48 protein-coding genes (1 of these 48 only partly in view) are annotated in these 57,671 nt (G+C 55.7%); 32 read left to right on the forward strand and 16 right to left on the reverse strand.

Going from position 1 to position 57,671, the window contains the following annotated elements:
- Positions 1-51: 51 nt before the first annotated feature.
- The 4 genes from FNT36_RS07720 to fumC all read right to left on the reverse strand — a co-directional run bounded on the left by FNT36_RS07720 (position 52) and on the right by fumC (position 5,878).
- The gene (locus FNT36_RS07720) at positions 52-474 is read right to left on the reverse strand and encodes a diacylglycerol kinase family protein (protein WP_144846116.1); all 423 of its coding nucleotides are present in this window, start codon (positions 472-474) and stop codon (positions 52-54) included.
- A complete protein-coding gene (locus FNT36_RS07725) occupies positions 467-1,054 on the reverse strand; it encodes a GNAT family N-acetyltransferase (RefSeq protein ID WP_144846118.1) in 588 nt (195 codons plus the stop codon). Before FNT36_RS07725 ends, FNT36_RS07720 begins: the two co-directional genes overlap by 8 nt.
- A gap of 160 nt (positions 1,055-1,214) precedes the next feature.
- Positions 1,215-4,187 carry a DUF7948 domain-containing protein gene (locus FNT36_RS07730; RefSeq protein ID WP_233635763.1) on the reverse strand — a complete coding sequence of 991 codons (2,973 nt, stop codon included), beginning with the start codon at positions 4,185-4,187 and terminating at the stop codon, positions 1,215-1,217.
- Positions 4,188-4,474: 287 nt separating this feature from the next.
- Complete coding sequence (fumC, locus tag FNT36_RS07735; RefSeq protein WP_144846122.1) at positions 4,475-5,878, reverse strand: class II fumarate hydratase; 1,404 nt, start codon at positions 5,876-5,878, stop codon at positions 4,475-4,477.
- A gap of 158 nt (positions 5,879-6,036) precedes the next feature.
- Between fumC and FNT36_RS25420 the strand changes: the two genes are divergently transcribed.
- Positions 6,037-6,213: a hypothetical protein gene (locus FNT36_RS25420; protein ID WP_233635764.1), complete on the forward strand. Its 177-nt coding sequence runs from the start codon at positions 6,037-6,039 to the stop codon at positions 6,211-6,213.
- Positions 6,214-6,409: 196 nt separating this feature from the next.
- Positions 6,410-7,480 carry a proline iminopeptidase-family hydrolase gene (locus FNT36_RS07740; RefSeq protein ID WP_144846124.1) on the forward strand — a complete coding sequence of 357 codons (1,071 nt, stop codon included), beginning with the start codon at positions 6,410-6,412 and terminating at the stop codon, positions 7,478-7,480.
- 18 nt (positions 7,481-7,498) lie between these two features.
- On the opposite strand, the gene FNT36_RS07745 is transcribed toward FNT36_RS07740, so the two are convergent.
- The 3 genes from FNT36_RS07745 to FNT36_RS07755 all read right to left on the reverse strand — a co-directional run bounded on the left by FNT36_RS07745 (position 7,499) and on the right by FNT36_RS07755 (position 9,879).
- Positions 7,499-8,590 (reverse strand): energy transducer TonB, encoded by a 1,092-nt coding sequence (locus FNT36_RS07745; RefSeq protein ID WP_144846126.1) that lies wholly within the window; start codon positions 8,588-8,590, stop codon positions 7,499-7,501.
- A 78-nt stretch (positions 8,591-8,668) separates the two neighbouring features.
- Positions 8,669-9,307, reverse strand: a complete 639-nt coding sequence (locus FNT36_RS07750) for an RNA polymerase sigma factor (protein ID WP_144846128.1) — start codon at positions 9,305-9,307, stop codon at positions 8,669-8,671.
- A 164-nt stretch (positions 9,308-9,471) separates the two neighbouring features.
- Positions 9,472-9,879 carry a hypothetical protein gene (locus FNT36_RS07755; protein ID WP_144846130.1) on the reverse strand — a complete coding sequence of 136 codons (408 nt, stop codon included), beginning with the start codon at positions 9,877-9,879 and terminating at the stop codon, positions 9,472-9,474.
- A gap of 147 nt (positions 9,880-10,026) precedes the next feature.
- Between FNT36_RS07755 and FNT36_RS07760 the strand changes: the two genes are divergently transcribed.
- The 11 genes from FNT36_RS07760 (at position 10,027) to lpdA (ending at position 23,174) form a co-directional block, all read left to right on the forward strand.
- On the forward strand, positions 10,027-10,428 hold the full coding sequence (locus tag FNT36_RS07760; RefSeq protein WP_144846132.1) for a hypothetical protein: 402 nt from the start codon (positions 10,027-10,029) through the stop codon (positions 10,426-10,428).
- Between the two features lie 64 nt (positions 10,429-10,492).
- Positions 10,493-11,560 carry a hypothetical protein gene (locus FNT36_RS07765; protein WP_233635765.1) on the forward strand — a complete coding sequence of 356 codons (1,068 nt, stop codon included), beginning with the start codon at positions 10,493-10,495 and terminating at the stop codon, positions 11,558-11,560.
- Positions 11,561-11,682: 122 nt separating this feature from the next.
- Positions 11,683-12,876, forward strand: coding sequence for an SMP-30/gluconolactonase/LRE family protein (locus tag FNT36_RS07770; RefSeq protein WP_144846134.1), 1,194 nt, complete (start codon positions 11,683-11,685; stop codon positions 12,874-12,876).
- A gap of 251 nt (positions 12,877-13,127) precedes the next feature.
- Positions 13,128-16,052, forward strand: coding sequence for a 2-oxoglutarate dehydrogenase E1 component (locus FNT36_RS07775; RefSeq protein ID WP_144846136.1), 2,925 nt, complete (start codon positions 13,128-13,130; stop codon positions 16,050-16,052).
- Positions 16,053-16,179: 127 nt separating this feature from the next.
- Entirely contained in the window at positions 16,180-17,829 is a 1,650-nt protein-coding gene (gene odhB / locus FNT36_RS07780; protein WP_144846138.1) for a 2-oxoglutarate dehydrogenase complex dihydrolipoyllysine-residue succinyltransferase, read from the forward strand.
- A 191-nt stretch (positions 17,830-18,020) separates the two neighbouring features.
- Positions 18,021-18,728, forward strand: coding sequence for a Crp/Fnr family transcriptional regulator (locus FNT36_RS07785; RefSeq protein ID WP_233635766.1), 708 nt, complete (start codon positions 18,021-18,023; stop codon positions 18,726-18,728).
- Between the two features lie 410 nt (positions 18,729-19,138).
- Positions 19,139-19,597: a roadblock/LC7 domain-containing protein gene (locus FNT36_RS07790; protein ID WP_144846142.1), complete on the forward strand. Its 459-nt coding sequence runs from the start codon at positions 19,139-19,141 to the stop codon at positions 19,595-19,597.
- 73 nt (positions 19,598-19,670) lie between these two features.
- Positions 19,671-20,357, forward strand: coding sequence for a carboxypeptidase-like regulatory domain-containing protein (locus FNT36_RS07795; protein WP_144846144.1), 687 nt, complete (start codon positions 19,671-19,673; stop codon positions 20,355-20,357).
- Between the two features lie 246 nt (positions 20,358-20,603).
- Positions 20,604-20,984 (forward strand): hypothetical protein, encoded by a 381-nt coding sequence (locus FNT36_RS07800; RefSeq protein ID WP_144846146.1) that lies wholly within the window; start codon positions 20,604-20,606, stop codon positions 20,982-20,984.
- Positions 20,985-21,120: 136 nt separating this feature from the next.
- On the forward strand, positions 21,121-21,630 hold the full coding sequence (locus FNT36_RS07805) for a DUF4126 domain-containing protein (RefSeq protein ID WP_144846147.1): 510 nt from the start codon (positions 21,121-21,123) through the stop codon (positions 21,628-21,630).
- A 137-nt stretch (positions 21,631-21,767) separates the two neighbouring features.
- Positions 21,768-23,174 (forward strand): dihydrolipoyl dehydrogenase, encoded by a 1,407-nt coding sequence (gene lpdA / locus FNT36_RS07810; protein WP_144846149.1) that lies wholly within the window; start codon positions 21,768-21,770, stop codon positions 23,172-23,174.
- A gap of 104 nt (positions 23,175-23,278) precedes the next feature.
- On the opposite strand, the gene FNT36_RS07815 is transcribed toward lpdA, so the two are convergent.
- Both FNT36_RS07815 and FNT36_RS07820 read right to left on the reverse strand, forming a co-directional pair.
- The gene (locus FNT36_RS07815) at positions 23,279-23,848 is read right to left on the reverse strand and encodes an STM3941 family protein (protein ID WP_144846151.1); all 570 of its coding nucleotides are present in this window, start codon (positions 23,846-23,848) and stop codon (positions 23,279-23,281) included.
- 55 nt (positions 23,849-23,903) lie between these two features.
- Complete coding sequence (locus tag FNT36_RS07820) at positions 23,904-24,680, reverse strand: suppressor of fused domain protein (protein WP_144846153.1); 777 nt, start codon at positions 24,678-24,680, stop codon at positions 23,904-23,906.
- 164 nt (positions 24,681-24,844) lie between these two features.
- Between FNT36_RS07820 and FNT36_RS07825 the strand changes: the two genes are divergently transcribed.
- Entirely contained in the window at positions 24,845-26,857 is a 2,013-nt protein-coding gene (locus FNT36_RS07825; protein WP_144846155.1) for an amidohydrolase family protein, read from the forward strand.
- A gap of 23 nt (positions 26,858-26,880) precedes the next feature.
- On the opposite strand, the gene FNT36_RS07830 is transcribed toward FNT36_RS07825, so the two are convergent.
- Positions 26,881-27,276, reverse strand: a complete 396-nt coding sequence (locus FNT36_RS07830; protein ID WP_144846157.1) for a hypothetical protein — start codon at positions 27,274-27,276, stop codon at positions 26,881-26,883.
- 285 nt (positions 27,277-27,561) lie between these two features.
- Between FNT36_RS07830 and FNT36_RS07835 the strand changes: the two genes are divergently transcribed.
- Positions 27,562-28,629 carry a fatty acid desaturase family protein gene (locus FNT36_RS07835; protein ID WP_144846159.1) on the forward strand — a complete coding sequence of 356 codons (1,068 nt, stop codon included), beginning with the start codon at positions 27,562-27,564 and terminating at the stop codon, positions 28,627-28,629.
- A gap of 241 nt (positions 28,630-28,870) precedes the next feature.
- Here the strand turns inward: FNT36_RS07835 and FNT36_RS07840 are convergent, their stop codons facing one another.
- The 3 genes from FNT36_RS07840 to FNT36_RS07850 form a co-directional block, all read right to left on the reverse strand.
- Complete coding sequence (locus FNT36_RS07840; protein ID WP_144846161.1) at positions 28,871-29,338, reverse strand: cold-shock protein; 468 nt, start codon at positions 29,336-29,338, stop codon at positions 28,871-28,873.
- Between the two features lie 92 nt (positions 29,339-29,430).
- Entirely contained in the window at positions 29,431-30,066 is a 636-nt protein-coding gene (locus FNT36_RS07845; protein WP_233635767.1) for a pseudouridine synthase, read from the reverse strand.
- Between the two features lie 6 nt (positions 30,067-30,072).
- A complete protein-coding gene (locus tag FNT36_RS07850; RefSeq protein WP_144846163.1) occupies positions 30,073-30,432 on the reverse strand; it encodes a YraN family protein in 360 nt (119 codons plus the stop codon).
- 116 nt (positions 30,433-30,548) lie between these two features.
- Here FNT36_RS07850 and lipB point away from each other — a divergent pair, with 116 nt between their 5' ends.
- The 10 genes from lipB (at position 30,549) to porN (ending at position 41,159) form a co-directional block, all read left to right on the forward strand.
- The gene (gene lipB / locus FNT36_RS07855; protein WP_233635768.1) at positions 30,549-31,352 is read left to right on the forward strand and encodes a lipoyl(octanoyl) transferase LipB; all 804 of its coding nucleotides are present in this window, start codon (positions 30,549-30,551) and stop codon (positions 31,350-31,352) included.
- Between the two features lie 184 nt (positions 31,353-31,536).
- Positions 31,537-31,968 (forward strand): hypothetical protein, encoded by a 432-nt coding sequence (locus FNT36_RS07860; RefSeq protein ID WP_144846165.1) that lies wholly within the window; start codon positions 31,537-31,539, stop codon positions 31,966-31,968.
- An 83-nt stretch (positions 31,969-32,051) separates the two neighbouring features.
- Positions 32,052-33,125, forward strand: a complete 1,074-nt coding sequence (locus tag FNT36_RS07865; protein ID WP_233635769.1) for an MraY family glycosyltransferase — start codon at positions 32,052-32,054, stop codon at positions 33,123-33,125.
- A 478-nt stretch (positions 33,126-33,603) separates the two neighbouring features.
- Positions 33,604-34,341 (forward strand): DUF4271 domain-containing protein, encoded by a 738-nt coding sequence (locus FNT36_RS25960; RefSeq protein ID WP_394348938.1) that lies wholly within the window; start codon positions 33,604-33,606, stop codon positions 34,339-34,341.
- A 61-nt stretch (positions 34,342-34,402) separates the two neighbouring features.
- Positions 34,403-35,227 carry a uroporphyrinogen-III synthase gene (locus tag FNT36_RS07875; protein ID WP_144846170.1) on the forward strand — a complete coding sequence of 275 codons (825 nt, stop codon included), beginning with the start codon at positions 34,403-34,405 and terminating at the stop codon, positions 35,225-35,227.
- 154 nt (positions 35,228-35,381) lie between these two features.
- A complete protein-coding gene (locus FNT36_RS07880; protein WP_233635770.1) occupies positions 35,382-36,383 on the forward strand; it encodes a PorP/SprF family type IX secretion system membrane protein in 1,002 nt (333 codons plus the stop codon).
- Between the two features lie 230 nt (positions 36,384-36,613).
- Complete coding sequence (porK, locus tag FNT36_RS07885) at positions 36,614-37,633, forward strand: T9SS ring complex lipoprotein PorK/GldK (protein ID WP_144846174.1); 1,020 nt, start codon at positions 36,614-36,616, stop codon at positions 37,631-37,633.
- 60 nt (positions 37,634-37,693) lie between these two features.
- Positions 37,694-38,509, forward strand: a complete 816-nt coding sequence (gene porL / locus FNT36_RS07890; protein ID WP_144846176.1) for a type IX secretion system motor protein PorL/GldL — start codon at positions 37,694-37,696, stop codon at positions 38,507-38,509.
- Between the two features lie 51 nt (positions 38,510-38,560).
- Positions 38,561-40,141, forward strand: coding sequence for a type IX secretion system motor protein PorM/GldM (gene porM, locus FNT36_RS07895; protein ID WP_144846178.1), 1,581 nt, complete (start codon positions 38,561-38,563; stop codon positions 40,139-40,141).
- A gap of 22 nt (positions 40,142-40,163) precedes the next feature.
- Positions 40,164-41,159 carry a type IX secretion system ring subunit PorN/GldN gene (gene porN, locus FNT36_RS07900; RefSeq protein ID WP_144846180.1) on the forward strand — a complete coding sequence of 332 codons (996 nt, stop codon included), beginning with the start codon at positions 40,164-40,166 and terminating at the stop codon, positions 41,157-41,159.
- Positions 41,160-41,284: 125 nt separating this feature from the next.
- On the opposite strand, the gene uvrC is transcribed toward porN, so the two are convergent.
- The 3 genes from uvrC to porW all read right to left on the reverse strand — a co-directional run bounded on the left by uvrC (position 41,285) and on the right by porW (position 48,991).
- Positions 41,285-43,096: an excinuclease ABC subunit UvrC gene (gene uvrC, locus FNT36_RS07905; protein ID WP_144846182.1), complete on the reverse strand. Its 1,812-nt coding sequence runs from the start codon at positions 43,094-43,096 to the stop codon at positions 41,285-41,287.
- Positions 43,097-43,422: 326 nt separating this feature from the next.
- Positions 43,423-45,777 (reverse strand): transglycosylase domain-containing protein, encoded by a 2,355-nt coding sequence (locus FNT36_RS07910; protein WP_317129597.1) that lies wholly within the window; start codon positions 45,775-45,777, stop codon positions 43,423-43,425.
- Between the two features lie 94 nt (positions 45,778-45,871).
- Positions 45,872-48,991 carry a type IX secretion system periplasmic lipoprotein PorW/SprE gene (porW, locus tag FNT36_RS07915; RefSeq protein ID WP_144846184.1) on the reverse strand — a complete coding sequence of 1,040 codons (3,120 nt, stop codon included), beginning with the start codon at positions 48,989-48,991 and terminating at the stop codon, positions 45,872-45,874.
- Between the two features lie 171 nt (positions 48,992-49,162).
- On the opposite strand from porW, the gene FNT36_RS07920 reads away from it, so the two are divergent.
- The 7 genes from FNT36_RS07920 to FNT36_RS07950 form a co-directional block, all read left to right on the forward strand.
- Complete coding sequence (locus tag FNT36_RS07920; protein ID WP_144846186.1) at positions 49,163-49,411, forward strand: AtpZ/AtpI family protein; 249 nt, start codon at positions 49,163-49,165, stop codon at positions 49,409-49,411.
- A 283-nt stretch (positions 49,412-49,694) separates the two neighbouring features.
- Positions 49,695-50,408 (forward strand): pirin family protein, encoded by a 714-nt coding sequence (locus tag FNT36_RS07925; RefSeq protein ID WP_144846188.1) that lies wholly within the window; start codon positions 49,695-49,697, stop codon positions 50,406-50,408.
- Between the two features lie 62 nt (positions 50,409-50,470).
- A complete protein-coding gene (locus FNT36_RS07930) occupies positions 50,471-51,403 on the forward strand; it encodes a ring-cleaving dioxygenase (protein ID WP_144846190.1) in 933 nt (310 codons plus the stop codon).
- Positions 51,404-51,504: 101 nt separating this feature from the next.
- The gene (locus FNT36_RS07935) at positions 51,505-52,146 is read left to right on the forward strand and encodes an alpha/beta hydrolase (RefSeq protein ID WP_233635771.1); all 642 of its coding nucleotides are present in this window, start codon (positions 51,505-51,507) and stop codon (positions 52,144-52,146) included.
- A gap of 43 nt (positions 52,147-52,189) precedes the next feature.
- On the forward strand, positions 52,190-54,037 hold the full coding sequence (locus FNT36_RS07940; RefSeq protein WP_144846192.1) for a serine hydrolase domain-containing protein: 1,848 nt from the start codon (positions 52,190-52,192) through the stop codon (positions 54,035-54,037).
- Between the two features lie 242 nt (positions 54,038-54,279).
- Positions 54,280-57,471, forward strand: a complete 3,192-nt coding sequence (locus tag FNT36_RS07945; RefSeq protein ID WP_144846194.1) for a SusC/RagA family TonB-linked outer membrane protein — start codon at positions 54,280-54,282, stop codon at positions 57,469-57,471.
- 74 nt (positions 57,472-57,545) lie between these two features.
- Positions 57,546-57,671 carry the 5' end (the start) of a SusD/RagB family nutrient-binding outer membrane lipoprotein gene (locus FNT36_RS07950; RefSeq protein WP_144846196.1) on the forward strand. Its footprint extends 1,449 nt past the window's final position, so only the first 126 of its 1,575 coding nucleotides appear in the window; its start codon is at positions 57,546-57,548; the stop codon falls past the right edge of the window.

A 57,671-nucleotide genomic window follows, 5' to 3' on the forward strand; every position in this document is an offset into this window, starting at 1 on the left:
TAGAAAAGCACGCATAAAAGTGCTTCACCTTACGCCAACCAGCCCGGAAAGTTAGCGCGGCAGCAGCGCCCACACCTTGGGTCCAAATACTAGCCCGCCCACTACCACGGCGCCTAGGGCTGCCAGCAGCACCGCCCCGGCGGCTACATCCTTGGCCTTGCCCGCCAGCGGGTGGTAGCCCGGCGACACGAGGTTGGTCAGTGTTTCGATGGCCGTGTTAAAAAGCTCAGCGGCCCACACGCTGGCTACCGACAGTCCTACCAGCGCCCATTCAGTCGGGCTTAGCTGGAAATAAGCCCCTAGACCTAGTACCAGCACCGTAGCAGCCGCGTGAAACTGTAAGTGCAGCTCAGAGCGCAGCGCCACCCACACGCCCCGCAAGGCGTGCCCAAAGCTGGCCGCCCGGCGCCTGAGCAGACTGCGCTGCTGGGCCGCGGGCGGTACATAGGTTTCGGGTTCTTCCTCCTCAAGCATAGTACTCCCGAAAAACACTTTGGCGCAGCCCTTCCCACTCGGGGCGGATGATGCTGAAAATAACCGTGTCGCGCCGGATGCCGCCCTGCGTGAGGCGGTGCCGCCGGAGCGTGCCTTCTTCAGTGGCACCCATGCGACGCATGGCCTGCTGCGACTGCTGGTTGCGGGCGTCGGTTTCGAGCTCGACTCGCTCGTAGCCTAGGTGGTCGAAGGCGTAGCTGAGCAGTAAGTGCTTAGCGGCCCGGTTGAGGCCACTGCCCTGAAACTCGCGCCCCAGCCAAGTGTAGCCAATACTGAGACGTTGGTCGGCGGGCACAATGTTGTAATAGCTGGTGCTGCCTACTAGCTGCCCCGTAGCCCGGTCAATGATAGCAAACGCGTAGCGCCGGCCTGCTTCGCGGTCGAGCACCGCCGTGGCCAAGTAGTCGGCCAGGCTCACGGCATCATCGGCACGGCTAAGTGTGAACTGCCACACGGCCGGGTCGAAAGCCGCTGGTTTCAACGCTTCAAAATCGGCGGTGTCGAGCGGCCGCAGCCGCACACGGTTGTTTTCGAGCACAATAGACTGCGAGAAGTTCATAGGCTTAAGAGCAACTGGTTTATGCAAATATGCCAGCCGCAGCGGAGTAAACCGGGGTAAGCGGCTCACGCACTTCGCTGCGGCTGGCATATAGAGCAATAAAACCGGCTGGTGGCCGCCTAGGTAGCACCTTCGGCTTATGGGCCACACTACCAGTCACCTAGGGCATTACCTCTACCCAGCCTTTGAGGGAGGGCTGGCAATAGCGCTCGTTCTCTAGCAAATAGTAATACAGGCCTGGGGCCTGGCCCTGGCCCCAGTCATTATGGTAGTCGGTGGTGCTGTACACCAGTCGGCCCCAGCGATTAAATACTTGTAAACGAGTGCCAGGCTCGGCTGGCCGCAGCTCCAGCATGTCGTTGAGGCCATCGCCATTAGGCGTGATAACGTTGGGCGGCAGGATGGTTCGCCGCAGCTCTACGCGCACTTGCCGCGTGAAAGTGCAGCCATTGGTGGTGACGGTCACGCCATACACGCCCGAGGTACTTACGGGTAGGGTACTGGTAGTTTGGCCGCCATCCCAGCGGATGGTGCTGCCTGCCGCTGCGCGCACTTGCAGGTTTAGGTTGCCGTTGGTGCAGAGCGTCGTGTCGGCCGGGAAATGCGGCACTGCTACGGCGCGCACCAGTATGCTGTCGCGGGTGCTGCAGGCGCCGTTGCTCACCACCACGCGGTAAGTACCGGGCTGGCTGACAGCCAGGGTGCGGGTGGTGGCGCCAGTGCTCCAGCGGTAGCTGTAGCCCGCGCCGACCACGGCCTGCAGCGTCACAGTGCTGTTGGGGCATAGTACGGCCGTGGTGGGCAGCGCCCGGCCCGGGATGCTTAGCACACGCACCAGCACGCTCGTCGAGTCAAGGGTGTTGCCGCCGCAGCCGCCCACCGCGGCGCGGCGGACGCGCAGCCACACGCGGTAGGTGCCGGGTGCTGCGTACAAGTGGCTAGGGGCAAACGTGGTATCGGCGGGGCTGCCATCGCCAAATGTCCAGCGGTAGCGCTGGGCATTGCGGCTGCCGTTGCCAAACTGCAGCCGGGCCGGCGCACAGGCCGAGTCGGGCCGAGTAATGCTGGCTAGCAGCGTAGGGGCATTGCCTCCTGCCGCTTCTTGGTTGATGCTGATGGTTAGGACATCGTACCCATTGGTGCGGTTGGTGGGGCTGTAGGCGTTGGAGGGCGCGGCGTAAGAGCGCGTGTTGTCGCAAATACTTTGGTAAAGTGTTCCGTTTCGGGTGAAGCGATGCGAGCCCGAGTGCGTGTGGTTGACGCCATTGGTGCCAAAGGGCGAGTAAAACAAGAGCCGCGACGCGCCTACATCCAGCGTCAAGGTATGGAAACCCGCATTTGTAGTAGAGCCGGCTAGCAGGCCACCAGTTACTGGCAAGCTAAGGAAATTGAAGCCCGCTAGATATAGATGACCACAGTCATCTACTTGGAAGGCCGAGATATCGATAACGGGCAGCCGCCCTACATAGCGCAGCTGGCTGAAGTCGGCCGTGAGCCCCGCCACAAAAGTGGATGGTAGTGTGGCAGTGCCCAGCTGCACGGCGCCGGCAGTAGCACTCGGAAAAGTGCCTATTGATGCCCCCGCAATTATGGGAAGGCCGCTGGCATCTAGCGTTATTTTAGAAATGCTGCTTGAGCCGAATAGCACGCTGGCCTCAAGGGTGGTGCCCGTGGCCGACAAGCGCGTTATAAAGCCCGTGTAGCCTGCTGTGAGGGATACTGGAAACGCCCGGGTTGTAACCGGAAAATCAGCGGAAACGGTAATGCCGGCCAGCACGGGTTCGCCCGCGGCTGTTAGGGTTAGGTCACGCGGATAGTCTATGTTATTGCCACCTAGCAGCGTGCTCCAACGCATACCTAGGGTGTTGCCAGTCAGGCAAGTCACGAAGGCATCCTGCCCACCCCGGAGCGTTTGCGAAAGAGTACCTCCCGTGGTTGGAAAATTAGCAGACAAGGTGCTGCCCGTCACGAGCACATCGCCGTTAGGATGCAGTACCAACTCGCCGATACTCATAGTGCGCTGGCTACCGACGATGAAGCTAGTATACGGTGCATCGTTGCTCGAGCCGCCTAGGTAGGTACTAGCCAGTACGGCCGACCCAGCCGCATTGAAGCGAGTGACGGCCAAGTCGCCCTGGCCACCAGGCGTAGTAGATAGGCTGCCGCCCGTGACCGGAAAATTAGTAGAGTATATGCCACTCAGCGCGTACAGCTCGCCCGCTGCATTTACACGCATCGCGATAACGCGGTCATCACCATTGCCACCTAGGAAGGTGGCGTAGAAAAGGTTAGTGCACTGCGGGTTGAATTTCTGGATAACCCCTTCATTACTACCCTTCGAAACTGTTTGGTAGGCCCCCGGCGAAGCCGGAAAGCCTGAGCCAAAAGAGTAACCCGAGCTATAGGCATTGCCAGCCGCGTCGTAGGTGGCTGCCATGGCAAGTTGGTCAGAAGTCGACCGGCTATAGGTGGCCACTACCACGGGGTCTATAACGAGCGGGCGAGTGGTATCGTAGCCGGCAGGCAGCACAAAGCCCACGGTAGTGCCACGCAGAGTGTAGCGGCAGGGTACCGCCTGCCGGCCACCAGCCGCCGTGAGTTGGTAGGCTACCGGCCGCTGCTCGCGCACGCTGCCCACGCTGGTACGCACTAGCAAGCTGCCATCCTCAAGTAGCTGCAGGCCGCTCGCGCCGCGGTAACGCAGGCCGATGGCAGCCGGCGAGGCACCGGGCGCCAGCTCAAAATCGTACTCTAGCTGGCCGCTGGCTGTGCTGTGGCAGCGCAGGCTGGTGCCTGGGTAGAGGCCAGCATAGCGAACTTCATTGTACAGTGGCACGTGGCCGGCCCAGTGGTGCGGGTCATTGCCTATAAAGTAGTTGTGGTAAGCTGTTTGCAGCTGCTCGCCAGCTGGCTCAACGGCCTGGGCGCCCACAAAATCCACGAATACGGCGTGGTGATGCAGCGTCAGGCTGGCGCCGGTGGCTGGGTCGCGCTCAAGTACCTCATGCAAACGCTGTTGGTCGGCGGCCAGCAGCCAGTCATACACCAGCCCGGTAGAAGTCAGAAATGCCGTACCGCCCGGCAGGTTGGCACGGTAGCGAACGGCCGCCGGCCACTGCCCCCGATTAGCCACAAATGACAGGACTGGTGTTTTGGACGGCGCCGAGCTTGCTGGCAAGCAGCCTAATAAGCAACCTAGTAATGTAATGCTATGTAGTAAAAACCGTAAATATTTAACCATATAGTTGGTAAAGAATGGAAATAAACGTGTGAAAATAGCTGGTAAACTGCACCGTTTTCTGCCTGTTGGCGCGCAGCTTGGCATAGTACTGCTGAACAGGCACTACACAGCACCAAAAAAAGCGGGAGCCCTGACACTATGCGCCAAAGCTCCCGCTCGTAATTGCTGCGAATTAATGTTTATTTAATCTCGCCTACCATGTCCTCGGGCTTCAGCCACTGGTCAAACTCCTCGGGGGTGAGGTAGCCGAGCTGCACGGCGGTTTCCTTCAGGGTCGAGCCGTTTTTGTGAGCCGTTTGCGCAATTTCGGCGGCTTTGTAGTAGCCGATGTGCGGGTTGAGGGCCGTTACCAGCATTAGGCTGCTATCGACGTGCTTCTTAATGTTGGGCAGAATGGGCTCGATGCCCACGGCGCACTTATCGTTGAAGGCCACGCACACATCGCCGATGAGGCGGGCCGAGTGCAGGAAGTTGTAAATCATGACGGGCTTGAACACGTTCAGCTCGAAATGACCTAGGCTGCCGCCCACCGTGATGGCCACGTCGTTGCCCATTACTTGTGCCGATACCATGGTCATGGCCTCGCACTGGGTGGGGTTTACCTTGCCCGGCATGATGCTGCTACCCGGCTCGTTGTCGGGGATGTGCAACTCGCCAATGCCCGCGCGCGGGCCGCTGCTCAGCATGCGGATGTCGTTGGCGATTTTCATCAGGCTTACGGCCACAGTTTTGAGGGCGCCGTGGGCTTCCACGATGGCGTCGTGGGCGGCCAGGGCCTCAAACTTGTTTTCGGCCGTGATGAAGGGTAGGCCGGTGAGCTCGGCAATGTATTTGGCTACGTTCTCCGAGTAGCCGGGGGGCGTGTTGATGCCCGTGCCCACGGCGGTGCCACCTAGGGCCAGCTCGCTCAGGTGCGGCAGCGTGTTCTTGATGGCGCGCAGGCCGTGGTCGAGCTGCGACACATAGCCCGAAAACTCCTGGCCCAGCGTCAGCGGCGTGGCATCCATGAAGTGGGTGCGGCCGATTTTGACGATGTTTTTAAACTCTTCCGACTTCTTTTTCAGCGTGTCGCGCAGCTTCTCGATGCCCGGCACGGTAGTCTCTACCAAGATTTTGTAGGCCGCGATGTGCATGGCCGTCGGGAAGGTGTCGTTCGAGCTCTGCGACTTGTTTACGTCGTCGTTGGGAGCCAAAAACTTCTTCTCGTCCGAGAGCTGGCCGCCGTGCAGCACGTGGCCGCGGTAGGCGATTACCTCGTTCACGTTCATGTTGCTCTGCGTGCCCGAGCCAGTTTGCCACACCACCAGCGGGAAGGCATCGGCGAGCTTGCCTTCCAGAATCTCGTCGGCTACGCGGCCAATTAGCTCGGCCTTTTCGGCGTCGAGCACGCCCGCGTCGCGGTTGGTGAGGGCAGCAGCTTTTTTCAAATACGCGAAGGCTTTGATAATCTCCTTCGGCATCTTGTTGATGTCCTGCGCAATGGGGAAGTTCTCGATGCTGCGCTGGGTTTGGGCGCCCCAATAGGCGTCGGCGGGCACTTGCACCTGGCCCATGGTGTCTTTTTCGGTGCGGAACTGGCTCATTTAGGTGAGGTAGTGAGAGGGTGAACTAGGAGAGGACCGGACGGTAACGCCCGTTGGCATGCGCGCAAAAGTACAGTGTCGGCCCTGCCCCCGGCAGCCATTCCAACCCCAGCTGCGTAAGAACCCGCACTAGGTCACTAATTCACCCCCCACTAGTTATGAACCAGCCCACGCCCACCCCCGACCCGCATACCCAGCCGCCTGTACCCGTGCAAGGCGATGGCGTACCAGATTACAGCGACGTCGAAATCAAAACCGAGTCTGACCTGCCCACTCCCGACAAAGCCGGCGGCAGCGCCACCGAGCCCGAAAGCGGCGGCGGCTACAGCGGCTAGCCTAGGGCTGAGTATGGCCGTCAAAAACCGGTTGTCATGCTGAGCTTGCGAAGCATCTTATCATGTTAAAGTCAGTAACCCGAACGTGATAAGATGCTTCGCAAGCTCAGCATGACAACCGGTTTTTGAGGTGCTATTGAAATTCTAGTTAGCTTGGTAGGCCAGTATGAATACGTGCATCGCTTAGCCCAGCTTTATGACCTTTTCTACCCTAGTTCGCGCTACCAGCCTGCTGCTGGCTACCGTGTTGGCCGGCTGCCAGCCCAGCGCCCCCACCACCGTCGGCGCCCCAGCTACTGCTAGCCTTACCACCTATTTCCCCGCGCCCGAAGCAGGCGTGAAAACAGGCGGCGTGCAGGTTATCCCGATAACGACGCCCAAGGGCACCTTTAAGGTCTGGACCAAGCGCTTCGGCAATAACCCGAAAACCAAAATTCTGCTCCTTAATGGCGGGCCGGGCGCCACGCACGAGTACTTCGAATGCATGGAGAGCTTCTTGCCCCAGGAAGGCGTCGAGTTTATCTACTACGACCAGCTAGGGTGCGGCAATTCTGATAACCCCCGTGACACAGCCATGTGGAGCTTGCCGCGCTACGTAGAGGAGGTAGAGCAGGTACGCAAGGCCCTTAACCTAAATAAGGACAATTTTTACCTCCTAGGTCACTCGTGGGGCGGTATTCTGGCCGCTGAGTATGCGCTGAAATACCAGCAAAACATGAAGGGGCTTATCATCTCCAACATGATGATGAGCTGCCCCGCCTACGGCCGCTACGCCGATGAAGTGCTGGCCAAGCAGCTGAAGCCCGAAGTGTTAGCCGAAATTCGGCAAATTGAGGCCCGCAAAGACTTTGATAACCCGCGCTACATGGGGCTGCTAGAGCCCAATTTTTATGCACAGCACCTGTGCCGCATCGTGCCCAACCCCGAGCCGGTGACACGGGCCATGAGCAAAATCAACCAGTCGCTCTACGTGACGATGCAAGGGCCTAGCGAGTTTGGTATTTCGGGCAAGCTCACCACCTGGGACCGCACCAAAGACCTGCCTAAGCTCACTATTCCAGTGCTCAGCATCGGCGGCAAGTACGACACCATGGACCCGGCACACATGCAATGGATTGCAACCCAAGTAAAATTAGGCAACTCGCTCATCTGCCCCCAGGGCAGCCACATGAGCATGTACGACGACCAGCAAACTTATATGACGGGCCTAGTAAAATTCCTGAAGTTGGTAGAAGACGGCTCCATCAAGCCCGGCACGCAGCTGTGAGCCACCTAGGCTGGCCGCCTAAAACGGCACTGTCACATCTACCACCTGGGCGGCGCGGCGGCCGCCACTAATGCCGGGTATCCAGCTAGGGCCCTCGCACACGAGGCGCTGAGCTTCTTCGTCGTAGTCGGCGCGCAGGCCGTGCAATACTTTGATTTGTTGAATCTTGCCGTCGGCCCCGATGGTGAGCCGCAGCTGTACGCTACCTGACAACGGGCGCTCGCCAGCTTCAGGCTGAAATTCGGCAGCAGCACGGCGTAGCTTCTCCCGCAGAGCCGAGTAGCCACCGGCGGGGGCCGGCGCAATGGGCGGAGCAGCTGGCATCAAGGCTTGCCGGCTAGGTGCGCTTTCCGTGGGGCGCATGAGCTGGGTGTCGGCAGCCTTTATAGTAAAACGCGGCTGGTTTGTATCGGCCGCAGCAGCAGGCGCGCTGCTAGCAAGGGGCGGCGCGGCAGGTAGTGCATTCGCGGGTTCGGCGCTGCCTGTGGCTAGCGGTGGAGCGGGTGGCGTGGCCGGAGTAGCTGGCTGCGCGGGCTGGTGGTGCGAACGGCGTGCGCTACTGCTCGCAACCTGAGCGCGCCGGTGCCGGGCTGGGGCACTAGCATACGCCGGCTTGCGTGCCGCAAGGGGTGGCGCGCTGGCCACTTCATTTTCGGGCGAGGCCACTGGGGTAGGAGCAACCGGTGGTGCTGGTGCTATTATGGGGGCCACGGCCACTGCCGGAGTAGTGTGTGCGGCATGGCGCTGCTGCCAGGCCCACCAGCCCCCAGCCACCAGTCCTAGTAGCAGGGCAGCGGCAGCGGCCAGCTGCGGTAGCAGCCAGCGGTTGCGGCGCTCTTCGCGGTCGTAGCGAGCGGGAGCGACTTGCTGCTGCACCCGCTGGCGCAGGCGCTGCTGAAGCTGGGTTAGTGCTTGGTCGGTAGTAGCAGGCGAGGTTTGCTGCAAGCCAGCCAAGATATCGGCGCAGCGCGGGCAGGCCAGCGTGTGGGCCTCTACGCGGTGCTGGCTAGCTGAGGCCAGTGTGCCCGCCGCATACTGGCGCAACAAGCCCATGGGCAGGTGCGGGCCGGCCGGGGTAGTGGCGTTCAATAGCGGATTGGTGGGCAGCATTCTTTTGAGGTAAGAGGTAGGAGTTAAAGATTATGAGATGACTAAGCTTCAGTCAAAGAGAAATTATTTCAAATATGATTACTCCTCGCTGTTCATTCTCAATTCCTTCTGTAGGCAGCGCTTGAGCATGCGGCGGCCGTTCTGAAGGTGGCTTTTTACTAGGTTCAGCGCCAGCCCGGTAGTGGCCACGATTTCTTGATACGATTTTTCTTCTAAATAAAACAGCTCTAGGCAGCGGCGCTGGTCGGGTGGAAGTTGACCTAAGGCTAGCTCCAATGCTTGCAAGTCGGCCTCGTGCTGAGCTGTTTCTTCGGCCTCCTCGGCGGCATTGGGCAGATGCCGGGCGGCGGCCGTTTCCACATCGGCGGCGTCGGGCAGTAGTAGGAGGGGGCCACCGCTAGCCGTGCCGCGCTGCCGGGCGCGCAGCTCCATGAGGCAGTGGTTGCGGGCGGTGGTGTAGAGCCAGGCCCCAAAGTTATCGGGCACATGGGTGCGCAGCTTCACTACCAAGTGCTCGAATAGCTGCATGGTCGCGTCCTGGGCGTCTTCGTCGGGCGGGGCCAGGTAGCGGCGGCACACCGCAAACACCTCGGGCAGGTGCCGCTCGTAGAGCAGCCCTAGGTCGGCCACGTCGCCGCCTTGGCGATAGCGAGCCAGCACCTCCTGGTCGGAGAGGGCGACGGACGGAACGACGGTAGTGCGGCGACGAAACAACACGGCGGCAAGGTACGAGTGGGCGCAAACACCCGCGCCCTGCCACTGGCAGGATGCTGCTTTGCCTCAAAATGCACACTATCGGCCACAAAAAAAGGGCACCAGCCAGCAATTGGCCTGGTGCCCCTTCTTATACTACTGCCAAATACTTGGTCAGTAGCCTATAACTACTGCTTGGCGGCAGCTTTCATGTTCTCTTTGGTTTCGCGGGCCGACTTAGCAGCAGCGTCGCCCATGGCGTCCATTTTGTTGCCAGCGGCGTCCATTTTAGCGTCCATCTTGGCGCCAGCTTCTTGGGCATTGGCTTTGGCCTTGTCGGCAGCGGCGTCCATTTTATCGCCAGCTTTGTCAGCAGCGGCTTCCATTTTGTCGCCAGCGGCTTCCATTTTAGCTTCGGCTTTGTCGCCGGCAGCTTCCATTTTGTCGCCTACTTGCTCGCTGCTGGGGGTAGTTACTTCGGTGGTCGTGGTGGTGCTACCGTCAGCGTTTTTAGTGGTGTCGGTTTCGGTCGAGCAGGCGCCGAGGCTCAGGCTGAGGGTGGCGGCGGCGAGTAGGGTCTTGAAAGAAGTGGTCATGGGAATAGGGGTTGGGAAAAAGATGAAATTGTGCAGCTTAATGAACGCTCCATGCAAAAGGTAACCTTCCCGCATTTCCACTTACCAACTTTTTTGTCCGGCATAAGTATAGACGAGTTGCACTTCGATTTGCCTTTCCTTCATCCTATGGATTCTACTGCCTCCACCCCGCACACCACCCCCGCCCGTACCGAGCCGCTGCACATCAGCGATGAGCAAAGCACGGCCTTGCTCACCGATACCCTAGGCCTGCTTGGCGAGGGCCTGCCCAATGCCGATGGGGCTAGCGGCCTGCACGAGCTAGAGCGTTGGGAGATGGTTCTCGATGCCAGCGACCGCCCCGGCCTAGCCAAGGTGTGCCAGGAAGTAAAGCTGCTACGCGAGCGCCTTAGCGCCTCTGATACCCAAGCGCACGAAATAGCCGAAATCCTAGCCAGCCTAGGGGCCGAAACCCAGAAAGTGAGCGAGGAGGCAGCCAATGGCTACTCCGATTCGCTGCACAAGCTGAGCCGCTTGCTCATTAAAGCCAGCAACCTGCTTTCGCGCTAACCGACTCGCCTAGTACTCAAAACCTGCCAGTTAGGCTTAGCCCAGCACCCTAGCGCGGACTCCTATGAGTCCGCGCTATTTTTTTGCCCCGACCTTTGCGCTGCAATTCGCGTCGCCCATGATTACCCTCTACGACCCTTTCGAGGGCATGCAGTTCGGCCTAGGTCGCTGCTTTCTCACCGGCCAGCCCGTTGGCCCCAATGACACCATTCCGGTTTTTGCCGAGTGGGTGCAGTCTGCCTACGCTCTAGCCGAGCGCCCCATCTACCTACTCGACCAGAGCCAGACTACCTACGCTACCCTACGCCTGCCGCTTGCGCCTGCCTTGCGCTCGCGCCTGCAAGCCCTCGAAGATGAGGTGCAGCAGGCAGCCCTAGGTGGTCCTGCGGCCTTGCGCGCTATGCCACCCGCCCGCTTATGGCAATGGGCAGGCAAAATGTTCTACGGCATCTTCGCCGCCGAGCTGGTGCAGCAGCAGCAGCCGCTCATTAAGCCGCAGTACCCGCTGGCCGAAAATGTGCAACTGCTGCGCAAGTTTCGGCCGTTTTACCAGCTGCTGCAAGGCCTGCGCGTGCCCACCGACTATGCCGACTTTGTGCCCGGTTCGGTGTTTGTGCTTGAGGTAGATGACCACTATGAGGCGCCAGTCTTTGAATACGATGATGACCTCAACACCTTAGTATTCAGTATTAAGCTGGGTAATGCCGTGGTAGTGGCTTCGCTCATCGACATTGGCTTTATCGGTCAGGCCATGCGCCAGGTGTATGCCGATGCCCAACGTCCGCTACACCCCGCGCAGGTGGCCGAGTTCAAGGCCCGCGTTTATTATGGGGCCTACCTACTGTCAGCTATCCCCGACATCTACCCACGCCGGCCCGGCCCACTCGACCCGCCCGGTACCGAGCTAGTGCTCGATGCGCTGGTGGATGACGTGACAGCGACCATCTTCAATCCTTGGGAAAACTTGTCTTACGGCCACGTCCTTACCGGGCTTTGGGTACGTTGGGGCCTCACCGAGGAAGTTATTCTACGCAATCCGTTCCAGCCCTTGAGCTTGCTCTACGATGCTACTAGCCAGCCACAGTCGGCCGAGGATGCCGCCGAGCAGCTAGCGGTGTTAGCCTATGGATGAGCTAGCGTAAGCTAAATTATCTGCTGCACTAACCTTAACCGAACGGACGCCCCGCGCCGCCCGTATGCAAAGCCCCAGCCCACCCTTGGCTGGGGCTTTCCTTTTCCTCCTCACCTACTTCTATGTCTTCTTTCTTCGCCAAAGCGGCGGCTACACCCGCTGCTGCCGTGGCCGCTGGCCTGCTCCTAGGTGCCTGCAACGGCAATAATGCTGCCGATAACCAGGCCCGTGGCACCATGCCCGCCGACTCGACCGCTGCCCACGTGCCAGCCCCCGCGCCCGCCAACTCGCCGCTCACCATCGTGGCCGAAATCAACGCCCCCCAAATTACTGGTGTGGCCGTAGCGCCGGGCGGCAAAATATTCGCTTTCTCGCCTCGCTGGGATTACAACCCTACCAATCCGGTAGCGCTGGTAACGGGCAAAAACACTCTAGCGCCCTATCCGGATGCTAAATGGTGCATGTGGAACGACTCACTACATAACGAGCCCCAAAAGCATTGGATTTGCCCGCAGGCCGGCTACGTCGATACCAAAGGCCACCTCTGGATAGTAGACCCCGCCTCGCCTGGCCTCAAGTATACTGTGCCCGGCGGCCCTAAGCTCGTTGAAACTGACCCAGCTACTAGTACGGTGGTTCGCACCATTGCCATCCCCGAAAGCGTAGCCCCACGCAAGTCGTACCTCAACGACGTGCGTATTGACCTGCAAAACAATTACGCATATATGACTGAGTCGGGCACCGGCTCGCTGGTAGTTGTCGACCTAAAAACTGGCACTTCACGTGCCCTACTCAAGCAGCAACCCTCGACACTGCCCACTCCCGGCTTTGTGACCAAGGCGCAGGGCCATGCTCTCATCGACCCTATGGGCAAGCCAGGTTCTTTTAAAGCTGATGGCATTGCCTTGAGCACTGACAATCAATACCTCTACTATCGCGCTTTGTCCGGCCACGAGCTTTATCGCATTAAGACTGACATATTGCGTAACCCAGCGCTCAGTGCTGCTCAAGTAAACGCTGCCCCAGAAAAACTGCCTGATGCACCTGCATGCGATGGCATGGAAATAGACAGCAAAGGCAATCTCTACCTCACAGCTTTTGAAACGGGTGCCATTCTACGCCGCACGCCCGATGGTAAGACCGAGACGCTAGTGCAAGAAGAGCGCCTACAGTGGCCCGATACATTTGCATGGGACCCTGATGGCAAGAGCCTCTATTTCACTGTGTCAGAGCTTGACCTTACGCCAAATTGGAACAAAGGAGTAGCACCAGCACACGAGCCATTCCGCATTTATAAAATGGCTGCTACCAAGTAAACGGCAGCTTTGCAAAAAGCCCACTGTTGCCACTTAGGTGCCACGCAGTGGGCTTTTTAGCAGGAAAAGCTACGGGAAAATCCAGTTTTTTACGTTAGCTTGGTAAACTTTTAAGATTATAAATCAGCAGTCACTGAAGCTAACGAGTTGACCACAGGCCTTATTTGCGTAACCGCATATAGGTTTTTAGGTTATTCTCAGATAGTTTACTTTTGCACTGCTTGTCGTAGCCTTTTCAATTCCCACTCCATATGGATACTTACTCCTATATCGCCAATGCTGATGTGGCGGCCATCGAAACGCTGTACGAGGCGTATCAGCAAAACCCCGAATCGGTCGATTTTGGCTGGCGTAAGTTTTTTGAAGGCTACGATTTCTCGCAGCAATTCCCTGAAGGGGCACCTGTAGTACCAAGTGCCGAAGGCGCTAAAAACGGTAACAATGCCCCTGCCACTAAGCCCGGTACTGCCCCTGGCCCTGTGCCGCAGCCCGATGGTTATGGTGTGCTCAACACCGCCGCCTCGACCAACGATGCTGGCCCCCTAGCTAAAGGCGAAGTGGCTAGTGACAAGGAAACGGCCGTGCGCAACCTCATCCACGCCTACCGTAGCCGCGGCCACTTGCGCGCTAAAACCAACCCGGTGCGCGAGCGCAAAGACCGTAAAGAGCGTCTGAGCCTTGCCGACTTTGGCTTGAGCGATAGCGACCTAGATACTAAGTTTCGCCAGGGCGAGTCGCTAGGTCTAGGCCAAAGCGCCACGCTTCGCGAAATCGTAGCGGCGCTTACAAGCATCTACGCTGGCACAGTAGGTTTCGAGTTTACTTACATCCGTGACCCTCAGATTCTGGACTGGTTTCAGCAGAAAGCTGAGCACGGCGCGCTGGCTTTCAATCCCGATGTAGAGTACAAGAAGCGCATTTTAAAGAAGCTGAACGAGGCAGTAGTTTTCGAAAACTTTCTGCACACTAAGTTTCTAGGCCAGAAGCGCTTTTCGCTGGAAGGTGGCGAAACTGCCATTCCGGCCCTAGATGCCATTATCAACCGTGGCGCCGAGCTAGGCGTGAAGGAAGTGATGATAGGCATGGCCCACCGCGGCCGCCTCAACGTGCTGGCCAACATCATGGGCAAGACCTATGAGCAGATTTTCAGCGAGTTTGAAGGAACTGCCACACCCGACCTCACCATGGGCGACGGCGACGTGAAGTACCACATGGGCTACTCGTCGGAGGTTGATACTACGAGCGGCAACAAAGTCAACCTGAAGCTGGCCCCCAACCCCTCGCACCTAGAGGCGGTGAACCCAGTAGTGGAGGGCTTCGTGCGAGCTAAAATCGAGCACCAATACGGCGGCGATTACCATCAGATTCTGCCTATTCTTATCCACGGTGATGCGGCGCTGGCCGGCCAGGGTATTGGCTACGAAGTGACGCAAATGTCGCAGCTTGAAGGCTACAAGACGGGCGGCACGATTCACTTCGTGATTAACAACCAGGTAGGTTTTACTACTGATTTTGAAGACGCTCGCTCGTCTATCTATAGCACCGACCTAGCTAAGATTATCGACGCGCCGGTAATTCACGTGAATGGCGACGACCCTGAAGCGGTGGTGTTTGCCGTGCGCCTGGCTACCGAGTACCGCCAGCAGTTCCACGCCGATATCTTCATTGATATGGTGTGCTACCGCCGCCACGGCCACAACGAGTCAGACGAACCCAAGTTCACGCAGCCGACGCTCTATAACGTTATCTCGAAGCACCCCAACCCGCGCGAGGTGTACAACAACACGCTGGTGAAGCGCGGCGACGTAGATGCCGAGCTAGCCAACCAGATGGACAAGGAGTTCCGCGACATGCTGCAAGCCCGCCTCGACCAGGTGAAGCAGCAGCCGCTGCCCTACAAGTACCAGGCCCTGGAAAACGAGTGGCGCACCCTGCGCCGCAGCACCAACGAAGACTTCGACCAGTCGCCGGAAACCGGCATTAGTGAGGAAGTAGTGGAGCGCGTGGCCAAGGCCCTGACAACCATCCCCGAGAATTTCCGGCCTATTAAGCAGATTGATAACCTGCTGAAAGAGCGCCGCAAGATGTTCTACGAAACCCGTACCCTCAACTGGGCTGCCGGCGAACTACTCGCCTATGGCTCGTTGATGAGCGAAAACCACACAGTGCGCGTAAGCGGCCAGGACGTACAACGCGGCACGTTCTCGCACCGCCACGCGGTGCTGCACGATGCCGAAACGTCGGCCCCGTACAACTCGCTTAACCACTTAGAAGGCGAGCACCAGCCGTTGAATATTTTCAATTCTCTGCTGAGCGAGTACGCTGTCCTAGGCTTCGAATTTGGCTATGCCATGGCTAACCCCACGGCGCTAGTAATCTGGGAAGCACAGTTTGGCGACTTCGCCAATGGTGCTCAGACGATGATTGACCAGTTCGTGGTGAGCTCCGAAAGCAAATGGCAGCGCATGACGGGCCTCGTGATGCAGTTGCCCCACGGCTACGAAGGCCAGGGCCCTGAGCACTCCAATGCTCGCCCCGAGCGCTTTTTGCAGCTCGCTGCTGAGAATAACATCATCGTGGCCAACATCACGACACCGGCCAACTTCTTCCACGCATTGCGCCGCCAGCTCACTTGGAGCTTCCGCAAGCCACTAGTGGTGATGTCGCCCAAGTCGATGCTGCGCAACCCGCTGTGCGTATCGCCGGTGGAGGACTTCACTAGCGGACGCTTCCAGGAGGTTCTAGGTGATGGGTTTGCCGATGCTGGCCAAGTAGAGAAGGTGCTGCTGTGCTCAGGCAAGGTGTACTACGACCTGCTTGATGAGCAGCAGAAATCTGACCGCAAGGATGTGGCCATCGTGCGCTTGGAACAGCTGCACCCCTTCCCCAAAAAGCAGCTCGACGTGGAGCTAGCCAAGTACCCCAACGCCAAAATCTACTGGGTACAGGAAGAGCCTGAGAACATGGGCTACTGGAACTATCTGTTGCGCTTCATGCGCCGCGAACTCGAAGATGTAGTAGCCCGCAAGCCCTCGGCTTCGCCCGCTACTGGCTACAACAAAGTGCACGTAAAAGAGCAGAAGGAAATTGTAGCCCGCGCCTTCGGTGAGCGCCGCGAAAATGTGGCCGACGAGCAAATCAAGGAAACCAACGAAGTCGCCAAGACACTCGACTAGTCTTTCAATTTGAGCTGCTAGCGCTGCGATAATTACTCGCAGTCTATCTTTTCTGTCAATTTTTAGCAGTCGGCCATCTATTGCGTAGTGCCGTTTCCCTGCCCATTCTATTCTTTGCCATTCTCAGATGCCCACCGAAATTAAAATTCCCGCCGTTGGCGAATCCATCACCGAAGTAACCATTGCCAAATGGCTCAAAGCTGATGGCGAAGCCGTGAAGCGCGACGAAGTAATTGCCGAGCTCGAATCGGACAAAGCCACATTTGAGTTGCCCGCTGAGGCTGATGGTACCCTCAAAATCCGTGTGGCCGAAGGCGAAACGATTGGCATTGGTACGGTTATCGCCGAGCTAGATGGTGCTGGCGCACCGGCTAGCAATGGCCAAGCTGCGGCACCCGCTGCTGGCGGCGACGCCCTAGCCCAAGGTGAGCAAAACCCCCAAGCTAGCGACCAAGCCGGCTATGGTGGCCAGCCCGCCGACCGCCCCGCAGCTGACCCTGCTACGCCTGGTGCACCTGCCGCTGCCCCAGCAGCTAGCAGCAGCTCGGTTGAAATGAAAATTCCTGCCGTAGGTGAGTCTATCACCGAAGTGACGGTGGCCAAATGGCTGAAGCCCGACGGCGCGCAAGTAAGCCGCGACGAGGTGATTGCCGAGTTAGAATCGGACAAAGCCACGTTTGAGCTGCCTGCTGAGGGTAGTGGTACCCTGCGCCACGCCGTGAAAGAAGGCGACACTATTAGCATCGGCGCTACCATTGCGCACATTGAAGGTGGTAGCGGAGCAGCTGCGGCTCCGGCCGCCAGCGCACCTGCCGCTGCTGCGTCGGCCCCTGCTGCCCCAGCTCAGGCTGCTACTAGCGGCGCGGCCACCTACGCTACTGGCGTGCCTTCGCCGGCCGCTGGCAAAATCCTAGGTGAGAAAGGCATCAACGCCGCCGACGTAAACGGCACCGGTCGTGATGGCCGCATCACTAAGGAGGATGCTCAGAATGCTCAAGCCAAGCCGGCAGCTGCTCCGGCACCAGCAGCTGCTCCTGTTGCTTCGGCGCCTGCTGCGCAGGCTGCCCCAGCTGGCGAGCGCGGTCAGCGCCGCGAGCGCATGAGCAATCTGCGCAAGACGGTAGCCCGTCGCCTCGTATCGGTAAAAAACGAGACGGCCATGCTCACTACTTTCAATGAGGTGAACATGCAGCCCATCATGGACCTGCGCAACAAGTTTAAAGACAAGTTCAAGGAGAAAAATGGCGTGGGCCTAGGCTTCATGTCATTCTTCACTAAGGCCGTGTGCGTAGCCTTGAAAGAGTGGCCCGCCGTGAATGCTTATATCGACGGCGACAGCATCGTGTACTCTGACTTCTGCGACATCAGCATCGCTGTATCGGCCCCGAAAGGCTTGGTTGTGCCCGTGATTCGCAATGCTGAGAAGCTGAGCTTCGATGGCGTGGAAAAGGAAGTAGTGCGCCTAGCTGGCCTAGCCCGCGACAATAAGCTCACCATCGAACAGATGACGGGTGGTACGTTCACCATCACCAATGGTGGCATCTTTGGCTCGATGATGAGCACGCCTATTATCAATGCGCCGCAGTCGGCCATCCTAGGTATGCATAATATTATCCAGCGCCCAGTAGCCGAAAATGGACAAGTGGTTATCCGCCCCATGATGTACCTAGCGTTGAGCTACGACCACCGCATTATCGATGGCCGCGAGTCGGTGTCATTCTTGGTTCGTGTCAAAGAATTGCTAGAAGACCCTACGCGTTTGTTGTTAGGCGTTTAATAGAATTAATATAACTTTAAAAAGGCCTACTCTTTTTTTAAGAGTGGGCCTTTTCTTTTGCAACTATTGCTAAATACTGATAATCAGTAAGGAAAACTTATTTATATTCACGAGGTAAATATATTTGTTTTTGTGTTTTTTTATTTATAATGCTAATTTTGGTATGTCCGCTATATACTTACTATTATCACATGCAACGCTTTACCAAACCTGAGTGCCAGACGTGCCCTCACCGCAAAAACCCATTGATGAGTTGCTGCTCACCAGAAGAATTGGAATTTACTAGCAGTAACAAGACAACTCATTACTATCAAAAGGGGCAATACATCTACCAGGAGGGCAACCACGCCATGGGCCTATTCTGCATCAGCCAAGGAAAAATAAAGTTGTCGAAGGCAGCAGGAGACAATAAAGAGCAGATTGTGCACCTGCTCCGGGAAGGTGGGGTAATGGGCTACCGCGCTCTACTAGCTGGCTCACGATACACGCATTCAGCGGTAGCGCTCGAAGACTGTGTGGTATGCTTTATGCCACGCCCAGACTTCTTGCGTCTAGTGCAAGCAAACCAGCAGTTTTCGATGAGTTTGATGCAACTTCTAGCACAGACGCTTGGGCTGGCGGAAGAGCGGATGATGCACCTCGCTTATAAGCCAGTACGCGAACGCTTAGCAGGAGCTTTGTTACTCGTGCAGCAAACCTTTCAGCGAGATGATGATGCACTGCCCTTCCGTATTGCACTAGGCCGCGAAGATTTAGCGGCCCTCGTAGGTACTGCTAAGGAAACAGTTAGCCGACTGCTTTCCGAATTCAAGGATGCGGGAATGATTGCTACGCGTGGTAGTCAAATTACGATTTTGAAGCCAATGCGGCTGCAAGAGCTCGCTACCATGTACGATTAAAAATCCTAGGTCACAGATTCTAGCTAGACAGGCGAGCTAAGTTATTTACAGGCTAGTAATCTGGCTTATTGGCTTATATCTGCAGCCAATTGCATAAAAGCTAAACGAGGATGTTATTATTTTAATTATAATTACCTCAAAAGCTAAAAATTGCATATTTTGATTACAATCATCACTGAAAGTGATATTAGTCATTTTTCAAAACCAGACCTGCTCCGAGCTTTGTCATAGTCAAAAGGAAAGAGTCACTAAACTATATGTAGTTAAATTATATTTGATAAACAGACAGTTATAAAATTAGCTATTTTGTATTATGCCAATATTAGATATTTATAAAATTTAAATTGTCATCAACTCCACCTAATTAAACAGAATATTGAACAGGCCGGCAGTAGATTAGCCCGGATGCTATGAATCTTCCTTTTCTTCGCAACCTGCCAGGTTTAGGACGTCGTCCTTTATTCAAGGTAGTAGCTACTTCCGAAGCAACAGCTACTGGCGCTGAAGCAGCATTACAATACCTGCTAGCCGAACTACCAGAATTACTGATGGCGGCTGTAGTAGCAGTGGATTCAGGACAGGTGCTGGCAAGCTATGCTACCCAGCCTCAGCTATGGCCTAGCACCGCAGCCCCCTTTTGGATAGCAGCAGTGCAACAGCTACAGGCTAGCCAAGTTGCTCAGGACTCAGAACTCGAGCAGCTAGAAGAAATATTAATCACGTTGCCATCGCAGCTGCACTTGCTTCACCTAACACCAACCCGGCAGTATCTACTCTGCCTAGCAATAGCAGAAACGGATACCAACCTAGCCCTAGCCCGCGAAATCATGCGGCAGGCTTCTGACCTGACCACCAAAACGCTTATTTAACTACACAATCGTTTCCCATTTATCAACGTCCAATTAATCAGTTCCCTTCTCACCCTTTACACCCTTCTTACCCATGAAACTAACTGCTACTCCTTTCGATGCTCAAACCGGCGAATTGCTACCTGTTTACCGGGATGCGTACCTGCGCGGTGACCTTGCCCGGTCGTCGGCACAAGCTGTAGAAGACTACCTGCGCCGCGATGCCAACGAGGCTTACTCGGTAGTGACGCGCTGGCACCACCTGCAAGCCGACGAAAACCAAGCTGCTGCCCCTAGCTGGGTTGGGCGCCAGCTGCAATTCATGCGTGAGCAACCCCAGCGCTTCCGTCGCCGGGCCATGAGCTTTGTAATGATGGGTGCTCTAGTCGCCGGAGCTTCTATGGCCGCTAACCTGCCCGCCAGCAAGCTGCCTACCACTAACCTATCGGCCTCGGCCGCTAGCCTATCGGCCGCCTCCGAAGCTGCCATTGCTCCGGAAGCTGCGTTGGCCCGCACTGTAGTGCTACACGGCCGCATTCTAAACGAAAAAGGCTTGCCGCTGGCCGGTGCTACCGTGCTCCAAAAAGGCACTGCCTATGGCACTAGCACCGACGCAAACGGCAACTACAGCCTGCGTGTGGCAGCTGGTAGCCAGGCTACGCTTCAGTACGGCTACGGTGGCTATACCGAGCAAGAAGTAAAAGCTGCTAATGCCACCGCCACCACTGCGGTAGTACTACAGCCTAAGCAAAGCAAGCGCAAGCACTTCCTATTCTTTTAATTGAGTTGCGAAGAAGAGGTGAGGCTAGTGCAAAGGACCTGAAGGCAGTATCCGAAGCACTAGCTTACCCTTTGCTCGCTTACCCCTTATTACGCCTGCGTGAAAGCAAGGACTTATCGCAAGCTCGTTGCCAAAAAGAGGCAAGAAGACGAGCTCCTATCACTAGTTGCTAATTCGCCTTCCGTCGATTCAACGTCCACTGATTCAGTTTCCAACGATTATATACCTTACACTACCCTAGCCCAAATGGCATACTCTAAAAACAACCCGGCTGGCCAAACGGTCGAAGCTATCATTTCCGATTTGCCCGGCCTCGTAGCCATTGCAATAGTTGATGTGACATCGGGCATGGCCCTTGCTTCGCACTCCAATTCGCCCACTATCAACCCTGAAACGGCGGCTGCCTATAACACGGAGGTAGTAAAGCAGAAGCAGAAGGCTATGAGCGCCCTCAAGCTAACGGAGGAGAATATTGAAGATATCCTTATCACGCTGACCAATCAGCTACACCTTATTAAGCTGAACGCGGCGGGTAATAAGTTTATTTACCTAGTAGTAAACTCGCGCGAAACGAACCTGGCTATTGCCCGGGAAGTGTTGCGCTCACACGCATCAGCGATGAACTAGTCGGTAGCGACCCGGCTTTTTTGTTCAAAAGCCCGCCCGGTTTCGGGTGGGCTTTTGTGTGTACTAGGGGTATATTTTATCGGTGAGCGTGGCTTTTGCGTACTGCAGTTAAATCTTAATTCAATCGATTTTCCTCATGGCATCTGTTTCTTCTGCTTCTCGAAGCGCTAGGTTTTGGCCTACTCTAGGTTTTGCAGCCATCACGGGCTCGCGAGCAACCAGCGGCCCAGTTTTCCTTAGCCAGTACTTGGCCGGCCAAGCGCTAGCGCCGGGCTTTGCAAGCTCGCCACTACGCTTCTTGGCCAAGCCGGGCGTAGCTAAAACACTGAAATTTCTTATCGCCGGCGAGTTTGTAGGCGACAAGCTGCCGAATACTCCCAATCGCATTGTGCCGCAGCAGCTTTCGACGCGAGCTGCCTCAGGGGCGCTGGTGGGCGCGGCGCTCTATAAAGCCAAGGGTGGCAGTGCCGTAAGTGGCGCACTCATTGGTGCCCTAGGTACTGTAGCAGCTACTTACCTTACCTATTACCTGCGCAAGGGTATTAGCGACAAGACAGGTACGCCCACAGGGCTGGTTGGGGCCGGCGAAGATGCCTTGGTGCTGGCTAGTGGCTCGGCATTAGCCAAGGGCTTAGCGAAGAAATAGGTGCCTAGGGCAGAACAGCACGTTCTTAGTACCTAAGGTGTTGAAGACACGGGTGTGGTTGGCGAGTATTCGCCCGCCGCACCCGTGTATCTTTGTAGGGCTGGCCTCGGGCTGGGTTGAACCTGTTTTTTACGATTATGAATCAGTACGACGTCACCGTCATTGGCTCAGGCCCCGGCGGCTATGTGGCCGCCATTCGCTGCGCTCAGTTGGGCTTGAAAACCGCCCTCATCGAAAAGTACCCGACCCTAGGTGGCACTTGCCTCAACGTGGGCTGCATTCCGAGCAAGGCGCTGCTCGATTCGAGCGAGCACTATCACAATGCCCACACGGCTTTTGCTGACCACGGTATCGGGCTCGACAACCTGACGGTGGACATGAACCGCATGATAGACCGCAAGGCTGGCGTGGTGAAAGCCAATGTGGACGGCATCGCTTACCTGATGAAGAAAAATAAAATCGACGTGCTCACCGGCGTCGGTTCGTTTGTCGATAAAAACCATATCAGCATCGCGCCCACGCAGGGTGGCGAGGCACAGCAGATTGAGACTAAAAACGTCATTATCGCTACTGGCTCCAAGCCTACGGTGCTGCCGTTTATCAAGCAGGACAAGCAGCGTATCATCACTAGCACCGAGGCGCTGAACATCCGCGAAGTGCCCAAGCACATGATTGTGATTGGCGGTGGTGTGATTGGCCTCGAAATGGCGTCGGTGTACGCTCGCCTAGGTGCCAAAGTATCGGTGGTGGAGTTCATGGACAGTATCATCCCGACCATGGACCGTGGCCTAGGTAAGGAATTGCGCCGTGTGCTGGGTAAAATCGGCATCGAGTTTTTCTTCTCGCACAAAGTGACCGGCGCTACCCGCGACGGCGACAACGTGACCGTCACTGCGACCAACGCTAAGGGCGAGGAAGTGAAGTTTGAGGGCGACTACTGCCTAGTGGCTGTAGGCCGCGTGCCTTACACCGCTGGCCTCAACCTCGAAGCCGCCGGTGTAGAGATGGAAGAGCGCGGCCGCATCAAAGTCGATGAGCACCTACAAACCAACGTGCCCGGTATCTATGCCATTGGCGACGTCATTCGCGGCGCCATGCTGGCCCACAAGGCCGAGGAAGAAGGCGTGTTCGTGGCCGAAACTATCGTGGGCCAGAAGCCGCACATCAACTACCTGCTCATCCCCGGCGTGGTATACACGTGGCCCGAAGTGGCTGGCGTGGGCTATACCGAAGAGCAGCTTAAGGAGCAGGGCAAGGCCTACAAAGTGGGTTCGTTCCCCTTCAAAGCCAGTGGCCGCGCTCGCGCCAGCGGTGATACCGACGGCTTCGTGAAGGTGCTAGCCGATAAAACCACCGACGAAATCCTAGGTGTGCACATGATAGGCCCGCGCATTGCCGACCTTATCGCCGAAGCCGTGACCGCTATGGAATTCCGTGCTTCTGCCGAGGACGTGGCCCGCATGAGCCACTCGCACCCCACCTACGCCGAGGCCATGAAAGAAGCCTGCTTGGCTGCTACCGAGAACCGGGCGATTCATATGTAAGTATTGTCTCGGAAGACAACAACTAGAAATGGGCCTAGAGACAGCTATCTCTAGGCCCATTTCTAGTTGTTGGTGAGAACGTTAGCAAATAGGTGTTCAAGGCCTCAACGCGTCCGCTGGCCTGTTGGTGGGCTGGCTTGGTAGGCTTGTAGTCGGCTTGTAAATAAGGTCAATAACTCAGGGTAAGAACACTCCAACGCATTGGCTGATATATTGATAGGTGAGCCGTACGAGTCAAGGTTTGTCTTCATCAACCGCCGCTTGAAGGAGTTTGGCTGCTGGTCGATGTACGTGCCGGGGTCGCGCAACATAACCATCACCATCTTTTGGCCCATTAACTCAAGCTCCTTGATACCGGTCACATCGGCCCAATCGACTGGTCCATTGACTAAGCCGCTTGAATTATCCTGAAAGCCCTCCGCCGTGACAACCAGGTCGGGAGCAGGGTCACGCAGTTTCTTGAGCAGAAAGAACCCTAGGATACTAAAGAAAGCCACCACTAAGGCTCCAAATGCTTGCAGCCATTGCGGGTCTTTGATGAAGGGGTTGTCGCGTAAATCATCGGGCCGCAGGATAAACCAAATACCAGCGCCGGTCAGCAGTAGCGACCCGGCCAGCATATACGTGAGTTTACGCTTGCTAAGCGCGATGGTGATGGTAGTGGGAGGTGCCATGCGGATGCCCTAGGGTAAAGGAGAACTCTTGAGGTGGTTAAATAAAATGGCGTAATTAAGCTAGAGCTGCATTGGGTCGGTTCAGGTCCAGCACGTCGCCAATATTGTAGTCCTCGAAGTGGTCGATGAGGGCATTAACGCCTTGCTCCATCTTAAGCTCCATTTCCTCGCGGTAAATGGGGTAGAGGGTATAAAACTGAACCGTTTTGTTAGGACTGATTTCCAGTGTTTGAAATTCCTCGGGCAGGCTAAGCGCTGTGAGCAGTAGCATGCAGCCCAACTCCGTATTATCGGCGAAAGGCTCGGCGTCTTCGCCGTTGGGAATGGTGTGGCCAAATCCTAACCAGGTGCCGTATTCGTGCGGCAGGCGGGCCAGCATTTTCAGCCAGCGAATAGGCCAGTATACATTTTCATCCTCAAAGGCTTCGGTTATTTCGGCCGGGTCAGCGGGAATATTCCAGGTACTGGGGAGTAAGATGCACAGTTCAGCAAAGGGCGGGGCCTCATCGGAGTTGGCTTCGGGCGGCACGGCCATAGGTCGGTCGCTCATGCCCGAGGTGACGAGGGTATAGAAAGGGAAGTCGGCGCTGGGTGGCACCACATGCACATCGAGGTGCACCTTGTCTGATATGATTTCGTGGTACACACCGCTTACCGGCCCTAGGTGGCGCTCGATGTGGTCGGCAATGGCCGTGATGGTCGCATCGTCCCCGTTGGCCAACTCAAATGGGGCGGGCTCGATGTTTTCGTAGCGATAGATGGGCGCGCCCGAAGGCGTCCGCTCTGGCTCGTCTTGGCCGAGAGGAGTAGAAGAGATGGGCGAATCAGACATAAGCGGCTATACGGCTTCAATTTGCGCTAGGATTCCGATTACCTTGGCCCTTGTTCACTGGTAGTGCCTCTCTGCGGCAGAAACTCAGAAGGGACAAAAGCTTTGAATGCTTCTTGCTTTTTGGAGAGAAGTATTTGCTACCACTCTAAGCTTACTTGCCTTCTATGCTGCGCAAATACCTCTACTCACTCCTTGCTAGTGCGCTGGCCTTCCCGCTCGCTTCCCAGGCGCAAGCTCCGGCCGATAGCGCTACGTTCCTGCTGCACAAGTTTGCGCAGCGCATTGGCAAGGAAACTTACCACCTCACGCGTACCACGCAGGCCCACACGTACGACGTCGATTTCAAGTTTGTGGACAGGGGGGCGCCGGTAGCGCTGCGGGCTCAAATTGCTGTTACGCCCACTGGCGCGCCGCTGCGGCTAGCAGTAAAAGGCCAGACTTCGCGCTTCAGCAGCATCAACGATACGGTGCAGCTCGCGGCTGGACAGGCCCGCATCCGCGTCGATGAAGCTGTGCACACAGAACCGCTAGCAGGGCTAAGCTTTCCTGTGGCGGGCTACTCGCCGGGCATCGGGCAGTGGCTGCTGCTGCGCTATTGGCAGCAGTTTGGGCGGCCTGCTAGCTTAGCTACATTGCCCAGCGGCACGGTGCGCATCCGCGAAGATGGGCAGGATACGCTGCGCTACCAGAACCGGCCGCTGCGGCTGCGGCGCTACGTACTTAAAGGACTGGTCTGGGGCAATGAGTTGCTTTGGACCGATGAGCAGGACAACCTCATCTGCATCATCACCAACGACGCCGAGGGCGACAAGTTAGAGCTGTTAGCCCAGCCCTACGAGGCGTTGCTGCCTGCGCTCACCGAGCGGGCGGCGCAGCACGGCATGCGCCTGTTTCGGGCTGAAATGAGTACGTCATCGGCCGTTGCTAAAAAAGCTGCCCCAGCTTTGCTACTAGCCGTGGTTGGTGGCACAGTGGTAGATGTGGTGCGGGGCCGCAGCATTCCCAATGCCGTGGTGCTGCTGCAAGGTGGCAAGGTGTTAAGAGTGGGTCCGGCGGTCGCTGTGCCTATTCCAAAAGGCGCCCGTGTGATTCAAGCCGAGGGCAAAACGGTACTGCCCGGCCTCTGGGACATGCACGCGCACTTTCAGCAGGCCGAATGGGGGCCGGCCTACCTAGCAGCCGGCGTGACCACGGTACGCGACTGCGGTAACGAATTTGCCTATATTAATGCCGTGCAGCGGGCCATCGACAGGGGGCAAGGTGTGGGGCCGCGTATCCTCAAAGCGGGGATTATTGATGGCACTGGGCCGCGCACCCTAGGTATCGAAGTAGCTAACACCCCGGCTGAAGCGGTGCAACTGGTACGACGCTATAAAGCCAATGGCTTTGCCCAAATCAAGCTCTACAGCTCGGTAAAGCCGGAAATCGTGCGTGCCGTGTGTGCGGAGGCGCACCGACTGGGGCTTACTGTCACGGGTCATATTCCCGACGATATGACCATCACACAAGGCGTAGTGGCGGGCATGGACCAAGTAAACCACATCAACTATGTGGTGCGGCTGCTCCGGCGCAATCCTGACGGCTCGGTTATTCTTAGCGATACCACGGCCAACCGGGTTTTTGCTTTCTTGAAAGCTCACCATACCGTTATCGACCCCACGGTGGGGGTGTTTGAGCTAGCCTATCGCTCTACCAAAGATGATATTATGGCCATCGAGCCAGGCTACCTCCGGCTGCCGCAGCCCTTGCAGGCGCTATTTGTGAACATGGGCCAAGAGCCAGCCGACGCGGCAAAGTCGGCTCCTTACGTAAGCAGCTACCCGCGCTTGGTAAAAGCCCTGCACGACCACGGCATTCCCGTGGTAGCGGGCACCGATATGGGGTTCCCGGGCACTAGTCTCGCCCGCGAACTAGAGCTCTATGTACAAGGCGGCCTCACGCCTATGCAAGCCTTGCAAACCGCCACCATCGACGCCGCCCGCGCCATGCAAGTAGCAGCGCGCGTAGGCTCGCTCGAGGCCGGTAAGCAGGCCGACTTGGTCATCATCGACGGCAACCCACTAGTCAATATCCGCGATATTCGGCAGGTGCGGCTAGTTGTGAAAGAAGGGCAGGTGTACGAGCCAGCTCAAATGCGACGACTAGCCGACTATTCAGAACTGGCCGGCCCTAGGTAGGTTTTTGTTAAATAACTTACTGATTAAGCATTTGCGGAGCCACTCCCACGATACGGTTTGTCGTGCGCGGGCTGAATGGCGATTGGCTTATCGGCAAAGGCCAGTAGCTTGCTAAGTCGCAGCTGCTCTAGCTCGTGGATGATAGTAGCATCTAGCTTATCAGGTGTCTTGCCGCTGTAGCGGTGCGCCATGTACGCTACATAGCCAGCTACAGTGAGCTTTCCCATTGCATCCAGAAACACTAGCTGGGGCCAAGGGTCCATAGTAATGAGCCGCGGCGCGTTAGGGTCCTTCACCACAATGTGATGCTTATCAAACCAGTGCCAGGTAGCAATGCGGCAGAAGTATTGGTCTTTGTGTGCGTAGGCAGCTAGGGCCGGAAAAGCCGGTAGGGAAGGTTTGTGAAAAAGCTTAAACATAGAAGTAGAGAGCAGTTTACACTTTAATAATGGGTGTTAGCAAACCTAGAAAGCGTAGTCCTTCGTCAAAGTAACGCCGGTGCCGGTGAGTATCAATAGTGACAAATCGAACTCTGTAGAAGCACTTTTTTGCTATACTCCTCGTTGAAAGCTCGGCAGGCACACTGGCGCCCGCTAAAAACTTGGCTTGTGCAAGGTGCAGAAGTCCGCTGTAAATGCCCGTTGGCAGAGTATGGCACCGCACCAGCGGGCCATTACGCTGGGCACCCACAGTTGATTTAACCTATGTCATTGCCCAAGTTTGCGCCCCCGCGCTCGTTCCACGCCGAACTAAAGCGTCGCACCGCACAATACTTTCAAACCGAGGCCAAGCCCCAGACCGGTACTGCCGGGCTATTGGCAAAGGCTGCCCTGCTGGTAGGTAGCCTGGTGGCGCTCTATGTGCACCTCGTCTTTTTCACGCCCGCGCTGGGCTGGGCCCTGCTCGAATGCGTAACCCTAGGTGGCGTTATTGCCCTCGTGGGCTTTAATGTGATGCACGATGGGGCCCACGGTAGCTTTAGCCGCTACCCATGGCTGAACCGCGTGGCCGCCTTCACGCTCAATGTGATGGGAGGCAGCAGCTACATGTGGGATGCCAAGCACAACACTGTGCATCACATGTATACCAACATCGACGGCGTTGATGATGACCTAGACATTCAGCCTTGGATGCGCATGACCCTCGACCAGAAGCGGCACCGTGCCCACCGCTTTCAGCACCTGTACTTCTGGTTTTTATACTGCATGCTCTATATCTCCTGGGTGTTCGTGATGGACTACCAGAAGTATTTTACCCGCCGCATTGGCTCGGTAGCGCTCAAACCCATGAGCCGCAATGACCACTTCATCTTCTGGGGGTTTAAAGCGTTGAGCTTAGCCATCTTTATTGGATTGCCGCTGTACACCGTAGGCTGGGCTGGCTGGCTACTGGGTTTCCTAGTTACTATGTGCGTAGCAGGCTTCACCTTGAGCATTGTCTTTCAGCTAGCGCATACGGTAGAGCAAACCGCCTTTCCAGTACCCCACGAAACGACGCGCAAAATGGAGGACGAGTGGGCTATTCACCAACTGCGCACCACTGCCAATTTTGCCACTAACAACCGCTTGATAAGCTGGCTGGTGGGTGGGCTCAATTTCCAGGTCGAGCATCATCTATTTCCGAAGGTATCGCACGTGCATTATCCTCAGCTCAGCAAGATTATTAAGCAAACGTGCGCCGAGTTTGAGGTGCCTTACCAAGAATACCCTAAGATGTGGCAGGCCGTGGTGTCACACATCCTCTTCCTTCGCCAGATGGGCCGTGCTTCCTAAGCAAGCCCTAGGTGTTGTCACAGAGCCTCTGCCTTACCTAGGGCAGGGGCTCTGTCCTTAGTGATAGATAACGTAATAAAGCGAAGGGCTGCTGTCTAATCAGATTGTGGGTTGGCAGAAGTCAGCCTCTCGGTCGAATGTAATCAAACGATTACCCTGGAAATACAAAAAGGCAGCCGCTTACTCAGCGGCTGCCTTTTTGTATAAAATAATGCGAGCGCTGTAGGCTCGGATAAGGACTTTAGGCGCTTGGCGCCATCTTCACGCGCACAGCCGTAGGGCCTTTTTGGCCGGGCTCTACTTCAAAGGTCACTTTGTTACCTTCTTTCAGCACGAGGCCACCTAGGGCGTTAGCGTGCACAAAAATGCTTTCTTGCGAAACCTGGTCTTTGATAAAACCATAGCCCTTCGAGTCGTTGAAGAACGACACCGTGCCGGTGCGCAACGTGTCTTCGGGCTCGCGGTCCTCCTGCTTCGGAACAGCTACCTGGATGCTTTCTAGGCTGATTTCCTTGCGCTTACGATTGGGGTCGGGCGGCGTCGTAGTAATGTTGCCATCCTCGTCTACGTAAGCGAGCATGTCCTCCAGGCTCTGGCCTGAGGTGGCATTGGCTTGGCGCTCTTTGCGCTTTTCCTCCTTGTCGTTTTTCTTCTTTAGGCGCTTCTTCTCGTTTTCCTTTTTGCTAAAGGTTTCCTGTGCTCTTGCCATAGGTGCTTTGGTAGCGGTATCGTTAGGTTAGTGTCTTATACTGAAAAGGATAAAACAGCCAATTAGATTCCGCCGAAGATACGAAAAATAACTTAGTTGTCCACTTTTTTAGAAAAGGCCACGTCAAGGTCGGTCAGCTCGCGCACTTGGCCAGGAGGGAGGTCGCCTAGGTGCCACGGCCCAATGCGCACGCGCACCAGCCGTAGGGTGGGGAGGCCTACCACCGCCGTCATTTTCCTGACCTGCCGAAACTTGCCCTCCGTAAGAGTGAGCGACAGCCAACTGGTGGGGCCATGTCGGTCGTCGCGCACGGGGCGGGCCCGTGGGGCTAGGGTAGGGGCCACAGGCAAGGCGTGGGCCAAGCAGGGGCTGGTGCGGAAAGATTTGCCGTGAATGCTAATATCGACGCCCTGCTGCAGCTGGAGCAGCGCGTCATCGGTGGGTAGGCCATCTACTTGAGCATAGTACTCCTTTTCCATATGGCGGCTGCGCACAGTCTCACTCAGTCGGCCATCGGTGGTGAGGAGTAGCAGGCCCTCACTGTCTTCATCGAGCCGACCCACAGCCATAATGCCGGGCGGAAAATCGTATAGTTCACCTAGAAAGCGCTTGAGGCGTGCCTCGCGCGGAAACGCACTTATGAACTGACTGAGGTAGCCAGCGGGTTTATGCAGTAAAAAGTGGCGGTGTGGCCCAGTGGCTTCTGCCGAAGGAAGGTCGATTGTCAAAGTATCTCAATAAAAAGCATCTTCAAAAAGCTCTACCCGAAACCCCTGGCTGAGTTGGGTAAGGCCTAGGATGTCGAAACGAATATCGCCGGTCCAGTTTAGCTCTTCTTGCAAATGCGTGGCAGCCAAGCGAAAGAGCTCTTTTTTACGGCTTGAAACAAAGGTTTCGGGTGTGCCATACTGACTGCTCGACCGTGTTTTGACTTCTACAAACACGAGCAGTGCTTGGCCATACTGCACTACTAGGTCTACCTCGGCCCGGCCGTGGCGGTAGCTACGCAGCAGCACCGTGTAGCCAGCTTGCTGATAAAAAGCCGCCGCCGCGTCTTCGCCAGCTCGGCCTAGCTCGTGGGCAGAAGTAGTCATGAAAATTAGAAAAGCCCCGCAAGCAGCTTGGTAGGCGCTACCGGCCCAGCCCCAAGCCAAAGCCTGCAGCGCGAAGTACCTTTGTATAACTGTTCACTGCGTCTCAACCACGCGCCTTGTCTCCGAAAGCTATGGATTTTTACTCGGCCTGTACCGCCCCAGTTGCGCTTAGCCCAGGCGAAAATACTCAGCCCGAGCCAGTGTCGGGCTCTAAGCGCCTGCATGTGCAGCGCCTAGGCCTCGTGCCTTACGTACCTACCTGGGACTTGCAAGAGCAACTACTCGCTGACACATTAGCCATTAAGGCCGCCAACCGCCAGGCCGAAGTTGATGGCCAAGCCGTACAGCCCACGCCCAACCATGTGCTTTGTTGCCAGCATCCGCCCACTTATACCCTAGGCAAGAGTGGTAAGCCCGAGCATCTGCTGCTCGACGAAGCGGCCTTGGCAGCGCATGGTGCTACTTTCCACCACATCAACCGCGGGGGCGACATCACTTTTCACGGGCCGGGCCAGCTAGTGGTGTATCCCTTGCTCGACCTCGAAAACTTCCGCGCCGATATCCACTGGTACCTGCGGGCACTGGAAGAGGCCGTCATTCAAACGCTCATGCTATATGGGCTGCGGCCTGGCCGCATTGCTGGGCTCACTGGCGTGTGGCTCGACTGGGAGGAAGGTGCGCCCAACCCACGCAAAATCTGCGCGATGGGCGTGCGCTGTAGCCGTTGGGTAACTCTGCACGGCCTAGCACTTAATGTCAATACGGACCTCAGCTACTTTGGTCACATTGTGCCTTGCGGTATTGCCGACAAAGCCGTAACCTCGCTGCAAGCAGAGCTAGGGCACGCCGTAGCCATCGAAGAGGTGCAAGAGCAACTGCTTGAGCGGTTACGCGAGCAGTTAGGTGCTAGCTTTGATTAAGGCGGTTGGGGTGGCGGCACCTAGGGCAGAAAGAGTTGTGATTTATAAAGTTTTTACTTGCTAGACAGGCAGCTGTGCAGCTGCTGTTGAGTATAAATTGAACAGGCCGCCGGTTCTTTTTAAACCAGCTGCCGCTTCTTATTGATTAAGGTTAGCGCCCCCTGGTACGCGGCCATACTGCCTCATGAAACAAGATATTCCTTTTGAGCCCGTGGTGGGCGTTTCTATTGCGATTGTACCCGATGCCGAGTCCACAGATGCCCCACTTGGCGAAACGGGCGTAGCTACTTGGCAGGTGTTTTTGTTAAATAACAACGAGTTCTCGCTTGAGACTGTCATCATTTCCTCGGAAGGGTACGGTACGCAGCCCGATGGCCAAGCTGTTCGCACGTCAACCCTACGCTATCATTTTCCCGAAATAGCACCGTACTCGGCCACGCCCATCGAGCTTATCGACCCAGCTGTGTTTCATCTCACCAACCAGTATTGGGTGAGCTACTACCGCGATGGCCAGATTTTCGACAAGAAGTTTGTGTTTGTTCCCGACTCCATCGTGCCCGCCAACTTTAGCCGCCTCGACCTGCTCGACGGCCAGGCTGGCGTGTTGCACGGCTAGAATGGGAGGCGCCTCCGCTGTGGAGTGCTAGTTAGTTCGCCGTTTCTGTTTTTGCTTGTTGTTGTCCTTGCTGCCTTTGCGCTATGAACCACACTCTTAGTATTTATTTAGCCTTGGCCGCGTTGTGGGCGTTGCTCGTAGCCATGTTCGCGGTGCCCTCCATCGTGTTCATTGCGCACCTCAAAAACCTGCTCGACACACCCAATGGCCGCACGGTGCACCAGTCCTTAACACCGCGGCTGGGTGGGGTAGCCATCTTCGCGGGCTTCATGTCAGCGCTCACCATTTTTGCGCCTCTTGGCAACGGAGTGCAGCAATTGCTGGCAGGCTGCATCATCCTTTTTTTCGTGGGGCTTAAGGATGATATGGTGACCATCTCGGTGATGAAAAAATTTATCGGCCAGCTGCTGGCAACCGGCGTGGTAATGATAATGGCCGATGTGCGCATCACCAGCTTTCAAGGCATTCTAGGTATTGAGACCTTACCCATGGGCTTCAGCTACGGTTTCACGTTTGTGGTCATCGTGGGGGTTACCAACGCCATTAACCTCATCGATGGTCTAGATGGTCTGGCAGGCACAATGGTCTTAATAATTAGCAGCACTTTTGGATATTATTTCTATCGCTACGGCGGGCCCACGTACAGCAACTATGCTTTTGTAGCAGTGTGCCTTATTGGGGGTATGCTTGGCTTTTTGCGCTATAACTTTCATAAAGCCAGTATCTTCATGGGTGATACCGGGTCGCTAGTATGCGGCTTTATCGTTTCCATATTGGCTATCCAATTTATTGAGATGGGCAATGGAATAGGGCAGCCTTTCGGCAATGTGGCGCCTGCCGTGACCCTAGGTATCTTGTTCGTGCCTCTATTTGATACACTGCGGGTCTTCACTCTACGGGCACTAGCGGGCAAGTCGCCTTTTGCTCCTGACAAAAACCACGTTCACCACCGCATCATGGCCTTAGGCTTTTCCCAGATTAGCACAGTGCTTTTGCTAGGCTTGCTCAGCGTGGTAGTTACCTTATTTGTAATCAGCTTTACGCAACTAGGCAACCTAGCGCTTATCGGGATATTAGTAGTCTTTGGAATACTATTAAGTGTGTTTCTGGGAGTCTATCAAAGTCGGGTTGCTCGGCGGCAGGTGGCATCTTCATAGCGTGCGTACGGTAGCAATAACATGGTGGAAAGGATACCTGTGGCGGCTAGCCCTACTAGTAGTCTGCCTAGGTATGGCTGTAGCCAGCCGGGCGGCTGAGTATCGCCCGTTACCCCCAGCACCTACCCCTGGTCTTTCTGCTGATAATTGGCTGCTGCATGATGCGCTACATAATCGGCTTATTCTTTACTTGCCCGGCTATCATGCGCCTGCGCATGCCTATTACCAATGGGTGCGCCTGCAAGCGGGGCAACCGTTGCCCCTTTCCTTCGCGGCGCAGCCAGGGCTGAGCGTATTCATCGATAATCGACTAGTTTTTAGGGCTAGCAAAGCTGGCGCGTACACCATCGACCTAGGGCGTAGCCTACCACGCCAAGCAACTGCTGCGCATCTATTGGCCGTATGGCAGCCTGATGGCTTCCCAGCTATTGGGTCCTTCACCGCCGCGCCGGCCCTAGAGTCAACTCCTAAAGGAGCTATGGCTGTTACCAGTGCACCAGTACGCACTACTAACCTAGCACGCCCTCAGCAGGCAACACTTCAAAGTCAGTCCTTGCTATTGGGGCTCTTAGTAGTAGGGCTGCTCTATGGTATTGTGCGTAGTGCCTACCCTGCTGGCCTAGCGCGGGTACTACAAATAGCGGACTTTATGGGGACATCTGCCGATGCACCAAGTTTTTTAGTGCGCCCAGCATTCACGCTACTAAATCTAGTGCTGACCCTCCTGTTTGCACTCTCGCTGTCGCTTTTATTGACCGCTTTACATACAGATTTCAGTAGCCTTCCGCTAGTTAATCAGTTGCTCAAAGTACCTGAGTCGGCCACATTAGCCCGCGTAGGGTTATACGCTGGACTTATTGTCGCCTTCATGCTAGGTAAGTTTCTGATAGTTGAGGCTTTAAGTTACATCTTCGACCTAAGGCCTTTAGCCACTATCCATTACCGCGAATTTTTGCGCACTACACTGCTCCTAGGGTTGTTGATTCCGGTAGTGTTGCTGCTACTGCTGAGCTTGAACGCTTACTGGCCATACGTTGTTAAAATCGCTAATGGCTTTGTCCTAGTTTTGCTCACTGTGACAGTATTACGGGTAGCTCGTACGCTTCACCAGCATACATCGCTGCTTAATCTTCATTTGTTCGCGTACCTTTGTGCTACCGAAATACTGCCCCTAGCAGTACTACTTAAGCTCATCGTGTTCACATACCCTGACTAAAGTAGGCTGCTGTAGCCTCTGCATTCAGTCTATTGCTTTAGCGTTACCCTTATTTATTCTTATGGCCGAGAGCGCAGCACAGCCGGGTCTGAACCGGCACGCCAAGCCCATCCGCAGCATTCTGGTTACCCAACCGAAGCCCGCCACTGATGTTTCGCCTTACTCGCCGTTGGCCGAAAAATATGGTATCCGGGTTGATTTCCGCGAATTCATCGATGTACAGGCCGTGCCGTACAAAGAGTTTCGGAAGGAGAAGATTAACATCTTGGAGTACTCAGCGGTAATTTTTACCAGTCGTAACGCTGTTGACCACTTCTTCCGCATTTGCCAAGAAGCTAAGTTGGAAATGCCGGCCGAGATGAAGTACTTCTGTATTTCGGACCAGACTGCCAATTACCTGCAGAAATATATTGTGCTGCGCAAGCGCAAACTTTTTGTAGGTCTACGTACTGCCGCCGACCTATTTGACGTTATTAAGAAGCACAAAAGCGAGAAGTTTTTGTATCCTTGCTCTGATATCCGTAAAGATGACTTGCCTGAGTTTATGCGGGCTAATAATCTTAAGTTTACGGAGGCCGTCATTTACCGCACAGTAGCTAGCGACCTGTCCGATTTGTCAGATGTGAAGTACGATTGCTTAGCGTTTTTTAGCCCTTCTGGCATAAGCTCGCTATTCGTAAACTTCCCCGATTTTGTGCAAGATGGTACCCGCATTGCGGCCTTTGGACCTACCACAGCCAAAGCCGTCCGTGACGCCGGGCTTATTCTTGACATAGAAGCTCCTATGCCTAATGCGCCCTCAATGACGGGTGCTATCGAAGCCTATATCCGTCAGCATGCCTTGGTACCAGGTACCAGCGCCGATAAGGCTAAGGGGGCTAGTTGATAGGATAGAGGCCGCATAGATAGAAACCGAGACCCGAGCTACTTACCTAAGTCGGCTGCGTATAGCAGCCATTTAGTAGTTACATTTGAAAGCGAGGCGTCTTTTCGTTTTCGCTATGCTTGCCCTATTTTCTCTGCCTCCTCTCCTAATCCGTATGAAGGGAATTATACTTGCCCCTCTGCTGCTCTTGGCAGCAGCAGGTACCTCTATGGCCCAGCAGCAGCCGCAGTTCACGCATTACGGCTTCAACGGCATGTACCTGAATCCAGCTTATGCTGGTATAAAGGGCCAAACGGAAGTTACTATAATTGGTCGCTACCAATATTTTAACCTCAGCAATACTCAAGGGGATGACAATGGCTCGCCCCGCACCGGTATGGCTTCGTTTTCGGTACCCATCTTACCCCTTAGTGGGGGAGTAGGCCTAGTAGTTTATTACGACCAGACCGGGCCCGTAAAAACGACTAACGGAGCGCTATCCTATTCACAGCATATTAAGCTTGGCCGCGGTCAGTTGGGTATTGGCATCCAGGGCACGTATACCTACCTAGGTAATGGCACTTACCGAGCTATCGACCCCAACGATATTAACGTGCCTGCTCAAGGAGCATCGGACCACAAATTTGACGCGGGGGCTGGGGTTTGGTACGAAAGTCCAAAATTTTACGCGGGACTTAGTGCCAACAATTTATTCCGTTCACAGTATACGTTCCGCAGTAACGGTATCACAGGTATCGCTAGCCAATATTTAGGTGAGAACCATGCCTACTTCACGGCGGGCTACAATATTGAAGCATCCTCCTCCGTTGTCGTGACACCGACAATACTTGCCAAAGCGGTATTGCCGGGTAGCTACAGCACTAAAAGTAAATATGATAACCAGCACAATTATTCGTTTGAAACAGGAGTGCGTGCCACTCTCGACGACCGATTCTGGGCTGGGTTGAACTATCGGTACGATGAATCCATTGCCGGACTGGTGGGAGCCAGCTTCGGCCCTGACAATCGGTTCCGCATTGGTTATGCATTTGACTTTGTCGCTTTTCACCAGGATGCTCTAGCCTTGAGTTCGCACGAAATCATGCTTTCGTTACGTATGCCTAAGGTTGGTTTAATTACTCGTCCTGCGATTCGAACCCCTCGCTACAGCTTTTAGTCCTATTTTGAACTAAGGGTTGGAAAAAGATAAAATCTTTGTAAAGAAATATTTTTCTCTCAAAAAAAGCCTTTTTTAGCCTTCTGAGGCGTTTTTTCTATTTTCAGGAACAAATAACTACACTCGTATGTCCGGCCAATATTGCAGGTCGACTTGAAATAGTGTAGATTTGCCAGACGATAAGATACGCCCTGCTAACACCTGGATATACAATTAGTCTTTTCTTTATTATGAAAAAAATTCTGGCACTACCCCTCCTGGCCCTTTCCGGGTTACTCATGGGTGGGTGTTTTACAAAAAACTATCAGGGTGACTTGGTAGGCGCGGAGGACCGGCCGATTTTTAATCCACAAGATGTTCCTTTTGGCATGGTTCCTTGCCCAGGGGGGACATTCCATATGGGACAAACCGACCAGGACATTTCGGCCTCCATGGTAAACATGAATAAGCAAGTAACTATCGCTGGCTTTTACATGGACGAGACTGAAATCACGAACAATGAATATCGTCAGTTCGTGAGTGCTATCATGCAGGACTCGGTAGAGGCCCTAGGGGAAGACTATATTAAGACTGAGCTGTATCCGGATACTACTGTATGGGTGCGTGACTTTACTTATCATATGGGTGACCCGCTGCTAGAATACTATTACTCGCATCCAGCCTTTGATGACTACCCAGTGGTAGGTGTAGACTGGTTCGCTGCCAAGTACTTCTGCAACTGGCGTACTAAGTATAAGAACACTACTAACGAGGAGCGTGGAGAGGCTCCACTTCCTAACTTCCGCTTGCCTTCGGAAGCAGAATGGGAGTACGCGGCCCGTGGTGGCCGCGAAGGTGCTACATTCCCTTGGGGTGGCCCTTATGTGCGCAATACACGTGGGTGCATGCTAGCGAACTTTAAGCCTGGCCGTGGTGATTATGCGTCGGATGGCTTCGCTTATACTTCGGAAGTAGGCTCTTACTTCCCCAACGACTTCGGCCTATATGATATGGCTGGCAATGTGTCAGAGTGGTGCGACGATGCTTACATGGAAGCCTCAGTACCCGTGGTTTGGGATTTGAACCCCACTAACCCTGACGATAACGAGCCCCGCAAAGTAGTGCGCGGTGGTTCCTGGAAAGATATCCAGTATTTCCTTGAGACTGGCACTCGCAATTTCGAATATCAAGATTCTTCGCGTTCATACATCGGCTTCCGTTGCTCCATGATTCAAATTGGTATGGGCACTAACCGTAGCTTGAACCGATAATCCATCCCAATAGCATCACCACACCATTTCACTTATTTTTTAAAGTTTTCTACAATCACAATGGCAGCTAAAGGTAATTTTTTCTTCGATAAAGTAATGCCGATGGTCTACGGCATCGGGGCAGCGGTAGTAATCGTTGGGGCACTATTCAAAATTCGTCACTTGCCAGGTGCCGACCTCATGCTTACGGTTGGTCTGCTAACTGAAGCCGCTATATTCTTCCTAAGCTCCTTCCAGCCTCACGCCAAAGAAACTGATTGGTCGCTGGTATATCCTGAGTTGAGCGAAGGCTATGACCCCTCTAGCAACGACAACCGTTTCCGCGACGCTAAAACGCCTGCTCCGAACGGCCTGACTGGCAAACTAGACGACATGCTAAAAAACGCTAACGTGACGCCCGAAGCCCTCACCAACCTAGGTCAAGGTCTGAATCGTCTTAGCGCTACTACGGCTCAGCTGGGCCAGCTAGGCGAAGCCACCAACGTAACCGAAGAATACACTCAGAAAGTACGCACTGCTGCTCAGTCATTGGAGCGTATTAACGAAGCGTACTCTAATACTGTAGAAGCTGTATCGGCTATGTCTAACGCTACGGGTGATGCCAAGGAATATCATCTGCAAGTGCAAAACGTAACTAAGAATCTAGGCGCACTGAATGCAGTGTATGAAATGGAACTACAGGATGCCAACACGCATTTGAAGTCCATGAACCAGTTCTACGGTACCCTAGGCAAAGCCATGGAGAACATGGTACAAGCTGGCAAAGATACTGAGAGCCTGCAACACCAAGTAGCCGACCTAACTGGCAATCTGTCGTCGCTCAACCGCGTGTACGGTAATATGCTAAACGCCATGCGCGCTGGTGCAATCAGCTAGTTATATAAGAGTACCTATCTCAATTAATTATCACTATAGCGAGACTATCTGATGGCATCAGCTAATGAAACGCCGCGGCAGAAGATGATTGGCATGATGTATCTCGTGCTAACAGCTCTTCTGGCGCTCAACGTTAACTCCGCAATTCTACAAAAATTTAAGCTCATTGACGACAGCTTAGTTGACGTTAATGCTAAGACTGATAAAGCTGCCGACGGCACGGTAAAAGGCATTCAGGAAGCGGTAGCTAAAAACCGTAACCAAGCAGCCGACCAGCAGGTGCTGAAGCAGAGCGAAGAAATTCGTGAGAAAACCAAGGAGATGGTCGCTTATATCGACCAGGTGCGCGACAAGCTGATTGCTGCCACCGAAAACTCTAAGGCTGGTGACTTTCACAACATGGAAGCTACCGACAAAGTAGCTATCACCATGCTTGGCGGTGCTAAGAATGGCCTAGCCTACCCCCTCAAGGATAAGCTGAATGGCTACGCTGATTTCATTAAACAGTACGTGCCTGATGCTGCTCCACTAGCTCTCGATGCCAAGGTTGACCCAAAGGTGACGGATAAAGAGCAGAAAGGAAAAAACTTTGCTGAGTTCAACTTTGAGAATACGCCTGTAGTTGCTGCGCTGGCCGTGCTAAGCCAGAAAGAGACAGAGGTATTGAAGTACCAAGCTGATGCTTTGCAAAAGCAAGCCGAGAAAGTCGGTGCTAAAACCATCGTGTTCGACAAACTGGGTGCTTTTGCTTCGGCTGAATCGAATACGGTAGCTGCTGGTACCAAATACAAAGCTGAGCTGTTCTTGACTGCTGCCGCTAGTGGCCTCAAGCAGAACATGACTTACAACGGCAGCCCGCTGTCCGTTGACCCTAAGAGCAACCACGGTAAGATTGAATTTACGGCCCGCCCTGGCAACTTTGACGCTGCTGGCAATGCTAAAGCTAGCTGGACGGGTACCATCAAAATCAATCAGAATGGCCGTGATACCACATTCCGCGTGACGGTACCTTACACCGTAACTAAGCCGGTAATGCAGATTCAATCGGCTTCGGTACAGGCACTGTACTACCGTTGCGGTAACAAACTGAGCGTGCAAGTGCCAGCCCTAGGTGCTCAATATCAGCCTAGCTTCTCGGCTTCGGGTGCTTCGGTAATCACGGGTCAGAAGGGTGAAGTAACGCTTGTGCCTAATGCTCGTGAGGTAACGTTGAACGTGAGCAGTGGTGGCAACGCCATTGGTTCGCAAAACTTCAAAGTTCGCCCAATTCCGAACCCTACCATTGACTGCTATGTTGGCGGCCAAAAGGCTAACGAAAAGCAGGGCACGCCTGGCACTGCTATCCGTACCATCACTTTGAAAGCAGTACCTGACCCCGGTTTCGCCACCTTCTTGCCTGAAGATGCTCGCTACCGCGTATCACGTTTTACTGCTGTGCTCGCTCGTGGTAAGCGTCCTGTTATCGGTCCGAAAACCATTAACGGTGCACAAGGTGACATGAGCGACATGGTGAATGCCTATAAAGAAGGTGACCGCCTTTACATTGAAGTGCTAGGTGTGCAGCGTAACAACTTCCAAGGACAAGTGGAAGATGTGAATATGACCCGCACGTTCAACATTCCGTTGCAATAAGCTTTTAATTATCTTCTCTATTATGACCCGCTATTTCAAAATACTTCCCTTTACGCTAGCAGCGCTAACGGCGTCGGTAGCGGCCCATGCCCAGGAGCAGGCTGCTGCTACGGCTACTACTGGTGCCGTTCGGGCCATCCCAGTTTCCGACCAGATGTTCCGCAAGACTATTTGGCGGGCTATTGACCTGCGCGAAAAGCAAAACCTACCGATGTATTCGGATGGAAGGGAAATTGGCCGAGTCATTATAGATGCCGTAAAGCGAGGCGAACTGCAGGCGTACAAGAACGACTCTGTTACCTCGACGCTTACTGCCAAGGAGATGTCGGCTAACATGTCCTACGCTATTGAAGCACCCATCAGTGCTGATGGTGATGACTGGGGCGCTGGCGCTCCTCCTGCTAAGAGCACTAAGAGCGCAGCCGCTGCTAACGATGGCTGGGGTGCGCCAGTAGCTTCGCCTAAAAAGCCAGCTACCAAGCGAGTTGCAGTGCTAGATAGCAAAGGCAAGCCGGTTAAGAAAAATGGTAAGCAAGTATACCGCACGGTGCCAGTTTCGTCGGTAGCAGTAGCTCCGCCGCCGCCCAAAACGTCGGAAGAGTATCGTCCGAAAGACCTCTACCAGATGGAGCTGTCGGAAGAAATGATATTCGACAAGAAGCGGTCGCGGATGTACCATCAGATTAAGACCATTTCGCTGAAGCTGCCCTCGACGTTAGCCACGAATACTTCGGGCCTAGAGAAGAATGTGGCCACCTTTAAGTATTCTGACTTGGTGAAAGTGTTCCGCAACAATCCGCAGACGGCCATTTGGTTTAATGCGCAGAACGATGCCCAGCACAAGAACCTAGCCGATGCGTTTGAGCTGTGGTTGTTCAACTCGTACATCACGAAGGTATCAAACCCTGCTGGTGACGACCTAGCTAGTCAGTATGGAGGTGAGCGCCAAGGCCTGCTAGCTTCGCAGCAAATTGCGGCTGACCTTGTAGAGTATGAGTACAATCTGTGGTCGTTTTAGACTATAGGTATGAACAGCTAAATAGGCTAAGAATCACATTCCTGCCTAGGTAATCTGTCAAGAATAAAAAGAGCCCCGACCAAGCAGGTCGGGGCTCTTTTTATTCTTGGCTTTATGTTCGCTGGTTATGAAGTTGGCGTTTCTTGTTGGTCGAAGTAATTGAGAAGCACCTTAGCTTTCGCTTTGCCTACCTCAGCTACCAACTGAGCTTCAGTCAGTTCCTTTATCTTCTTGACTGATTTAAACTTACTAAGTAGCTTATCAGCTGTGACAGGCCCTAGGCCTTTCACATCGGTTAGCTCAGTCTTGAGCGTAGCATCGTCGCGCGTCTTGCGGTGGAAAGTAATACCAAAGCGGTGAACCTCGTCGCGCATACGCTGAAAGAGACGTAGGCTCTCGCTCTTCTTATCAATATAGAGCGGCAACGGGTCGTTAGGAACGTAGATTTCTTCGAGCCGCTTCGCAATGCCTATGACTGGGATTTGTCCCCATAGGTTAAGGTCTTTTAGCGCTTTAACCGCCATGCTGAGCTGGCCTTTGCCGCCGTCCACGATAACGAGTTGTGGTAGGCTAGCACCTTCATCGACTAAGCGGCGGTAGCGGCGTGTAATAACCTCGTACATCGTATCGAAGTCATTGGGTCCTACTACCGTTTTGACGTGGTAGTGGCGGTAGTCCTTTTTGCTGGGGCGGGCGTTGCGAAAGCATACCATTGCCGACACCGGATTGTCGCCTTGAAAGTTGGAGTTGTCGAAGCATTCGATGTGCTTTGGTAGCTCTTTTAGGCGCAGGTCTTTTTTTATCTGCTCCATGATGCGTACCTCGTTGACGTCCTTGCCTTTCTCGTTCATGCTCTCCTTCTCTTTGCGGAGGTAAAGCACGTTCTTAATACTCAATTCTAGGAGCTTGCGCTTGTCCCCGATTTGGGGCTGTGTTACAGTGACGCCGGGTAGGGGCAAGTCGCCCACGGGCACGTTAGTCAGAATCTCTTTTGCTTCGCTCTCATACTCCTGGCGAAGCTGCATGATGAGGGGAGCCAAGATTTCGCCATCCGACTCGTCGAGCTTTTTGGTCAACTCTAGGTTCTGAGTGAGAATGATGCTGCCATTCATCACTTTGAAATAATTGACGAAGGCGGCCTTTTCGTTAGAGGCAATGCTGAACACGTCGATGTTAGTGAGCGACGCATTAACGATGGTGCTTTTGGCCTGAAACTCGTCAAGCTTATCGAGCTTTTGCTTGAACTGGTGCGCCAACTCGTACTGCATTTCCTGAGCAGCGGCGGTCATCCGCTCGCGGAAATACTGCTTAGGTAAGCGCAAGTCGCCGTTCAAAATTTGCCGGATTTGCTGGATATATTGGTTATAGGTAGCCTCATCTTCTTTATTCTCACACGGGCCTTTGCAATTGCCGATGTGGTACTCTAGGCAAACCTTAAACTTACCCGCTTCGACATTCTCGGGGCTTAGGTTGTACGTGCAAGTACGCAGTGGATACAGTGCCCTAATAAGCTCTAGCAGCACGTTTAGGCCGCTCTGGTTGGCATAGGGACCAAAATACTGGCCATCGCCGGGTTGCTTGTTACGCGTAGGAATGAGACGCGGAAATCGCTCCTTGGTCAACAGCAAATACGGGTACGTCTTGCCATCCTTGAGGAGGATGTTGTATTTCGGCTGATGTTGCTTGATGAGGTTATTCTCCAGCAAAAAAGCGTCCGACTCCGAATTCACGATAGTAAACTCGATGCGCTTGATGTTCTTGACCAGCTGTTGAGTTTTCTTGTTATGGTCTTGCTTGGTGAAGTAGCTGCTAACACGCTTGCGCAAGTCCACAGCCTTACCCACATAGATAATGCCTTCGTCGTCGAAGTATCGGTACACGCCAGGCTGATGAGGTAGGCGGTTTATTTGTTCTTGTAGCTCGGGTTTTGCTGCCATAGACCGCAGATTTAGCGGATTAAACGGATTGCGTAGGTACGCCCACCTGCGGCGAGCTGCATCTGGTACGAATGAAACGGATATGCCGCTAATGCGGCTGCTTCGGGGGCGGTAATAGACACCTAGGATGCTCACTTATGTCTTGCAATCACCTAGGTTGTCTTAGGAATTACCTAGCTATTAGAACGCAAAACGGCCGGCAAAAGTAGCCGGCCGTTGCTTAATAATACCTATGTGATAAGGCAAACCCTACTTATAGACCCCAGCCCCAATAGCCAATTGACTGCAGAAGGCGGGCGTACCATACAAGCTGCTAAATCTGCGGTCTAAATTTCTTCCTTATTCAGGTCGCTAGTAGTAGGCTGAGCCATCTTCTGGTCGGCCGGAATGGTATCGCGCTGGGCACCATAGTACTTCGAGCAGTCGAGCTCGGTATTGAGGTGGCTAGGTACCGGGAAGGGGCCAGTGTTGATGTCAATACTCTTATCGGCGTACACCTTCTTCATGAAGATGCCGTAGAGCGGCAGCGCTAAGCGAGCACCCTGCCCATAATAGCCCGAGCGGAAGTGAATGCTACGGTCTTCGCCGCCCACCCACATGCCGCACACAAGGTCGGGCGTAATACCCATAAACCAAGCATCAGAGTAGTTAGACGTGGTTCCAGTCTTGGCGCCGATGGTGGTGTTGAATTTGAAGCCTGTGTGAAGGATAGTGCTAGTGCCACCTCGCTCGGTGGTGCTGGCTTCTAGCATGTTGGTCATTACATAGGCAGTTTCTTCGGTCAATACATTCCGGGTGCGCGGAATAAACTCGCGGAGCATGTTGCCATTCTTATCCTCAATGCGCGTCACCATGATGGGCGAGGTCCAGACGCCCTTGTTCACGAACGTGCCGTAGACACCGCACAGCTCGAAGATGCTGCAATCGGAAGCGCCAAAGCCTACGGCTGGCACCGGGTCGACGGGTGAGGTGATACCTAGGAGCTTGGCATAATCGGCTACGCGTTGAGGCGTGAGCTCATACACCAACCAAGCCGTAATAGAGTTCATGGAGCGGGCCAGCGCCTGCCGTAGGGTGAAAGTGCGCCCCGAGAAGCCGCCTTCAAAATTTTTGGGAGTGTAAGGAGGCCGGCCCGCTACGCCGGGGAAAGTAGTGGCCACATCGGCCCGTGGAAAGCATGGCGAGAACCCTTCAGCAATAGCCGCTGTGTACACGATAGGCTTGAAAGTAGAACCTGGCTGGCGCTTGCCCTGGCGCACGTGGTCAAACTTGAAAAACTTGTAGTTGGGGCCGCCGACCCAGGCCTTCACTTGGCCATTGAGTGGGTTCACGGCCATGAAGCCAGCTCGCAGGTAGCGCTTGTAGTAATCGAGCGAGTCCATGGGCGACATCAGCATTTCCTTCTCGCCCTGCCACGTAAACACCGGCATGCGGTACTTGCGGCGCAGGTAGTAGTTTACCGAGTCTTTATTGCCCTCGTAGCGCTCCATCAGTGACTTATAGCGCTGAGTGCGGCGCATTGAAGTGGCTAGGAAATTTGGAATAATCCGGCCGTTCTCATCGCGCCAAGGCTGCTGGCCTTTCCACTGTGCCGAAAACCACTTTTGCTGTAGGGCTAGGTGTTCAGCCACAGCCTGCTCGGCGTAGGCCTGCATGCGCGAGTCGAGAGTCGTATAAATCTTGAGGCCGTCGGCGTATAAGTCGTGGTCAGTTTCCTTCGCCCAGGTTTGCAGATACTTGGCCACCTCGGTACGGAAGTAGGGCGCCAGACCTTGGGTTGGGCTCTCTACACTATAGTGCAGCACAATGGCCTTAGCGGTGTCTTTAGCCAACTCGGCCGATGATAGGTAGCCATATTGGTTCATCTGATGCAGCACCCAGTTGCGGCGGCGCTTCGAGCGGGCCGGGTGCAGCGCGGGGCTGAAGCGCGAGGGCGCGTTCACGATGCCTACCAGCGTGGCCGCTTCGGGCGTGGTCAGGTCTTTCGGCTTTTTGTTGAAGAACGTCTTAGCAGCTGTATTGATACCGAACGCATTAGAGCCGTAGTCTACGGTGTTGAGGTACATCCGCAGGATTTCGCGCTTCGTGTAGTTGCGCTCTAGTCGAATGGCCAGCAGCCATTCCTTGGTTTTCGTGATGAGCAGGCCAAGCTTGCCTTCTCCATTGAGAGCGCCATCGTTGAGATTGCTCGCTTCGCCGGGGCGAGTTTTGAACAGCACTTTGGCCACTTGCTGCGACAGCGTAGAGCCGCCGCCGCTACGACCTAGGCCGGCCACCGCGCGCATAATGCTCTTAAAATCGATGCCCGAATGCTGCTCGAAACGCACATCCTCGGTTGCCACCAAGGCATCTATGAGGTTCTGAGGCAAGTCCTTATAATCGGCAGGCGTGCGGTTTTCGCGGAAATACTTACCTAGGAGCACGCCGTCGGCCGAGTAAACCTCGGAGGCCAGTTCGCTCTTGGGGTTTTCGAGGGTGCGTAGGTTGGGCATGCGCCCAAACCAGCCCATGAAGTTGTAGTTCACAGCCCCCACATACAATATCAGCCCCACTAAGCCACCCACAAATAGCACCCACATGGTGCGAGTGAAGGCGTGAAAGCGGCCGGGCCGGACCGGTGCGGGCTGGCGGGGCCTAGGGCGCGCAGTTGGGCGAGCCGGTGAGGAAGGAGAAGTAGGCATTTTGAAAAGATAGAAACGAAGAACAGCGAAGAGGCAAAAAGAAGGGCCACCACCTAAGGGCTATTTCTTCGCTGAGGCTTTATTCCTGATTTGGCTATTGGTAAACCTTCTGATAAAACTGCTGGTAGCCGGCCACGTCGCCCGCCTCCTGCAGTAAGGTCAGGTTAGCTAGGCTGATGACGATGGCTTGGTAGCCTTGGCCGCGCAGGCGTGCCAGCGGCGACTGTGGCCCGCGCAGCTTAGTAGCGTAGCTCTGGGCTACTTTGGCACCCGGCAAAGTCCGTACCACCACCACTTCTTGGTCAGCACCTAGGGGCTGCGCTGCTGACACCACGAGGTTGCTGGCTCGAAAGAATTTGCTGTTATACGCCGTGAGTTGCGCTACTAGGTCGGCCGTCGGGGCTGTGCCCTTGGGGTAAACCAGCGCTACGGCGTGGGCAGCGCTTAGCTGCGTAGTGTAAGCTACGGCTGGTGCCGGCGCTGGTGTTACTGGCGCTGGAGTAGGGGCTGGCGCCACCGCAACTGGTGAATTAACAGATGGGGTAGCAACAGGTGCTGGCGCCACAGGCGTACCAGAGGCCGGCGGGACAACGTTTGGTAAGGCGTTGCTAACCGTATCCTTGGCAGCAGGAGCTGGCGTACGCTTGCCTGGCGCTACGCGCGGGCGACGAGCGGCGGCTCGCTTGATGGGAGAAGTGGCCGCGGCAGTCGTCGTCGGCAGTGAAGTTGGCACTGGGGTAGTGCTAGGTACAGGCGCAGGGGAAGTAGGTAGGGTGGCGGGTGCCGGGGTATCCATAGCAGGCGGTAAGTCGTCCTCTTCGATGCGCAGACGGTTATTTACCTCGCCCGGCCGGAAAATGGAGACTACTGGCTTGTCGGTCGAAGCTAGCGCACCAGCCAGCTGCCCCTCTGCTGCTTTCTTATAGGAGTCGGCGAGGGCCTTGGCCAGCGGCACAAGCGGGCTGCTAGGGTAGTCAATATAAAACTGCTCGACGGCAGCGCGGGCCGTGAGCGGCGGCTGCGTGCGAATGGCCAGCAGGGTGCGCAGGTAGGCCATGCGGTCGTTTAAGTCGCTCTTGGGGTACTTGCGCTCGGTGCGCATTAGCACAGCTTTAGCCTTAGTAAAATTTTGCTCTTTATAGAGCGTGAAGGCTGAATCGAGCTGGGCGGCCACGGCATTGTGCAGGGCCAACTCGTGCTCGCGGTAGCGCGGGTCAGCAATGAGCTTGGCGTAGGTCGAGCTAGGGAACTCGCGCTGGAGCGCACTGGCATACAAGGAGGTTTTCTCGGCGTCGGGTAGGCCTTTGTAGTAGAGGTAAAGCAAGTAGTAGGCCTCGGGCGCGTTAGCGCCACGCGGGTAGCGGGTTACTTGCTTAGTATAAGTTTCGTAGCCGCGGGCAGGCTCTTTTAGCAGTTCCTTGTAAATGCCACCTAGCTCGTACATAGCCGCCTCGGTCTGGATATTCGAGGCTTCTAGCTTGTCGGGAGTGCTAGGCAGCGCAGCGCGGTACTGCGCCACGAGGCTTTGCTGCGCGGCAGCGGGGTCTGGGGCGGCAGGGGCGTTAGTGCCAGCGGGCCCTAGGTCGCCATTCACGCGGGTTTGGGTATTGCCCGTGATGCTGGGCGGGACGCCGCCGTTCTGCTGAGTATTGGGCGAGTTGCTAGGCTGGTTCACGGTGCGCCAGTTGTCGCGCAGGCCACGGTCGCCCCAACGTCGGATGAAGTCGGCCCGTGCCGTGCTTAGCGAAGTGGGGTTGTCGAAATACCAGAGAGCGCCCGCTGCCACGGCATTGTTAGGGTCGTAGGCATTAGGATTACTGATATCGCGCTGGTTGCCGCTGAGGGCGCTCGGTACACCGGGTGCACCTTGGGCCTGCGCTTGCTGGGCCCGTTGCTGTGCTTTCTGGAGCGCCAAGGCTTTCTCGGCAGCCACACGTTTGGCTTCTAGCTCCTCGGCGGCATACTTGGCCAAGCGTTGCTCTAGCTCGGCGGCGGGCAGGCGCACCAAGGCTTGCAGGCTATCCTGCGTTTCAATAATGGTGTACTGCTTGGCAAATTCCTTTAGAATACCCGCTCGCTCCTGAATGGCGGCGTAAGTCGGGTTGTCTTTCGGCATGGCCTGCGTGGTGCTGTCGTAGTAAGCAGCTGCCAAGCGGTATTTCTGCAGGTTTTCGTAGTAGATGCGGCCCGCCAGCAGATACGTGTAGCCCTGCTGCGACTTGTTGGTGGTAGTGGCCTTGGCCGAGGTGCGTAGCAGCCCTAGGGCATCGGTGTAGCGTTGCTGGCGATAGGCCAGCCGGGCCATCTCGTAGTAGATTTTGTCGTGGTACTCTTTATTCTTGGGGTCCTTCAGCAGGCCCGCAAAGTACTTGTCGAGCCGCGCTGTGTTTTGGCTGTTGAGCTCCGACACTTGGCCTAGCATCAGCTTGGCGAAAAAATCGAGCTCGTAGGGTGGGTTACGCTTGAGTATTTCGTTAAGCTGTGCGGTGGCTTCTTTATCCTGACCCTGCCCTTGGTAAAGCTGCGCCAAGATGTAGCGGGTGCGAGAGCGCTCGTTTTTAACTGGTATAAGTGGCACGGCGCGCTCAAGCTGCTCAATGGCGGCCTTAGGCTCTTGCTGCTGCAAAAAATATTCGGCGCGGGTCAGAAACAGCTCGCGGGCATCTTTGCGCAGGCCCATCTCGCGGTCGAGCAGGTCCGATACGGCCTTGGCGTTGTCTAGCTGCTTGGTCACCAAAAAGCTACGCATCAGGCCAATAAGCGCCTCTTGCTTGGCAAACGGGTCCTTGCTGGTACTGTTCACGTACTTAAACGTCAGTACCGCGTCGTCGAACTCCATCTTGTAGAAACGTGCCCAGCCTACTAGCAGGTAGGCATCGTCGGTCCAGTCAGAGCCCGGCCGGTGCTGAATGGGCAACGAGGCTTTTTTAATAATGTCGTTGAGGTCGGCACGCGTGGCGCGCACCGTGCCACTATCCAGCGTCGGGAAGAGCGGCAGCACGCGGTTGTAGTCGTTGCCCCGGCCTTTGTAGAGTGTAGCTTCGGTGGCCCATAGCTTTTCGCGGGCCAAGAAAAAGCCGTTGTCGCGGGCGGCCACGTTGTTGAGGGTGTGGCTCACCAGCGACTTGTCGGAGGCGCAGCCACCTAGGGCCAGGCCCACCAGCACCACCAGCCAGCACCACGAAAGTCGGGAAAGGGAAACGAGTCGAGTCAAAGCCACAGAAAAGCCAGGGAAGGATACGGAGGGCACAACGCCGCACCGGGGCTAGCCGGTTCGGCTGCCACCAGGCACAACGCCCGCCAACTCGTAAAATTACGCCTTGCCCCGCCGAAACTCGCTGTCGGCGCCCGCGTAGCTTACCTACCCACTCTTCTGCTTACTCCCATGGCTACCAACCCGCTGCCACCCCGCGATACCGACCCTACGCCTTCTACCGACCGCCTGCGCTCGTTTACCAAGTACTCGGGCATTGCGTTTCAAATGCTGGCTACCATTGGCCTGAGCGCCTGGGCGGGCACTTGGCTCGACCGCCACTTTCAAACTAAAAACCCCTGGTGGACTATCGGCCTGATGCTATTTGGCGTATTGGCGGCACTCTATCAGGTTATTCGCGGGCTAACCAAAGGCGACTAATAGGCCATCTAACATTGGTTGATAAGCAGAGTGCAGCCAGGCGCCTCACATAGCGCGGTAGCCTTAGAGGTTGAGGCAAATGCGTTATGCATAGTGCTTTGCCGTGTTTTACTCAGCCGAACTCATTTTTAACCAATGACCTAGTAAGCTTTAAGCAGCTACATAGGCTAACGAAAACCTTTTTGCCTTGATTGATGTATGTACATTAAATGTTGATACATTGGTGTATATTTGTGCACCGAATCAGTAGTAGCAGCTTATCCTCGTCTCCAACCTCACCATTATGAACACGCACTTTTTCCCCGCTGGCGACCGCGGCCTTAAGGATATCGGCTGGCTGCAAAGCCATCTCACATTCAGCTTTGGTCCCTACGCCAACCCCGAGCGCAATGGGTTTGGTCTGCTCAAAGTCTTCAACGACGACTTTGTGGCGCCCGGCAAGGGCTTTGGCCTGCACGCGCACGCCAACATGGAAATCATTTCGGTGCTACTGGCCGGCACGATGAACCACAAGGATTCCCTAGGGTATTCGGAGGTGATTCCGGCCGGAGGCGTGCAGATAATGAGCGCCGGCTCGGGCCTGCGGCACGAAGAATACAACGTAGGCGATGATGAGGTAAACTTTTTGCAAATCTGGATTGAGCCCAAGCTCCAAAACGTGACGCCGCGCTACCAGCGCCGCCAGTTTCCGGAAGAGCAGCGCGCCAATCAACTTACTACCATCGTGAGCAATGAGGAGGGCACGGCACACTGCTGGATAAACCAGAATGCCAAGCTGTCCCTAGGTTATTACACGGAGGCACACAGCCTCGACTACAGCTTCGCGCCTGCCAATAAGATGCTCTACGTGTTTGTCATCAGCGGCACGGTGCGCATAAACGACGAAGTACTGGGCCGCCGCGATGCCCTAGGTATCTGGAATACGCATGGCCCCGTGCACCTCGACTGCGCTGCCGATACGCGTTTCCTGCTCATCGAGGCACCTATCAATCACTAGGTTCTAGGCAGGTTGCCACGAGCAACAAGCCGTCTAGTTAGCATAATAAGTTTTTGATTGTCATGGAAAATAATATCCTAGGCCTGCATCATATCACGGCCATTGCCAGCAACGCTCAGCGCAATTTTAACTTCTATACCAAGGTGTTGGGCCTGCGCTTCCTGAAGCGGACGGTTAATTTTGATGCGCCCGATACTTATCACTTCTACTTTGGCGATGAAGTAGGGTCGGCAGGCACTATCCTCACGTTTTTCCCGTGGGAAAATATGACGCCCGGTCGCCGCGGCCCCGGCCAAGCCACCGAAATTGGCTATGCTGTGCCCAAAGGCAGCCTCGACTTCTGGCAAAAGCGCTTCGAGGCCAATGGCGTGACCTACAATAAGCCCGCCGAGAAGTTTGGCGAGCGCTACCTCACCTTCCTCGACCCCGACGGCCTCAAGCTAGAGCTGACCGAAGTAGCCGACGACTCGCGCACGCCCTGGGCCACGGCCGACGTGAGCGCTGACGTAGCCACCCGCGGCTTCCACCACATTACGCTCACCCTGAGCGATGTGAAAGCCACTGCTGCGGTACTCACCGACGTATTTGGCTACCGGCTGGTGGCCCAGCATGTCAACCGCTTCCGCTACGCCACCGATGCCCTAGGTACCGCTAACATCGTGGAACTGGTGGCTGCCCCCGGCGAGGCTCGTGGCCACGTAGCGGCCGGCTCGGTGCACCACGTAGCCTTCCGGGTGAAGGACGACGCCACCCAGCTGTACTTCCGCGACCTCTTGATTAAGAAGGGCTTCCAGGTAACGCCTCAGATTGACCGACAGTACTTCCACGCCATGTACTTCCGCGAGCCGGGCGGCGTGCTGTTTGAAGTAGCCACCGACAACCCCGGCTTTATGGTCGATGAGCCGCTGGCCGAACTAGGTACCCACCTCATGCTGCCGCCACAGTACGAAAGCCAGCGCGCTGCCATTGAGGCGCACCTGCCGGTACTGGGCTAGCAATTGAATTTTAGTATCCAACACTAGACTGTCCTTACGAGCGCAGCAACCGCACCTGCTAAGCTCGTAAGGACAGTCTAGTGTTGCACAAAGTATTAAGTATGAATTATTCTGCTTTTCAGCCGCTCACTTATATCTACCAGCCCACGCCCGGGGCAATGCGCACTTTGCTACTACTGCACGGCACGGGTGGCGACGAGCGCGACTTGCTGCCGCTGGCCGCTCATTTCGGCTCCGACTTTAATGTGCTAAGTGTGCGTGGCAATGTGCAGGAAGGTGGCATGCCGCGGTTTTTTCGCCGCCTAGGTATGGGTGTGTTCGATGAGGCCGATGTAGTGTTTCGCACCCACGAGCTGGCCGATTTTATAGGCAAGGTGGCCGCGCAAGAAGGGTTCGACCCCGCACAAATTATTGCCGTGGGATATTCCAACGGGGCCAATATTGCAGGCGGCTTACTGATGCTTTACCCCGGCCTGCTGGCGGGCGCAGTGCTGTGGCGGCCTATGCAACCCCTGGTGCAAGAGGTGCCCGCGTTTGAGACGCCACGCCCAGTGCCAGTGTACTTCGCGGCCGGCCAGCACGACCCTACCGTGCGCCCCGCTGCTACTGAAGCTTACGCTGCTTTGCTGGCGCAAGGCGGCTACCAGCTCACGCGGCGCGATGCACCTACTGGCCACAACCTCACGCAGGCTGACCTCACCGGTGCCGTAGCGTGGATGGCTGCGAACTTTCCGGCGGCCTAGGCAGCTCGCCGCCGTAGGCTGAGAGGCAATATATTGCGCGTCTATGCGCTACTCTTTACGGCCTCGCTCACTTGCTACATGGTTGCTTTGCTGGCTCACCGCCAGCTACCTAGGTGCCTTCACGTGCCAAGGGCAGCCCCAAGCTGCCCGCCCGCCCGCGCTGACTACCACCCGCGTGGCAGTGCTGCGCAATGAAGGAGAGCTGCTTCCGCTGCAGCGCCTCGACACGTTGCGGCTGGCTACAATACAGGCACGAGTCCGGCCCGAGCGCAAAGCATTTGACTTCAGCTGGTACCTCGCGCAGGATGTGCGCGACTACGCGCCTACCATCTCGGTAGTAGGGCCTAGGTCGGCCGATGCAACTCAGCTTCGTCGATGCAACCTCTTGCTGCTGGCCTTGCCCGAAGGCGGCGCTCACGACCGGGCGGTGGTGCGCCAACTGCTGGCACTGCGCAAAAAGCTAGTAGTGCTTGTATTTGATAGCACAGCACTGGCTACACTGCCCGAACTGCGCCAAGCTGCGGCCGTGGTGTTGGTGAAAGAGCGTAGCATGAAAGCTTGCAACCAGGCCGTACAAGTAATTTTTGGGGGGATGGGCGCAGCGGGGCAAGTATCGCTTGCAGTAGCCCAGGCGGGCCTAGGGCCGGCGCAACCCACACGTGGCGGGCTGCGCCTAGCCTATGCTTCGCCGCGGGCAGCGGGCCTGCGCACTGATTTGCCCGAACTGGTCGATTCGCTCATGAAGCAAGCGCTAGAGGCAGGTGCTTTTCCGGGCGGGCAAGTGATTGTGGCGCGGCACGGCGTAGTTGCCCTTAACCGCAGCTATGGGGTGCAGCAATTACCGCCCACCCCTCAACCGGTGCCAGTACTCAATAGTACGCTTTACGATTTTGCGTCGCTCACCAAGATAATGGCCGCGCTGCCGGCTCTTATGCGCCTGCAAGACCTAGGGCTGTTTGGACCCGACTACACAATGGGCGCGCTGTTTGACTTCTTGAAAGGAACGGACAAGCAAGACCTGCGCCTGCGCGACGTGCTGGCGCACCAGGCGCGGCTCAAGCCCTTCATTCCCTTCTGGCAGAGTTATGTGCAGCCCGATGGCCGCTTACAGCCGCAGTTTTTTCGGCCCGACTCGTCGGCGCAGTTTCCGCTGCCAGTAGGCCAGAGGCTGTGGGGCAGCCGGGCACTGCCGAGCCGCATTTACCAGGGCGTAGCCACGTCGCCGCTCAATGCCCAGCCGGGCTACGTGTACTCCGACTTTTCCTTTATGCTGTACCCGTACTACGTGCAGCAAGCCACTGGCCTGCCGCTCGACCGGTTTCTGGAAAAGGAAATTTACGGGCCCCTAGGTGCCGGTACGCTGGGTTTTAACCCGCTACGGCGCTTCCCTTTGAGCCGCATTGCCCCCACCGAGTACGACTCGCTGTTTCGCAAAAAGCTGGTGCACGGCACTGTGCACGATGAAAACGCCGCTATGCTGGGCGGTGTAAGCGGCCACGCGGGGCTCTTTGGCACCGCCAATGACTTAGCCAAGCTGGTACAGCTTTTCTTGTGGCAGGGGCGTTACGGTGGGCAGCAGCTTATCAAGACCGAAACGCTAACTGAGTATACAAGCTGCCAGTTTTGCCCTACCAACCGCCGGGCCCTAGGCTTCGATAAGCCCGACCCGAAGAACCCCGCCCTCAACGCAGCGCGCAGCGCCAGCCCGCGCAGCTACGGCCACACGGGCTTTACGGGCACGTATTTCTGGGTCGAGCCCGACCAAGATTTATTCGTGATTCTGCTCACCAACCGCGTCAACCCTACGCGCCGCAACGGCAAACTCGGCGAGCTTGGGGTGCGCTCGGCGCTGTTGCAGCTAGCCATTGAGAGTGCCCTACCGGGGCAGTAGCCCTAGGGTAGATACTTACTTACAAAGCGGGTGAGGGGCTCTGGCGCCCGCGTGGAAGGACATTACGGCTGCGTTATCAAAAATTATGTGCACATTTATGCTGCTTACCAAGCTGGTGATGTGGCCTAATGTGTAGGAGATAAATGTTTGCTGATTAAGTGTTTGTTTTAGTTTAGTGGGTGCATCTGAACGGTATTTATGCCGCGCTTCTTTTCCTTATTTCCTTCTTTTTTCCTGTTTCCATGAAGAAATTTTACTGGCTACCATTTGCATTGCTGCCAGGTGCGCTAGTGGCGCCTCCCGGCCACGCGCAAACTGCCCCCGGTGCGGCGGCCCCAGCCCCGGCTGGCACCATCACCGGGGTGGTGCGGCAATCGACCGACCGCACCCCACTGCCCGGTGTGAACGTGATAGTGAAGGGCACCAATAATGGCACTGCCACCGATGCTAATGGGCGCTACACACTCAGCGGCGTGCCCGCCGAGGCTACGCTGGTGTTCAGCTTTGTGAGCTACGTGTCGGTAGAGCGCCGCGCCGATGGCAGCGCCCTCGACGTGACGCTAGCCGCCGACGCTCGCGACCTCGACGAGGTTGTAGTACTGGGCTACGGCATCAAGCAAGAGCGGCGCGACCTCGTGACGGCCGTGCAGGAAGTAACCAGTAAAGACATCATCGACTCGCGCCAGCCCAACATCGTCAATGCGTTGCAGGGTAAAGTGGCGGGCGTCAACATCACCTCGTCGGGCGGCGGGGCGGGTGAAGGGGCTAGCATCGTCATTCGGGGCGGCACCTCGCTCGATGGCGACAACCAGCCGCTGTTTGTCATCGACGGGATGATAATGGACAACTCGTCTTTTCAGGAAAGCACGGCGCCGGGAGGCGGCTCGGCCTTCAACGGCCTCCTAGGTCGCTCGGTGGGAGCCTCTAACCGCGCTGGTGACCTCAACCCCGAAGACATCGCCTCCATGACGGTGCTAAAGGGGCCGGCCGCTGCCGCGCTCTACGGCCTGCGGGCGGCTAATGGTGCTGTGGTTATCACGACCAAGAAGGGCCAGGCTGGCCGCACACAGCTCAACTTCCGCAGCCAGGTGTCGGTAGATGAGGTGAACCGACTGCCCAAGATGCAGGACCAATACGCACAGGGGTCCGATGGTATTGCCAGCGGTAATGCCCGCACCTCGTTTGGGCCACGCTTCCAACCCGGCCAGCCCATCTACGACAACCTAGGGGATTTCTTTCGCAAGGGGTATTCCTACCAGAATTTCGTGAACATGTCGGGCGGCTCCGACAAGGTTAGCTTCTTCGCCTCGGCCTCCAACTTGCAGCAAACCGGCGTCACGCCCCAAAGCAAGTACGACAAGACCACCGTGCGCTTGTCGGGCTCGGCCCAGATTTCGCCCAAGTTCAGTGTCACTGGTTCGGCACAGTACCTCAACTCGGGTGCCACGCGCCCGCTGCAAGGGCCGGGCCTGCTCACTACGGCGGGCACCAGCTCGGGGGGCTTCATGCTGAGCCTACTAAATTGGCCGCGCAATGACGATGCTCGCAATTACCTCAACCCCGATGGGAGCCGCCGCCGCCTGCTGCCCATAGGCAGCGGCCTCGATGCCGACGCCGACAACCCATATTGGAGCGCCGAGCGCAATCCGCAAACCGACCGCACCAACCGTTTTGTAGGCAACGTGCAACTGAGCTTCTCGCCTGTGAAATGGCTGACGCTAAGCCATAACCTTGGCACCGACTGGTACACCTCGCGTAGTACATCGGTGCGGGCCGTGGGCACCTCGCAGGCTAGCAACCAGAATGGCGGCATTGCCGAAACCGTAGACCAGAACCGCGTGACGACGGCCACTACACTGGCTACATTCTCGCACGAGTTTGGCGAGAAGCTGCGTGGCTCATTCATCCTAGGTAATACTATCGAGGAAAACCGCGATGAAGCGGTTGATTACCAAGGCCTGATTTTTCAAAACCCGAACTTTATCGGTCTCAACAATACGGTGACGCGTAGCGCCTTGCAGCGCGACTCGAAGCGCCACCTCATCGGCAATTTTGCCCGCTTATCGGCCAGCCTCTTCGACCAGGTGACGGTGGAGCTGCAAGCCCGCTACGACCAATCGTCGACCCTGCCGCGGCCCGACGAGGGCAAGGTATTCGGCAAGGGCTTTCTGTATGGCTCGGCGGCGGCCGGCTACGAGTTTACCAAGGTCCTAGGTCTCGACCAGAACCCTATCCTGAACTATGGAAAGATTCGCGCCAGTGTGGCCGAGGTGGGCCGCGACACTGGCCCCTACCGCGTGCTTTCGCCGCTCACTACCAACACGTACATCGGCGGTGGCTTCCGCAACGATTTCTATGGCTCTAACCCTCTGTTGAAGCCCGAGCGCACTCGCACCTACGAAGCTGGCATCAACTTGCAGTTCTTCAAAAATCGGCTCAGCTTCGATTTCAACTACTACCGCTCGCGCACTGTTGACCAGCTTATTGCGCCCCGCGTAAGCCAAGCTACGGGCTTTATTTTGCAGTATATCAATGGCGGCGTAGTGACCAATGAAGGCCAGGAAATCAGTCTCAGCGGCACACCAGTACGCACCAGCTCGGGCTTCAACTGGGACATCCTGCTCAACTTCTACCACAACACTAACAGAGTCGAGAGCCTGCCCTCGCCGCTGACAGTGGTGTACCAGTCCGATACCTTTATCACGAACGTGCACGAGGGTGGCGCCTTCCCCGGTAAGCCCATTTCGGGTATTGCTGCTACCGATTTTGTGCGCGTTAATGACCCTAGCAGCCCCTACAATGGGCAAGTAGTCATCAACGCTAACACGGGCTTCCCCACCGTCAATTCCAACTTTGTGTACGCCGGCAACCGGGCGCCTCGCTTCACTACGCAGCTTACCAACACGTTTGCTTACAAAGGATTATCGCTAAGTACGCTGTTTGACTTCCGCGTGGGCGGTGTAGTGGTCAATGGCAACGACTACTACCAGACTACAGTGGGCACTTCCAATCGCACCCTCGACCGCTATAAAACGGTGGTATTCGATGGCGTAGTCGCCACGCGCGATGCTAGTGGCAATACCACCTACGCGCCGAACACTCGCCCTACCGAACTGACTCAGAACTACTATACGTCGGTGCTCGGCACGGTAGGCACGCCTTTTATCGAAGATGGCTCGTGGGCACGCCTGCGTTACGTCACGCTAAGCTATGCCTTGCCTACCCGTTGGCTAGGGGGCAGCAGCTCCTTCTTGAAAGGTATCGAGCTAAGCGTGACTGGCCGCAATCTCGTGCTTCTCACCAAGTACACCGGTGCCGACCCCGAAACGGCGTCGGCCGGGGCGGGCGTGCGCGGCGGCGGCTCGGGTGGCATCGACTACGGCAACATCCCCGCCACCCGCGGCGTGGACATGGGCCTACGGGTTAATTTCTAACTGCCTAGGGTCTGAAGCACGAGGCTTGCCGCGAGGCAAGACCGGGCAGACCCACTGCAATAGCTTCTTCTTAAATGAAAAAATATCTTCTCCTCCTCGGGCTGTGTAGCGCTGGTCTGGCGCTGACGTCGTGCGAGAAATACCTCGACGTTAACAATAACCCAAACAACCCCGTCGTCTCGACGCCCAACTTCCTGCTG

The organism is Hymenobacter setariae (assembly GCF_007713685.1).
Lineage (GTDB): Bacteria > Bacteroidota > Bacteroidia > Cytophagales > Hymenobacteraceae > Hymenobacter > Hymenobacter setariae.

Coding starts and splice junctions, on each gene's coding strand:
- FNT36_RS07720 (WP_144846116.1), bottom strand. CDS start 474: ATGCTTGAGGAGGAAGAACCCGAAACCTATGTACCGCCCGCGGCCCAG.
- FNT36_RS07725 (WP_144846118.1), bottom strand. CDS start 1,054: ATGAACTTCTCGCAGTCTATTGTGCTCGAAAACAACCGTGTGCGGCTG.
- fumC (WP_144846122.1), bottom strand. CDS start 5,878: ATGAGCCAGTTCCGCACCGAAAAAGACACCATGGGCCAGGTGCAAGTG.
- FNT36_RS25420 (WP_233635764.1), top strand. CDS start 6,037: ATGAACCAGCCCACGCCCACCCCCGACCCGCATACCCAGCCGCCTGTA.
- FNT36_RS07740 (WP_144846124.1), top strand. CDS start 6,410: ATGACCTTTTCTACCCTAGTTCGCGCTACCAGCCTGCTGCTGGCTACC.
- FNT36_RS07745 (WP_144846126.1), bottom strand. CDS start 8,590: ATGCTGCCCACCAATCCGCTATTGAACGCCACTACCCCGGCCGGCCCG.
- FNT36_RS07755 (WP_144846130.1), bottom strand. CDS start 9,879: ATGACCACTTCTTTCAAGACCCTACTCGCCGCCGCCACCCTCAGCCTG.
- FNT36_RS07760 (WP_144846132.1), top strand. CDS start 10,027: ATGGATTCTACTGCCTCCACCCCGCACACCACCCCCGCCCGTACCGAG.
- FNT36_RS07765 (WP_233635765.1), top strand. CDS start 10,493: ATGAGTCCGCGCTATTTTTTTGCCCCGACCTTTGCGCTGCAATTCGCG.
- FNT36_RS07770 (WP_144846134.1), top strand. CDS start 11,683: ATGTCTTCTTTCTTCGCCAAAGCGGCGGCTACACCCGCTGCTGCCGTG.
- FNT36_RS07775 (WP_144846136.1), top strand. CDS start 13,128: ATGGATACTTACTCCTATATCGCCAATGCTGATGTGGCGGCCATCGAA.
- odhB (WP_144846138.1), top strand. CDS start 16,180: ATGCCCACCGAAATTAAAATTCCCGCCGTTGGCGAATCCATCACCGAA.
- FNT36_RS07785 (WP_233635766.1), top strand. CDS start 18,021: ATGCAACGCTTTACCAAACCTGAGTGCCAGACGTGCCCTCACCGCAAA.
- FNT36_RS07790 (WP_144846142.1), top strand. CDS start 19,139: ATGAATCTTCCTTTTCTTCGCAACCTGCCAGGTTTAGGACGTCGTCCT.
- FNT36_RS07795 (WP_144846144.1), top strand. CDS start 19,671: ATGAAACTAACTGCTACTCCTTTCGATGCTCAAACCGGCGAATTGCTA.
- FNT36_RS07800 (WP_144846146.1), top strand. CDS start 20,604: ATGGCATACTCTAAAAACAACCCGGCTGGCCAAACGGTCGAAGCTATC.
- FNT36_RS07805 (WP_144846147.1), top strand. CDS start 21,121: ATGGCATCTGTTTCTTCTGCTTCTCGAAGCGCTAGGTTTTGGCCTACT.
- lpdA (WP_144846149.1), top strand. CDS start 21,768: ATGAATCAGTACGACGTCACCGTCATTGGCTCAGGCCCCGGCGGCTAT.
- FNT36_RS07815 (WP_144846151.1), bottom strand. CDS start 23,848: ATGGCACCTCCCACTACCATCACCATCGCGCTTAGCAAGCGTAAACTC.
- FNT36_RS07820 (WP_144846153.1), bottom strand. CDS start 24,680: ATGTCTGATTCGCCCATCTCTTCTACTCCTCTCGGCCAAGACGAGCCA.
- FNT36_RS07825 (WP_144846155.1), top strand. CDS start 24,845: ATGCTGCGCAAATACCTCTACTCACTCCTTGCTAGTGCGCTGGCCTTC.
- FNT36_RS07830 (WP_144846157.1), bottom strand. CDS start 27,276: ATGTTTAAGCTTTTTCACAAACCTTCCCTACCGGCTTTTCCGGCCCTA.
- FNT36_RS07835 (WP_144846159.1), top strand. CDS start 27,562: ATGTCATTGCCCAAGTTTGCGCCCCCGCGCTCGTTCCACGCCGAACTA.
- FNT36_RS07840 (WP_144846161.1), bottom strand. CDS start 29,338: ATGGCAAGAGCACAGGAAACCTTTAGCAAAAAGGAAAACGAGAAGAAG.
- FNT36_RS07850 (WP_144846163.1), bottom strand. CDS start 30,432: ATGACTACTTCTGCCCACGAGCTAGGCCGAGCTGGCGAAGACGCGGCG.
- FNT36_RS07860 (WP_144846165.1), top strand. CDS start 31,537: ATGAAACAAGATATTCCTTTTGAGCCCGTGGTGGGCGTTTCTATTGCG.
- FNT36_RS07865 (WP_233635769.1), top strand. CDS start 32,052: ATGAACCACACTCTTAGTATTTATTTAGCCTTGGCCGCGTTGTGGGCG.
- FNT36_RS25960 (WP_394348938.1), top strand. CDS start 33,604: ATGGCTGTTACCAGTGCACCAGTACGCACTACTAACCTAGCACGCCCT.
- FNT36_RS07875 (WP_144846170.1), top strand. CDS start 34,403: ATGGCCGAGAGCGCAGCACAGCCGGGTCTGAACCGGCACGCCAAGCCC.
- FNT36_RS07880 (WP_233635770.1), top strand. CDS start 35,382: ATGAAGGGAATTATACTTGCCCCTCTGCTGCTCTTGGCAGCAGCAGGT.
- porK (WP_144846174.1), top strand. CDS start 36,614: ATGAAAAAAATTCTGGCACTACCCCTCCTGGCCCTTTCCGGGTTACTC.
- porL (WP_144846176.1), top strand. CDS start 37,694: ATGGCAGCTAAAGGTAATTTTTTCTTCGATAAAGTAATGCCGATGGTC.
- porM (WP_144846178.1), top strand. CDS start 38,561: ATGGCATCAGCTAATGAAACGCCGCGGCAGAAGATGATTGGCATGATG.
- porN (WP_144846180.1), top strand. CDS start 40,164: ATGACCCGCTATTTCAAAATACTTCCCTTTACGCTAGCAGCGCTAACG.
- uvrC (WP_144846182.1), bottom strand. CDS start 43,096: ATGGCAGCAAAACCCGAGCTACAAGAACAAATAAACCGCCTACCTCAT.
- FNT36_RS07910 (WP_317129597.1), bottom strand. CDS start 45,777: ATGCCTACTTCTCCTTCCTCACCGGCTCGCCCAACTGCGCGCCCTAGG.
- FNT36_RS07920 (WP_144846186.1), top strand. CDS start 49,163: ATGGCTACCAACCCGCTGCCACCCCGCGATACCGACCCTACGCCTTCT.
- FNT36_RS07925 (WP_144846188.1), top strand. CDS start 49,695: ATGAACACGCACTTTTTCCCCGCTGGCGACCGCGGCCTTAAGGATATC.
- FNT36_RS07930 (WP_144846190.1), top strand. CDS start 50,471: ATGGAAAATAATATCCTAGGCCTGCATCATATCACGGCCATTGCCAGC.
- FNT36_RS07935 (WP_233635771.1), top strand. CDS start 51,505: ATGAATTATTCTGCTTTTCAGCCGCTCACTTATATCTACCAGCCCACG.
- FNT36_RS07940 (WP_144846192.1), top strand. CDS start 52,190: ATGCGCTACTCTTTACGGCCTCGCTCACTTGCTACATGGTTGCTTTGC.
- FNT36_RS07945 (WP_144846194.1), top strand. CDS start 54,280: ATGAAGAAATTTTACTGGCTACCATTTGCATTGCTGCCAGGTGCGCTA.